This window comes from Roseomonas sp. TS2 (assembly GCF_058833935.1).
This window is the reverse complement of record NZ_JCACVY010000015.1, coordinates 1-45,269: the sequence shown is the minus strand read 5'-3', so window position 1 is coordinate 45,269 and position 45,269 is coordinate 1. Positions and strand designations below refer to the sequence as shown.

The 45,269-nt window shown below is 69.0% G+C and carries 35 protein-coding genes, 3 tRNA genes and 2 pseudogenes; 7 read left to right on the top strand and 33 right to left on the bottom strand.

Translation table 11 applies throughout. The features are described 5' to 3' along the window. Positions 1-199: 199 nt before the first annotated feature. From frr to dnaE, 5 genes are all read right to left on the bottom strand, one after another. Positions 200-772, bottom strand: a complete 573-nt coding sequence (frr, locus tag ACZJYS_RS05180) for a ribosome recycling factor (protein WP_379649132.1) — start codon at positions 770-772, stop codon at positions 200-202. 22 nt (positions 773-794) lie between these two features. Then, the gene (gene pyrH / locus ACZJYS_RS05175; protein ID WP_109515064.1) at positions 795-1,514 is read right to left on the bottom strand and encodes a UMP kinase; all 720 of its coding nucleotides are present in this window, start codon (positions 1,512-1,514) and stop codon (positions 795-797) included. 224 nt (positions 1,515-1,738) lie between these two features. Continuing rightward, positions 1,739-2,650, bottom strand: a complete 912-nt coding sequence (gene tsf, locus ACZJYS_RS05170) for a translation elongation factor Ts (protein ID WP_379649137.1) — start codon at positions 2,648-2,650, stop codon at positions 1,739-1,741. A gap of 41 nt (positions 2,651-2,691) precedes the next feature. Further along, entirely contained in the window at positions 2,692-3,540 is an 849-nt protein-coding gene (gene rpsB / locus ACZJYS_RS05165) for a 30S ribosomal protein S2 (RefSeq protein ID WP_245906035.1), read from the bottom strand. Between the two features lie 228 nt (positions 3,541-3,768). Further along, complete coding sequence (dnaE, locus tag ACZJYS_RS05160; protein WP_493176263.1) at positions 3,769-7,224, bottom strand: DNA polymerase III subunit alpha; 3,456 nt, start codon at positions 7,222-7,224, stop codon at positions 3,769-3,771. Between the two features lie 135 nt (positions 7,225-7,359). Between dnaE and ACZJYS_RS05155 the strand changes: the two genes are divergently transcribed. The 4 genes from ACZJYS_RS05155 (at position 7,360) to ACZJYS_RS05140 (ending at position 11,280) form a co-directional block, all read left to right on the top strand. Next, positions 7,360-7,623 carry a DUF1467 family protein gene (locus tag ACZJYS_RS05155; RefSeq protein WP_109515061.1) on the top strand — a complete coding sequence of 88 codons (264 nt, stop codon included), beginning with the start codon at positions 7,360-7,362 and terminating at the stop codon, positions 7,621-7,623. 411 nt (positions 7,624-8,034) lie between these two features. Then, the gene (proS, locus tag ACZJYS_RS05150) at positions 8,035-9,345 is read left to right on the top strand and encodes a proline--tRNA ligase (RefSeq protein ID WP_379649142.1); all 1,311 of its coding nucleotides are present in this window, start codon (positions 8,035-8,037) and stop codon (positions 9,343-9,345) included. 8 nt (positions 9,346-9,353) lie between these two features. Further along, positions 9,354-10,607, top strand: a complete 1,254-nt coding sequence (locus ACZJYS_RS05145; protein ID WP_109515059.1) for a lipoprotein-releasing ABC transporter permease subunit — start codon at positions 9,354-9,356, stop codon at positions 10,605-10,607. After that, positions 10,600-11,280: an ABC transporter ATP-binding protein gene (locus ACZJYS_RS05140; RefSeq protein ID WP_493176260.1), complete on the top strand. Its 681-nt coding sequence runs from the start codon at positions 10,600-10,602 to the stop codon at positions 11,278-11,280. The genes ACZJYS_RS05145 and ACZJYS_RS05140 overlap by 8 nt, the downstream gene beginning before the upstream one ends. A 170-nt stretch (positions 11,281-11,450) precedes the next feature. On the opposite strand, the gene ACZJYS_RS05135 is transcribed toward ACZJYS_RS05140, so the two are convergent. From ACZJYS_RS05135 to ACZJYS_RS05015, 25 genes and pseudogenes are all read right to left on the bottom strand, one after another. Beyond that, on the bottom strand, positions 11,451-13,106 hold the full coding sequence (locus ACZJYS_RS05135) for a ribonuclease J (RefSeq protein WP_109515057.1): 1,656 nt from the start codon (positions 13,104-13,106) through the stop codon (positions 11,451-11,453). 353 nt (positions 13,107-13,459) lie between these two features. Further along, entirely contained in the window at positions 13,460-14,218 is a 759-nt protein-coding gene (locus ACZJYS_RS05130; protein WP_493176258.1) for a biotin--[acetyl-CoA-carboxylase] ligase, read from the bottom strand. Positions 14,219-14,220: 2 nt separating this feature from the next. After that, on the bottom strand, positions 14,221-15,639 hold the full coding sequence (gene nuoN, locus ACZJYS_RS05125; RefSeq protein ID WP_109515055.1) for an NADH-quinone oxidoreductase subunit NuoN: 1,419 nt from the start codon (positions 15,637-15,639) through the stop codon (positions 14,221-14,223). A gap of 5 nt (positions 15,640-15,644) precedes the next feature. Continuing rightward, entirely contained in the window at positions 15,645-17,156 is a 1,512-nt protein-coding gene (locus ACZJYS_RS05120) for an NADH-quinone oxidoreductase subunit M (protein ID WP_379649147.1), read from the bottom strand. Next, positions 17,153-19,069: an NADH-quinone oxidoreductase subunit L gene (gene nuoL, locus ACZJYS_RS05115; protein WP_379649149.1), complete on the bottom strand. Its 1,917-nt coding sequence runs from the start codon at positions 19,067-19,069 to the stop codon at positions 17,153-17,155. Before nuoL ends, ACZJYS_RS05120 begins: the two co-directional genes overlap by 4 nt. 4 nt (positions 19,070-19,073) lie before the next feature. Next, positions 19,074-19,385, bottom strand: coding sequence for an NADH-quinone oxidoreductase subunit NuoK (gene nuoK, locus ACZJYS_RS05110; RefSeq protein WP_181377956.1), 312 nt, complete (start codon positions 19,383-19,385; stop codon positions 19,074-19,076). Position 19,386: 1 nt separating this feature from the next. Next, positions 19,387-20,088 (bottom strand): NADH-quinone oxidoreductase subunit J, encoded by a 702-nt coding sequence (locus tag ACZJYS_RS05105; protein WP_109515052.1) that lies wholly within the window; start codon positions 20,086-20,088, stop codon positions 19,387-19,389. A 126-nt stretch (positions 20,089-20,214) separates the two neighbouring features. Next, entirely contained in the window at positions 20,215-20,703 is a 489-nt protein-coding gene (gene nuoI / locus ACZJYS_RS05100) for an NADH-quinone oxidoreductase subunit NuoI (protein WP_109515051.1), read from the bottom strand. A gap of 71 nt (positions 20,704-20,774) precedes the next feature. Continuing rightward, the gene (gene nuoH, locus ACZJYS_RS05095; RefSeq protein WP_109515050.1) at positions 20,775-21,785 is read right to left on the bottom strand and encodes an NADH-quinone oxidoreductase subunit NuoH; all 1,011 of its coding nucleotides are present in this window, start codon (positions 21,783-21,785) and stop codon (positions 20,775-20,777) included. A gap of 6 nt (positions 21,786-21,791) precedes the next feature. After that, the gene (gene nuoG, locus ACZJYS_RS05090) at positions 21,792-23,858 is read right to left on the bottom strand and encodes an NADH-quinone oxidoreductase subunit NuoG (RefSeq protein WP_109515049.1); all 2,067 of its coding nucleotides are present in this window, start codon (positions 23,856-23,858) and stop codon (positions 21,792-21,794) included. Between the two features lie 4 nt (positions 23,859-23,862). Then, positions 23,863-25,173, bottom strand: a complete 1,311-nt coding sequence (gene nuoF, locus ACZJYS_RS05085) for an NADH-quinone oxidoreductase subunit NuoF (RefSeq protein ID WP_109515048.1) — start codon at positions 25,171-25,173, stop codon at positions 23,863-23,865. Between the two features lie 4 nt (positions 25,174-25,177). Further along, positions 25,178-25,837 (bottom strand): NADH-quinone oxidoreductase subunit NuoE, encoded by a 660-nt coding sequence (gene nuoE / locus ACZJYS_RS05080; protein WP_379649154.1) that lies wholly within the window; start codon positions 25,835-25,837, stop codon positions 25,178-25,180. Continuing rightward, positions 25,834-27,051: an NADH-quinone oxidoreductase subunit D gene (locus ACZJYS_RS05075; RefSeq protein WP_109515046.1), complete on the bottom strand. Its 1,218-nt coding sequence runs from the start codon at positions 27,049-27,051 to the stop codon at positions 25,834-25,836. The genes nuoE and ACZJYS_RS05075 overlap by 4 nt, the downstream gene beginning before the upstream one ends. Next, complete coding sequence (locus ACZJYS_RS05070; RefSeq protein ID WP_493176251.1) at positions 27,048-27,713, bottom strand: NADH-quinone oxidoreductase subunit C; 666 nt, start codon at positions 27,711-27,713, stop codon at positions 27,048-27,050. Before ACZJYS_RS05070 ends, ACZJYS_RS05075 begins: the two co-directional genes overlap by 4 nt. Continuing rightward, positions 27,706-28,266: a NuoB/complex I 20 kDa subunit family protein gene (locus ACZJYS_RS05065; RefSeq protein ID WP_109515044.1), complete on the bottom strand. Its 561-nt coding sequence runs from the start codon at positions 28,264-28,266 to the stop codon at positions 27,706-27,708. The genes ACZJYS_RS05070 and ACZJYS_RS05065 overlap by 8 nt, the downstream gene beginning before the upstream one ends. A gap of 7 nt (positions 28,267-28,273) precedes the next feature. Further along, positions 28,274-28,642, bottom strand: a complete 369-nt coding sequence (locus ACZJYS_RS05060; RefSeq protein ID WP_109515043.1) for an NADH-quinone oxidoreductase subunit A — start codon at positions 28,640-28,642, stop codon at positions 28,274-28,276. Positions 28,643-28,867: 225 nt separating this feature from the next. Continuing rightward, positions 28,868-28,944: transfer RNA gene (locus ACZJYS_RS05055), tRNA-Asp, on the bottom strand. A gap of 121 nt (positions 28,945-29,065) precedes the next feature. Then, positions 29,066-29,137 (bottom strand) — tRNA-Val (locus tag ACZJYS_RS05050). A gap of 126 nt (positions 29,138-29,263) precedes the next feature. Further along, a complete protein-coding gene (locus ACZJYS_RS05045; RefSeq protein ID WP_109515042.1) occupies positions 29,264-29,545 on the bottom strand; it encodes an HU family DNA-binding protein in 282 nt (93 codons plus the stop codon). A 253-nt stretch (positions 29,546-29,798) separates the two neighbouring features. Next, positions 29,799-32,216, bottom strand: coding sequence for an endopeptidase La (lon, locus tag ACZJYS_RS05040; protein ID WP_109515041.1), 2,418 nt, complete (start codon positions 32,214-32,216; stop codon positions 29,799-29,801). A gap of 144 nt (positions 32,217-32,360) precedes the next feature. Further along, the gene (gene clpX / locus ACZJYS_RS05035; protein WP_109515040.1) at positions 32,361-33,617 is read right to left on the bottom strand and encodes an ATP-dependent Clp protease ATP-binding subunit ClpX; all 1,257 of its coding nucleotides are present in this window, start codon (positions 33,615-33,617) and stop codon (positions 32,361-32,363) included. A gap of 157 nt (positions 33,618-33,774) precedes the next feature. Further along, positions 33,775-34,416, bottom strand: coding sequence for an ATP-dependent Clp endopeptidase proteolytic subunit ClpP (gene clpP, locus ACZJYS_RS05030; RefSeq protein WP_109515039.1), 642 nt, complete (start codon positions 34,414-34,416; stop codon positions 33,775-33,777). 215 nt (positions 34,417-34,631) lie between these two features. Continuing rightward, a pseudogene (gene tig / locus ACZJYS_RS05025) lies at positions 34,632-35,420 on the bottom strand (trigger factor); the annotation flags it as partial. Positions 35,421-36,047: 627 nt separating this feature from the next. Beyond that, positions 36,048-36,413, bottom strand: a pseudogene (locus tag ACZJYS_RS05020) (trigger factor); the annotation flags it as partial. A gap of 44 nt (positions 36,414-36,457) precedes the next feature. After that, positions 36,458-36,542, bottom strand: a tRNA-Leu gene (locus ACZJYS_RS05015). A 150-nt stretch (positions 36,543-36,692) separates the two neighbouring features. On the opposite strand from ACZJYS_RS05015, the gene ACZJYS_RS05010 reads away from it, so the two are divergent. After that, a complete protein-coding gene (locus ACZJYS_RS05010) occupies positions 36,693-37,895 on the top strand; it encodes a pyridoxal phosphate-dependent aminotransferase (protein ID WP_493176249.1) in 1,203 nt (400 codons plus the stop codon). 48 nt (positions 37,896-37,943) lie between these two features. On the opposite strand, the gene ACZJYS_RS05005 is transcribed toward ACZJYS_RS05010, so the two are convergent. Further along, entirely contained in the window at positions 37,944-40,337 is a 2,394-nt protein-coding gene (locus ACZJYS_RS05005) for a 1-deoxy-D-xylulose-5-phosphate synthase N-terminal domain-containing protein (protein WP_493176248.1), read from the bottom strand. Positions 40,338-40,505: 168 nt separating this feature from the next. On the opposite strand from ACZJYS_RS05005, the gene ACZJYS_RS05000 reads away from it, so the two are divergent. Continuing rightward, complete coding sequence (locus tag ACZJYS_RS05000) at positions 40,506-41,288, top strand: EAL domain-containing protein (protein ID WP_493176246.1); 783 nt, start codon at positions 40,506-40,508, stop codon at positions 41,286-41,288. A gap of 63 nt (positions 41,289-41,351) precedes the next feature. On the opposite strand, the gene ACZJYS_RS04995 is transcribed toward ACZJYS_RS05000, so the two are convergent. Both ACZJYS_RS04995 and ACZJYS_RS04990 read right to left on the bottom strand, forming a co-directional pair. After that, positions 41,352-42,749 (bottom strand): malonyl-CoA decarboxylase, encoded by a 1,398-nt coding sequence (locus tag ACZJYS_RS04995; RefSeq protein WP_493176244.1) that lies wholly within the window; start codon positions 42,747-42,749, stop codon positions 41,352-41,354. 109 nt (positions 42,750-42,858) lie between these two features. After that, entirely contained in the window at positions 42,859-44,304 is a 1,446-nt protein-coding gene (locus tag ACZJYS_RS04990; RefSeq protein ID WP_493176243.1) for an NAD(P)H-hydrate dehydratase, read from the bottom strand. A 210-nt stretch (positions 44,305-44,514) separates the two neighbouring features. On the opposite strand from ACZJYS_RS04990, the gene ACZJYS_RS04985 reads away from it, so the two are divergent. Further along, positions 44,515-45,269 (top strand): ABC transporter ATP-binding protein (locus tag ACZJYS_RS04985; protein WP_493176241.1); only part of this gene is annotated, 755 nt, incomplete at its 3' end.

The following is a 45,269-nucleotide window of genomic DNA, read 5'->3' as shown; positions in this document are numbered from 1 at the left end:
GTGGCCAAGCGCCCGCGGCAGGCCCCGTGCCTGCGCCCAGCGGCGGTTGCCGTCCATGATGAGGCCCACATGGAGGGGCCCACCCTGGGGACCAGCCGTCTGGGAGGAAGGGGTCTCCGCCAGCGCCGCCACGGCGCCGCTGGCCAGAGTCTGGTTGAGAGGCGCCGCGCTCATGCTGCCACGCTGTTCCAGGACGTCCTCAGACCGCCTTGATGTCCTTTTCCTTCTCGGCGAGCAGTTCGTCGACCTTCTTGATCATCTGGTCGGTCAGCTTCTGCACCTCGTCGGACCACTTCGCCGCCTCGTCCTTGCCGATCTCGGACTTCTTCTCCCAGCCCTTGATCTGCTCGTTGCCGTCGCGCCGCACGCCGCGCACCGCCACCTTGGCGGCCTCGGCATACTTGGCGGCCTGCTTGGCCAGCTCGTTGCGCCGCTCCTGGGTCAGCGGCGGCAGCGGCACGCGGATCACCTGGCCCTCGGCCTGCGGGTTCAGCCCGAGGCCGGAATCGCGGATGGCCACCTCCACCGCCTTGGCGGCCTGGCGGTCCCACACCTGCACGGAGAGCATCGAGGGGCCGGAGACGGAGACATTGGCCACCTGGTTCAGCGGCTGGTTGGAGCCATAGACCTCGACGCGGATCGGCTCCAGCAGCGCCGGCGAGGCGCGGCCGGTGCGCAGGCCGGAGAATTCCTTCCTCAGCGACTCCATCGCGCCGTCCATGCGGCGGGCCAGGTCCTGTTTCAGCGTGCTCAGATCGGCAGGTGCGGCCATGGCGCGGGCCTCCTTCTCTCTCTTATTGATCCACGACGGTGGTGAAGCGGCCCTCGCCCTGCATCACGGCGGTGAAGGCACCCTGCTCGTGGATGTTGAAGACGATGATCGGCAGCTTGTTCTCGCGCGCCAGGCTGATCGCGGCGGCGTCCATCACCGCCAGGTCGCGCGCCAGCATGTCGAGGTAGGTGAGCGTGACGTAGCGCTCGGCATTCGGGTTCTTGCGCGGGTCGGCGGAATAGACGCCATCGACCTGCGTGCCCTTGAACAGGGCGTCGCAGCGCATCTCGGCGGCGCGCAGCGCGGCGGCGGTGTCGGTGGTGAAGAAGGGGTTGCCCGAGCCGGCGGCGAAGATCACCACCCGCCCCTTCTCCATGTGCCGCTCCGCCCGGCGGCGGATGAAGGGCTCGCAGACGCTGCTCATCGGGATGGCGGACTGTACGCGGGTGGGCACCCCGGCCCGCTCCAGCGCGCTCTGCATGGCCAGCGCGTTCATCACGGTGGCCAGCATGCCCATGCTGTCCGCCTGCGCGCGCTCCATGCCGGAGGAGGCGCCGGCCACGCCACGGAAGATGTTGCCACCCCCCACCACCACGCAGACCTCGACCCCGAGCGCCACCACGCCCTTGATGTCCTGGGCGATGGCGCGGACGGTGGCGTTGTCCAGCCCGTAGTCGCGGGTCCCCATCAGCGCCTCGCCCGAGAGCTTCAGCAGGACACGCTTGTAGATCGGGCTCGGCATCGGTTCGGTTCCAGCATCAGGGGGCAGGGTGCGCAGGAGCGCGGCACGATAGGCAGCGGGCCGGTGCGCGGCAAGCACACGGCATCGGGAGCGTGGCACTTCCCGGCCGCTCCGGCGGGAAATCGCACATCCCGCGCGACTGGCGCCGCAGCGGCGGGCGGATGCGGAAAGGCGGGAGCGACGGCCGTATGGCCGTGCCCCCGCCCCTCCCTGTCAGGCGCGGATCAGACCGTGCCGGCGGCCGCCGCGACCTCGGCGGCGAAGTCGCTGCTCTGCTTCTCGATGCCCTCGCCGAGCTGGAAGCGGGCGAAGCCCGTCAGCTTGGCGCCGGCCTTCTGCACCACGGCCTTCACGCGGCTCTCGCCGTCATGCACCCAGACCTGCTCCAGCAGCACCACTTCCTCGTAGTACTTGCGGATGCGGCCCTCGACCATCTTCTCGATGACGGCGGGGGGCTTGCCGGAGGCCTGGGCCTGCTCGGTCAGCACCGACCGCTCGCGCTCCAGGGCGGAGCTGTCCACCGCGGAGATGTCGAGCGCCTCCGGGCGGGTGGCGGCGACGTGCATGCCGATCTGGCGGCCCAGCGTCTCCAGCGCCTCGATCTCCGAGGCGGCCTCGAGCGCCACGACCACGCCGATCTTGCCCAGGCCCGGCTTCACCGCCGAGTGGACATAGGTCGCCACCGCGCCGGACGGCACGGTGAAGCGCTTGGCGCGGCGGATCGTCATGTTCTCGCCGATGGTGGCGATCAGGCGGGTCAGCTCGTCCTGCACCGTGTGGGTGGTGCCGGGGTAGGTGGCCGCCTTCAGCGCCTCCACATCCTCGCCCACCGAGAGGACCAGGCCGGCCACCTCGGAGACGAAGTTCTGGAACAGCTCGTTGCGTGCCACGAAGTCGGTTTCGGCGTTCACCTCGACCATGCCGGCCACCTGCGGGCCGGTGGCGGTGCCGATCAGCCCTTCGGCGGCCACGCGGCCGGACTTCTTGGCGGCGGCGGCAAGGCCCTTCTTGCGCAGCCAGTCGATGGCGGCCTCGGTGTCGCCACCGTTCTCCACCAGCGCCTTCTTGCAGTCCATCATGCCGGCGCCGGTCTTCTCGCGCAGCTCGCGCACCATCGCGGCGGTGATCTCAGCCATGGGGATGCTCCTGTCTCGCGGTCTGGTTCAGGCGGTCTGCGTCAGGCCTGGGGCGCCACCGGCGCGTCCGGGCCGCCAACGGCCGCCTCGGCCTCGGCCACCGCCGCGCCCTCGACACCCTCGGCCACGGCGCCGTCGATGCCCGCCAGGTCGTCCACCGGCAGGTCCTCGCCCGCGCCGATGTCGACGCCGGAGGCCTGCAGCTCGGCGCTGATGCCGTCGAACACGGCGGCGGCCATCAGGTCGCAATACAGGTTGATGGCGCGGATGGCGTCGTCATTGCCCGGGATCGGGAAGGCCACGCCCTCCGGATCGGCGTTCGAGTCGACCACGGCGACAACCGGGATGCCGAGCTTGTTGGCCTCCTCGATCGCCAGCTTCTCCTTCACCACGTCGATGACGAAGATGATGTCCGGCAGGCCGCCCATCTCGCGGATGCCGCCCAGCGCGCGGTCGAGCTTCTCGCGCTCGCGCGTCAGCATCAGGACCTCCTTCTTGGTGAGGCCCTGGGTGTTGCCGCCGAGCTGCTCGTCCATCTGCTTCAGGCGCTTGATGGAGCCGGTGATGGTCTTCCAGTTGGTCAGCATGCCGCCGAGCCAACGGTGGTTCACGTAGTACTGGCCGCAGCGGGTCGCGGCCTCGGCCACGTACTCGGCGGCGGACTTCTTGGTGCCGACGAACAGCACGCGGCCACCGCCGGCCACCACGTCGCGCACGGTGCGCAGCGCGCGGTCCAGCATCGGCACGGTCTGCTGCAGGTCCAGGATGTGCACCTGGTTGCGCACGCCGAAGATGTACGGCGCCATCCGCGGGTTCCAGCGGCGGGTGTGGTGGCCAAAGTGGACACCGGCCTCGAGCAGCTGGCGCAGGGAAACTTCGGGCATCGCCATGGGGGCGGTCCTTCACGTCACGTCCGGTTGAGCCTCCGCGGCGCTAAGCCCGGGATGTCTCCCCGGGACCGGACCCTGCTCGCCCGGAGACGGAAGGGCGCACCGCGTGCGGAATGACCGGCCTGGGGAACGGACCCGGGCCGGCGCGGGCCATATGGCGCAACCGGCGCCCCGCCGCAAGCCCTATCGGCCCTGCAGCCCCTGGCCCGCCGGCTTCGGCCCGGGGCGTCAGCCCGGCGGCGCGGAGAGCGCGACCACCCCGGGCAGCACCTTCATCTCCTGCGTCAGCCGGGGCGAGACGTTCCAGCGGCCGGGCAGCATCACCTCCACCTCCTGCCCCTCGGCGAGGCGCGGCACCAGGATGACGGTGCCCTTGCCCTGCCCCTCGCGCGCCAGCAGGGCGCGGATCGGCTCCACCGCCGCCATGTCCTCGATGCCGAGGCGCAGCATCTGCCCCACCCCGCTCGCCGCCTTGTCGAGCGATTCCACGGCCTGGGCGGTCAGGCGCAGGTTCTCGCCATCCATCCGCGCCTCGGCCGTGATCAGCAGCGCGGTGCCCTCCACCAGCAGGGGCCGGTTCTTCAGCAGCGTCTCGGAGAACAGCGTCACCTCCACGCTGCCGGAGGAATCGGAGAGCCGCACCCAGGCCATGCGGCTGCCGGTGCGGGTGGTGCGCTCCTTGCTGTTCACCACCGTGCCGGCGATCTTGAGCATGCCCGCCCCCGCCTCGGCCCGCATCTGGAGCTGGGCAATGGGCGTGGTGCGCAGCTTGCGCAGCACCTCCTTGTAGGTGTCGAGCGGGTGGGCGGAGAGGTGGAAGCCCACCGCCTCCGCCTCCTGGCTCAGCCGCTCGAGTTCCGGCCATTCGTTCACCTGCGGCATGCGCAGTGGCTCGGGCTTCGCATCCCCGCCGCCGAACAGGCCGATCTGGCTGGAGGTCCGCTCCTCGGCGGCCGCCTGGGCGCGGCGCAGGATCACCTCGGCGCTCGCGGTCATCCGGGCCCGGTTCTTCTCCAGGCTGTCGAAGGCGCCGGCGCGGGCCAGGTTCTCCAGCTGCATCTTGTTCAGCAGCTTGGGGTCCACGCGCTGGGCGAAGTCGGCGATGGAGCGGAACGGCCCCTTCCCGTCCCGCGCCTTCACCATGTCCTTCATCGCCTGCATGCCGACGCGCTTCACCGCGGCCAGGGCGAAGCGGATGCAGGGCTTGCCGTCCTCCTCCCGGATCTCGGTGCGGAAATCGGCGGCCGAGCGGTTCACGTCCGGCGGCAGGACAGGGATGCCGAGGCGGGCGGCCTCCTGCATGTGGTTGGCCAGCTTCTCCGTCTTGTCCATGTCGAAGGTCATGGAGGCGGCCAGGAAGGCCACCGGGTAGTTCGCCTTGAGATAGGCCGTGTGATAGGCGACCAGCGCATAGGCCGCGGCGTGCGACTTGTTGAAGCCGTATTCCGCGAACTTCTCCATCAGGTCGAAGATCTCGCCCGCCTTGGCCTCCGGCACGCCGTTCCTCACCGCGCCATCGACGAAGATCTTGCGCTGCGCCTCCATCTCGGAGCGGATCTTCTTGCCCATAGCGCGGCGCAGCAGGTCGGCGCCGCCGAGGCTGTAGCCGGCCACGTCCTGGCTGATCTGCATGACCTGTTCCTGGTAGACCAGGATGCCGTAGGTCTCCTCGACCAGGTGGCGCATGGCCGGGTGCACCGGCTCCCAGGGCTCGCCATGCTTGCGGGCGCAATAGGCCGGGATGTTGGCCATCGGGCCGGGGCGGTAGAGCGAGACGGCGGCGATCAGGTCCTCGAAGCGGTCGGGGCGCATCATGCGCAGGCAGTCCCGCATGCCCTGGCCTTCGAACTGGAACACCCCGGCGGAATCGCCGCGCGCCAGCATCTCGTAGGTCTTCTTGTCGTCCAGCGGCAGGGTGGCGAGGTCGATCTCGATGCCCTGCTCGGCCAGCATCTCCACCGCCCGCTGCAGCACGGTGAGCGTCTTGAGGCCGAGGAAGTCGAACTTCACCAGGGAGGCGTTCTCCACGTATTTCATGGAGTACTGCGTCACCAGCATGTCCGAGCGCGGGTCGCGGTAGAGCGCCACCGTGTCGATCAGCGGCTTGCGGCCGATCACCACGCCCGCCGCATGGGTGGAGGCGTTGCGGTAGAGCCCCTCCAGCACCAGGGCGGTCTCCATCAGCCGCTCCACCGTCTCGTCCGCCTCGCGCATCTCCTGCAGCCGCGGCTCGCCGTCGATCGCCTGCTGGAGCGTGACGGGCTTGGCCGGGTTGAACGGGATCAGCTCGGCGATCTTGTTCACCTGGCCATAGGGCATGCCCATGACGCGGCCGACGTCGCGCACCACCGCCTTGGCCTGGAGGCGGCCGAAGGTGATGATCTGCGCCACCCGGTCCTCGCCATATTCGCGGCGGACATACTGGATCACCTCGTCCCGCCGCTCCTGGCAGAAGTCGATGTCGAAATCCGGCATCGAGACGCGCTCGGGGTTGAGGAAGCGCTCGAAGAGCAGGCCGAAGCGCAGCGGGTCGAGGTCGGTGATCAGCAGCGCCCAGGCGGCGACCGAGCCGGCGCCCGAGCCGCGCCCTGGCCCCACCGGGATGCCCTGCCCCTTCGCCCACTGGATGAAGTCCGCCACGATCAGGAAGTAGCCCGAGAAGCCCATCTTCTCGATCACGTCCAGCTCGAAGGTCAGCCGGTCGCGGTAGACGGCGCGGGCCTCCGGCGTGGCGGGGGTGCCCTGGGCGTCGAGCCGCGCCTCCAGGCCGCGGGCGGCCATGTCGCGCACCGTCTCGGCCTCGGTCATGCCAGGCTGCACCTTGGGGCAGATGGGCAGCTCCGGCTTGCGGCTTTCGGCCATGATGGCGCAGCGGCGGGCGATGGCCAGGGTGTTGTCGCAGGCCTCCGGCAGGTCGGCGAAGAGGCGGCGCATCTCGGCGGCCGACTTGAAATAGTGCTCGGCGGTCAGGCGGCGGCGGTCGGGCTCGGCCAGGGTCCGCCCCTCGGCGATGCAGAGCAGCGCGTCATGCGCCTCGTACATGCCGGATTTGGCGAAGTAGACATCGTTGCCGGCGACGATCGGCAGCCCGGCGGCATCGGCCAGCGCCACCAGGGCGGGGTCCAGCCCGCGCTCCACCTCCAGCCCGTGCCGGGTCAGCTCCACCGCCAGCCGGTCGCCGAAGCTCTCCTTCAGCGCGTCCAGCAGGTGCCGCGCGGCGTCGCGCCTGCCCTCCTGCAGCAGCCGCCCCAGCGGGCCGCAGGTGCCACCCGTCAGCAGGAACACCCCCGCCGCGTGCTGCTGCAGCAATTCCAGCGTGATGGCCGGCTTGCCCGACGGATCGTCCCGCAGGAAGCCGTGCGAGGAGAGGCGCTGCACATTCTCCAGCCCCTGCGCGTTGGTGGCCAGCGCCACCACGCAATCCGGCGCCAGGCGCAGCACCTCGGGGCGCGGGTCGGCGGCGGAGCGGGAGAGCCAGAGCTGGCAGCCCATGATGGGCTGCACCCCCTTGCCGGCGCAGGCCTTGGCGAACTCCAGCGCGCCGAACATGTTGGCCGTGTCGGTCAACGCCACGGCCGGCTGGCCGTCCGCCCGCGCCAGCTCGGCCAGCTTCTCCGCCTTGATCGCCCCCTCGGCCAGGGAATAGGCGGAATGGGTGTGCAGATGGACGAAGCTGTCGGTCATGCCGCCTTTCTAGCACGGCCGCCCCGGCGGGGGGATGGCCCAGCCGGGGCGGGCGGCCATGCGCCGGCCACCCCGCCCCTGGCCGAGACAGCGGGAAGCGCCTATCTCCGCCGCCATGCGGCAGGGAGCGCGGCGATGAACTGGTTCACCGGCTTTGTGGTCTATTTCCTGGTCTGGTGGACGGTGCTCTTCGCCGTGCTGCCGATCGGCGTTCAGCCCGACAGCGAGGGCGACACCGCCACGGGCGGCTGGCGCGGTGCGCCGCAGGCGCCCGGCCTGCTGAAGAAGGCGCTCCTGACCACCCTCATCTCGGCCGTCATCTGGGCCGGGCTGGCATGGGTGATCAACAGCCCCTGGCTGAGCTTCCGCGAAGGCTGGCTGGCTATGCCTACCAATTAGGCTGTCAGGCCAGAAAAAGAACCGCATCTGCCCGCTTCTGGGCAGATGCGTTGCAGGCGCCTATTTTTATGGCGATTGACGGGTGATTTTGCGTTGCGGCGCCAGAGGGGGCGCTGCACCATCAGTCCCAGGAAGAGAGCTGGTTCTCTTCCTGCCGTGTGACTGGCGTTTCCTCCCTAAACTCGGGCCGCACCTTTCGGGGTGTGGCCCTTTTTTCTGTTTGTATCGCCCGGGCGACGACATTCCAAGCAAAAAGCCGGAACGATCATCGAAAAATGTCGTCAACCGTGAATTAATCGTATTTTTATTGCGGCGCAGCATGGAGCAAGACACCTTGCCCCTCTCCCCCTGGCGCATCCGGCGCCGCGCCCTTACCTTCCGCCGGCCGTAGTCCGACCGGAGCTGAATCCCTTGCGCCTCTCCCGCGCCTTCCTGCCGACCCTCAAAGAAATCCCCGCCGAGGCCTCGATCGCCTCGCACAAGCTGATGCTGCGCGCCGGCATGATCCGGCAGACCAGCGCCGGCATCTATGCCTGGCTGCCGCTCGGCCTGCGCGTGCTGCAGAAGGTCAGCCAGATCGTGCGGGAGGAGCAGGACGCCGCCGGCGCCCAGGAGATCCTGATGCCGACGATCCAGAGCGCAGAGCTCTGGCGCCAGTCCGGCCGCTACGACGACTATGGCAAGGAGATGCTGCGCATCACGGACCGGCATGAGCGCGAGATGCTCTTCGGCCCGACCAACGAGGAAATGGTGACGGACATCTTCAAGTCCTACGCCAAGTCCTACCGCGACCTGCCGCGCAACCTCTACCACATCCAGTGGAAGTTCCGGGACGAGATCCGCCCCCGCTTCGGCGTGATGCGCGGCCGCGAGTTCCTGATGAAGGACGCCTATTCCTTCGACATCGACGCCGAGGCCGCCCGCCTCTCCTACAAGAAGATGTTCGTGGCCTATCTGCGCACCTTCGCCCGCATGGGGCTGAAGGCCATCCCGATGCGCGCGGACACCGGCCCCATCGGCGGCGACCTGTCCCACGAGTTCATCATCCTGGCCGAGACGGGCGAGAGCCAGGTCTACCTGCACAAGGACCTGCTGGAATTCGACGTGCTGGCCCAGAAGCCCGACTACGAGGGCGACCTGAACCCCACCGTCGATTTCTGGACCAGCCGTTACGCCGCCACCGACGAGATGCATGACGAGGCGGCCTGGAACGCCATCGGCGCGGAGAACCAGGTCTCGGCCCGCGGCATCGAGGTCGGCCATATCTTCTATTTCGGCGACAAGTACTCGAAGTCGATGGGCCTGACCGTGGCGGGGCCGGACGGCAACCCGCTGGTGCCGCAGATGGGCTCCTACGGCATCGGCGTCTCCCGCCTGCTCGGCGCGCTGATCGAAGCGAACCACGACGAGGCCGGCATCAAGTGGCCGGACGCGGTGGCGCCCTTCCGCTGCGCCATCCTCAACCTGAAGTCCGGCGACCTGGCGACCGACGCGCTGTGCGAGAAGCTCTACGCCTCGCTCGGCCAGGAGGCCGTGTATGACGACCGCCCCGAGCGCGCCGGCGTGAAGTTCAACGACGCCGATCTGGCGGGCTATCCCTGGCAGGCCATCATCGGCCCGCGCGGCGCCGCCAACGGCATCATCGAGCTGAAGCGCCGCGCCACGGGCGAGCGCCAGGAGGTCTCGATCGAGGCCGCGCTGGCGCAGATCCTCGGGAAGTAAGGGGCGGCATGTTCGGGGCGTTCGAACGGAAGGTCGCGTTCCGCTACCTGCGGGCGCGCAAGGGCGAGCGCTTCGTCTCGGTGATCGCCGGCTTCTCGCTGGTGGGCATCGCGCTCGGCGTCGCCACGCTGATCATCGTGATGAGCGTTATGAACGGCTTCCGGCAGGAATTGCTGGGCCGCATCCTGGGACTGAACGGGCATCTCGGCATCCATGCCGCGGGCCCCGGCGGCCTGCGGGACTATGACGACATCGCCGAGCGGGTGCGGCAGCTTGCGGGGGTGGCCAGCGCCACCCCGCTGGTCGAGGGGCAGGTGCTGCTGACCAGCGAGGCCGGCGGCGCCACGGGCGGCCTCGCCCGCGGCATCAAGCCGGAGGATCTGCGCGCCCGGCCGCTGCTGGCGGGCAACATCCGCGCCGGCTCCCTCGACGCCTTCCAGGGCGAGGACGCCATCCTGGTCGGCACGCGGCTGGCGCAGAAGCTCGGCCTGCGGATCGGCGACAAGGTGACGCTCGTCTCGCCGCAGGGCCGCGCCACCGTCATCGGCACCGTGCCCCGCCTGCGCGCCTACACGGTGGTGGCGATGTTCGAGGCGGGGATGAACGAGTATGACAGCTCCTACGTCTTCCTCCCCCTCCCCGCCGCGCAGCTCTACTTCCAGATGCGCGACGCCGCCTCGCAGATCGAGGTCTTCGTGCAGGACCCGGACAATGTGCGGGCGGTGACGCGCGAGATCACCCAGGCGCTTTCCCCCACCCCCGTGCGGGTGCTGGACTGGCAGGCGGCCAATTCCTCCTTCTTCGCCGCCGTGCAGGTGGAGCGGAACGTCATGTTCCTCATCCTCACCCTCATCATCATCGTGGCGGCGTTCAACATCGTCTCCTCGCTGATCATGCTGGTGAAGGACAAGGGGCGCGACATCGCCATCCTGCGCACCATGGGCGCCACCAGCGGCGCGGTGATGCGCATCTTCCTGCTCTGCGGCACCTCGATCGGCGTGCTCGGCACCGCCATCGGCTTCGGCCTCGGGCTGGTCTTCTGCCTCAACATCGAGCACATCCGGCAGTTCCTGCAATCGCTTACCGGCACGCAGCTGTTCAGCCCGGAGGTGTATTTCCTCACCCGCCTGCCGGCGGTGGTGGACCCGAGCGAGGTGACGCAGGTGGTGCTGATGGGCCTCGGCCTCTCCCTCCTGGCCACGCTCTACCCCTCCTGGCGCGCCGCGCGCACCGACCCGGTGGAGGCGCTCCGCAATGAATGAGCCAAGGCTGCGCCTGGCCGCCGTCGAGCGGCGCTACCGCACGGAGGCGGGCGAGCTGCCCGTGCTGCGCGGTGCCGATCTGGTGCTGCGGGCGGGCGAGATCGTGGCGCTGGTGGCGCCCTCGGGCACCGGCAAGTCCACCCTGCTGCACCTGGCGGGGCTGCTGGAGAAGCCGGATGGCGGCGAGGTGTTCATCGACGGCCGCGCCGCCGGCACGCTGGGCGACGAGGCGCGCAGCGCGCTGCGCGGCCGCAACATCGGCTTCGTCTACCAGTTCCACCACCTGCTGCCGGAATTCACGGCGCTGGAGAATGTGGTGCTGCCGCAGATGGCGCTCGGCACCGCCGAGAAGGCCGCCGCGCAACGCGCCCAGGAACTGCTGGCGGGCTTCGGCCTGGAAGGCCGCGAGCAGCATCGCCCCGGCCGCCTCTCGGGCGGGGAGCAGCAGCGCGTGGCCATCGCCCGCGCGCTCGCCAACCGCCCCGGCCTGCTGCTGGCCGACGAGCCGACCGGCAACCTGGACGTGGCCACCTCGGACCGGGTCTTCGCGCAATTGCTGGAGGCGGTGCGGGGCGCCGGCGTGGCGGCGCTGATCGCCACCCACAACCCGGAACTGGCGGCCCGCATGGATCGCGTCGTCACCCTGCGCGATGGCAAGGTGGTCGCGGCCTGAAGAAGTGCTTGGAGTGACGTTCTTTTTTGAAAAAAGAACCAAAAAACTTTTGTCAGTTTGGCGCTTGCTTGCTGATCGCGAAACGCCAGACAAGAGAAGTCTTTTTGCTTCTTTTTCTTCAGAAAAAGAAGAAAGAAAGCTGAGGGGAGCACCCCCTCAGCTTTTTGCGTTCAGACCCGGAGCAGGTGGATCTCGACGCTCGGCCGCTTGCGCAGCCGGCGCCCCATCGCCTTGCGCAGCGCGGTGCGGGCGGCGTCGCGCAGCGTGTCGTCCTCCCGCTTCAGGGCGGGCGGCATGTCGGAGACGGCGCGGGCCAGCTCGTCGGCAATCTGCCCCGGCTCGCTGTCGCCCATGTCGAACAGGCCGGGGGCGGAAACCACCGGGTTGCCCAGCACGCGGCCCGACTGATCGACCGCCAGCGAGGCCATGACGATGCCGTTGAACAGCATCCGCCGCCGCGCACCCAGCACGCCGCCTTCCAGCGGCAGCAGCCTCTCGCCATCCAGCGCCAGCTGGCCGGTGGGCACCCCCTCCACCACATCCGGCGTGGCGTTGCCGGAAAGCGGGCCGAGGCGCAGCACGTCGCCATCCTCCACCAGCACCGGCGTGGCGCCCATCTCGCGGGCCAGCGCGGCATGCTCCTGCAGGTGGCGCCACTCGCCATGCACCGGCACGGCGAAGCGCGGCTTCACCAGGCTGTAGAGGCGCTTCAGCTCGTCCCGCGCCGGGTGGCCGGAGACGTGCACCATGTGGTCGTCCGCCGTCATCACCCGGCAGCCGCCGCGGGCCAGCTCGTCCTGCATGCGCAGGATGGCGCGCTCATTGCCCGGGATCATGCGGGAGGAGAAGATCACCGTGTCCCCCTCGCCCAGCGAGATGCGGGGGTGGGTGTCGGCGGCGATCTTGGACATGGCCGAGCGCTGCTCGCCCTGGCTGCCCGTGCAGATGATCAGCAGCTGGTCGTCCGGCACGTCGTCCGCATCATCCTCGTGGATGAAGGGCGGCACCTCGCGCATGTAGCCGCATTCGCGGGCGGCGGCCTCGGCATTGCGCAGGCTGCGGCCGAACAGCGCCACCTTGCGCCCCGCCGCCTGGGCGGCCAGCGCGATGGATTCCACCCGCGCCACATTGGTGGCGAAGCAGGTGACGGCGACACGGCCCTTGAGCTGGCGGATCAGCGCCGTGAGGTTGCGGCGCACCTCGCCCTCGCTGCCGGAATGGCCTTCCACCAGGGCGTTGGTGCTGTCGCACACCATGGCCAGCACGCCTTCCCGGCCCAGCTCGGCGAAGGCCGCCTCGTCGGTCGGCTCGCCCACCAGCGGGTCGGGGTCCAGCTTCCAGTCGCCGGTGTGCAGCACCGTGCCATAGGGCGTGCGGATGGCGATGGATTGCGGCTCCGGCACCGAATGGGTGACGCGGATGAACTGCAAGCCGAACGGCCCCAGCTGCAGCGTGCCGCCGAGCGGCACGGTGATGAGCTTGACCTGCCCCATCAGCCCGGCCTCGCCCAGCTTGCGGCGCAGTACGGCGGCCGCGAAGGGGCTGGCATAGACGGGGCAGCGCAGCTGCGGCCAGAGCGGCGCGACGGCGCCGAGATGGTCCTCATGCGCGTGGGTGATGACCAGGCCCAGCAGCTTGTCGCGGCGTTCGGCCAGCCAGGCGGGGTCAGGCACCATAACTTCCGCCTCGGGCTGCTCAGCCCCGCCGAAGCCGATGCCGCAATCGATCGCCAGAAGCTGCCCGTCGCAGCGATAGACGTTCAGGTTGAGGCCGATCTCCCCCGTCCCGCCGAGCGGGATGAAGGCCAAGTCTCCGTTATTGTTCATTGATGCTCGCCAGTGGTGATGTTCATGAAGTCTTGCCCCAAGGGGCAGGTTCCTTGGCCCTCGTCAGTCCAGCGCCCTTCCGGGGCCCTGGCGCGTCAGGCAAACTCGTAAAAGAACAAATGGGGCGCAGCGGCGGAAAAGCCAACCGCCGCTCCTCAGATGGGGCGCGCCGCGTCTTGCCTCCGCAGCGGCCATCCAGGCCGGTGGCGCTGCCGCAAACCCACGCCGTCGAGGCCTCAACAGGCCTGAGTCGCGCCCGTTCCCGTCTCATCTTGTTCACATAACCCCAGCCCGGGGCCAAATGCATCGGCAGAACGCGGTCTGGACCAATCACGGATTGCGGACGGCGCTGCTCATGCACCCATGGCTGGCGCCGCCAGAACCTCGCCCGAAGCCAGGGCGCGGCGGCCGGAGGCGGTGTCCAGCAAAAGGCAGCCATCGTCCGACAGGCCCCGATAGCGGCCCTCGAAGCCGCCTTCCGGCCGGCTGAGCCTCAGGGTGGCGCCCAGGGCCGGGCCGCGTGCCGTCCAGGCCTCCCGCACGGGGGCAAAGCCTTCCATGGCCTGAGTCCCGCGCCAGCGATCCACCGAGGACAGGAGCGACCAGGCAAAGGCGACCGGCTCGGGCGGGGTGACGCCGGTCTGGCGCAGGCTGGCGGTGGGCCGGTCCGGCAGAAGCGGAGCCTCGGCCAGGTTCACGCCGATCCCGAAGACCAGCCAGGCGATGCCTCCCCCCTCCCCCGGCGCAGCCTGGGTGAGGATGCCGGCGCATTTGGCACCATCCAGCAGCACGTCATTGGGCCATTTCAGGCGCAGGCGGTCCGGATCCGGCAGCAGCGGCGCCAAGGCCTCGGCCAGCGCGACGGCCATCAGCAGCGACCATTGCGGCAGTTCCCGCGCGGAGCCCTCGGGGCGCAACAGGAAGGAGAGGTAGAGATTGCCTTCGGGCGAGCGCCAGGACCGCCCCTGCGTGCCGCGCCCGGCGCTCTGCCGGCGGGCCAGGATGGCCAGCCCCTCCGGCTCGCCCGCCTGGGCGGCGGCCAGCACGCCATCCTGCGTGCTGGCCAGTTCGTCATGAACGCGCAGACGCCACGCGCGGGCGGCGCCCGTCACCCTCACCCCACCAGAGCGGCCACGGCCGCCTGCGCCGCGGCCAGGAAGGGCGCCGGGAAGGCGAAGAAGAACACGGTGAACAGCCCGGTCCCCGCCAGGACGACGGAGAGGCTGGTCGGGCGCGCATCCAGCGCCTCGCCCGCATCGAAGTACATCACCTTGATGACGCGCAGATAGTAGTAGGCGGAGACGGCCGAGGTGAGCACGCCGACCACCGCCAGGGTCCAGTAGCCGCCATAGACCGCCGCCAGGAAGACGTAGAGCTTGCCGAAGAAGCCGGCGAGCGGCGGGATGCCGGCCATGGAGAGCATGAACACCGTCATGGCCAGCGCCATGGCGGGGTCCGTCCTGCCGAGGCCGGCGAGGTCGTCGATCCCCTCCAGGGCGCGGCCGTTGCGGCGCATGGCCACCAGCACGGCGAAGGCGCCGACATTGGTGAAGAGGTAGATGGCCATGTAGAGCAGCAGGCCGCGGATGCCGAGGTCGCTGCCCACCGCCAGGCCCATCAGCGCGTAGCCGATATGGCCGATGGAGGAATAGGCCATCAGGCGCTTGATGTTCTTCTGCCCGATGGCGGCGAGCGCGCCGAGGATCATGGAGCCCAGCGAGGCCAGGATCAGCACCTGCTGCCATTGCTCCACCAGCTCCCCGAAGGGGCCGGCGGCGACGCGGGTGAGCAACGCGATGGCCGCCACCTTGGGCGCCGAGGCGAAGAAGGCGGTGACCGGGGTCGGCGCGCCCTCGTAGACATCCGGCGTCCACATGTGGAAGGGCACGGCCGAGACCTTGAAGGCCAGCGCCGCCAGCACGAAGACGAGGCCCACCACCAGGCCGAAGGGCACGCCTTCGGTGGCGCTCACCGCATCGGCGATGCGGTCGAAATTGGTGGAGCCGGCGAAGCCATAGATGAGGCTCGCGCCATAGAGCAGCAGGCCGGAGGCCAGCGAGCCCAGGATGAAGTATTTCAGCCCCGCCTCGGCCGAGCGCTCGCTGTCCCGGTTGAAGGCGGCGATGACGTAGAGCGAGAGCGAGAGCAGCTCGAGGCCCAGATAGAGCGCGATCAGGTCGTTGGCCGAGACCATGACCATCATGCCGAGGCTGCTGAACAGCAGCAGCAGCGGGAACTCGAACTTGGCGAGCCCCTCCTTCACGTTCCAGTCCATCGCCACGAGCAGGCCGAGCGCGGCGCCGGCCAGCACGAGGAGCTTCATGAAGCGGGTGAAGGCGTCCGACACATACTGGCCGGCGAAGGCGGTGCCCTCCGGCTGCGCCATCACCAGCACGGCGGCCAGCAGCATGGCGCCGAAAACGCCCATGTTGATGGCGAAGCTGGTGTCGCGCTTCGGCAGCACGCCGGCGACCAGCGCCGCCAGCCCGGCAAGCGCCAGCACCAGCTCGGGGAGGACGAGGGTCCAGTTCATGCCGGTCACATCCCGGCCAGGCGCGGCAGCGCCATCGCGGCCTCATGCCGCGAGACGAGGGCCGCCACGCTGGCCTCGAAGAAGGAAAGGAAGGAAGACGGGTAGATGCCCATCCACAGCGTCAGCAGGATCAGCGGCGCGAAGGTGACGTATTCGCGCGGGCTGAGGTCCAGCAGGGCCTTCAGGTCCTCGCGCGTGATCTTGCTGAACACCACCCGGCGGTAGAGGTAGAGCATGTAGCCCGCGCCCAGGATCATGCCGAGGGCGGCGCCGAAGGCCACCCAGGGGTTGGCATGCCAGGCGCCGACGATGACCAGGAACTCGCCCGGGAAGCCGGCGGTGCCGGGCAGCGCGACCGAGCCCATGGTGAACAGCATGAACACCATGGCGTAGCTGGGCATGATCTTGGCGACGCCGCCATAGCGGGCGATCTCGCGCGAGTGCACCCGGTCGTACAGCACGCCCACGCAGAGGAAGAGCGCGCCGGAGACGACGCCGTGGCTCAGCATCTGGAAGATGGCGCCCGAGATGCCCTGGTGGTTCAGGGTGAAGATGCCGATCGTCACGATGCCCATATGGGCGACCGAGGAATAGGCGATCAGCTTCTTCATGTCCTCCTGCGCCAGCGCCACCAGCGAGGTGTAGACCACGGCGACGACGGAGAGGGCGAAGATCAGCGGCGCGAACCACTCGGTGGCCTGCGGCAGCAGCGGCAGCGAGAAGCGCAGGAAGCCGTAGGCGCCCATCTTCAGCAGCACGCCCGCCAGGATGACGGAGCCGGCGGTCGGCGCCTCGACATGCGCATCCGGCAGCCAGGTGTGCACCGGCCACATCGGCACCTTCACGGCGAAGGAGGCGAAGAAGGCCAGGAACAGCCACATCTGCGTGCTGGGCGCGATGGTCAGCTCGAAGATGGCGGGGATCGAGGTGGTGCCGGCCTGGTACCACAGCACCAGCATGGCCAGCAGCATCAGCAGCGAGCCGAGCAGCGTGTAGAGGAACAGCTTGTAGGCGGCGTAGACCCGCCGCGCGCCGCCCCAGACCCCGATGATCAGGAACATCGGGATCAGCACGCCCTCGAAGAAGATGTAGAACATCACCACGTCAAGCGAGGCGAACATGCCGACCATCATCGTCTCGAGGACGAGGAAGGCGATCATGTATTCACGCACCCGGCTCTGGATGGCCTCCCAGGAGGAGAGGATGCAGAGCGGCGTCAGCGCCGTCGAGAGCAGCACGAACAGCACCGAGATGCCGTCCACGCCCATGTGGTAGCCGAGGCCGAATTCCGGCATCCAGCTCATCTGCTCGACGAACTGGAAGTCCGCCGTGCTCTTGTCGAACTGGAACCACAGGATCAGCGAGAGCCCGAAGGTGATCAGGCTGGTCCACAGCGCCGTCCAGCGGGCGTTGGAGGCGACGACCGCCTCCTCCCCCCGCACGAACAGGATGATGCCCGCGCCCACCAGCGGCAGGAAGGTGAGCAGCGAGAGCAGGGGAAAACCCGCGGCGTTCATCGGCCGACCCCGAACAGGAAGATGCTGACGAAGAGGACGAGGCCGATGATCATGGCGAAGGCGTAGTTCGCCACGCGGCCCGTCTGGAAGCGCACCACGCGGCCGGAGGCCTGCGCCGTGAGGCTGGCGGCGCCGTTCGGCATGCCGTCGATGATCTTGACGTCGCCCACCTTCCAGAGCTGCACGGCGAGGCGGCGCAGCGGCTGGACGATGGCGCGGTCATACAGCTCGTCGAAGTACCACTTGTTGAGCAGGAAGCGGTACAGCCCCGGCACCGCCGCGGCGATGCGCCCCGGCAGGTGCGGCAGGAACATGTACAGCACATAGGCCAGGACGATGCCGGCGACGCCCACCACCGTCGGCGCCAGCGGCACCCAGGAGGGAACCTCGTGCGCCTCGTGCATGATGTGGTTGTGCGGCGCGTTGACGATCGAGCCGTTCCAGAACTCGGCCCAATGGTGGCCGACGAAGTCGCCGGAGAAGTAGGCGCCGGCGAACAGCGCGCCGACCGCCAGCCCGAAGAGCGGGATCAGCATGACCGCCGGACTCTCATGCACGTGCTCCATCGTGTGATGGTCCGCGCGCGGCGTGCCGTGGAAGGTCAGGATGATCAGGCGCCAGGAGTAGAAGGCCGTCATGAAGGCGGCGACGATGCCCATGAGGAAGGCGTACTTCGCCGTCCAGCCATGGCCGGCATAGGCCGCCTCCAGCACGAAGTCCTTCGAGTAGTAGCCGGCGAAGTAGGGCACACCGGCCAGCGCCAGGGAGCCGATCCAGAACATGGCGTAGGTGACCGGGATCTTCTTCCAGATGCCGCCCATCTTGCGGATGTCCTGCTCGTCCGACATGGCGTGGATCACGGAGCCCGCCGAGAGGAAGAGCAGCGCCTTGAAGAAGGCGTGGGTGAAGAGGTGGAACACCGCCGCCTGGTAGGCGCCGACGCCGATGGCGAAGAACATGTAGCCGAGCTGCGAGCAGGTCGAGTAGGCGATGACCCGCTTGATGTCGTTCTGCACCATGCCGACGCTGGCGGCGAAGAAGGCCGTGGTGGCGCCGATGAAGGTGATGAAGCCCAGCACGTTCGGCGCGTACTCCACGACGGGCGACATGCGCGCCATCAGGAACACGCCGGCGGTGACGAGCGTCGCCGCATGGATGAGGGCGGAGACGGGGGTCGGGCCCTCCATCGCGTCCGGCAGCCAGGTGTGCAGGCCGATCTGGGCCGACTTGCCCATGGCGCCCAGGAAGAACAGCAGCGCGATCACCTCGACCACCGGGAAGCCGGCGAAGGTGACCTGACGCGCCGCCTCGACACCCTGGAAGATGGTGTTGAACTCGATGCTGCCGAAGGTCCAGAAGGTCAGGCCCATGCCCAGCATGAAGAAGAGGTCGCCCACGCGGTTGACGATGAAGGCCTTCATCGCCGCGCGGTTGGCGCTCTCCTTCTCGTACCAGTAGCCGATCAGCAGGTAGCTCGCGAGGCCGATGCCCTCCCAGCCAAAGAAGAGCTGGAGCAGGTTGTCGGCCGTCACCAGCATGAGCATCATGAAGGTGAAGAGCGAGAGATAGGCGAAGAAGCGGGGCTGCGTCGGGTCATGCGACATGTAGCCGACGCTGTAGAGGTGGATCATGGTGGAGGCGACCGTCACCATGCCCACCATCACCGCCGCCAGCGTGTCGTAGCGCAGCGCCCAGGAGAGCTGCAGCCCGCCGACATCGAGCCAGGTGGCGATCTCCAGCGTGGCCGGCGCATGGCCGTAGGCGACCTGGATGAAGGCGCTCACGCCGCAGATGGCGGCCAGCGCCATGCAGATCACGGTGGCCCATTGCGCCGCCTTGTCGCCGATCCAGCGGCCGAAGAAGCCGGAGATGCAGGCACCGAGCAGCGGGAAGAAAACCGCACCGACATACATGGGCTTAACCCTTCAGGGTGGAGATATCCTCCACCTCGATGCTGCCGCGATTGCGGAAGTAGATGACGACGATGGCCAGGCCGATGGCCGCCTCGGCCGCCGCCACGGTCAGGATGAACAGGGCGAAGACCTGGCCGGTGAGGTCCTGCAGGGCGGCCGAGAAGGCCACCATGTTCAGGTTCACCGAGAGCAGCAGCAGCTCGATCGACATCAGGATGACGATGACGTTCTTCCGGTTGAGGAAGATGCCCAGCACGCCCAGCACGAAGAGGATGGCGCTCACCGTCAGGTAGTGGCCAAGACCGATGGTCAGCATCTCAGTGGTGCCCCCCGCCGTGATGGTCGTGGTGGTCGTGGCCCACCGCCTTGGGCTTCGGCGCCTCCGGCAGCGGCCGGCGGATGATGCCGAGCTGGCCGAGGCCGGCGCGCGAGGGCGGGTTGGCGAGCTTCACCGCCTCGGCCCGCGCCACCTGCACGCCGATATCCTGCCGCTTGCTGTTGGCCGGCTTGTCGCGCAGCGTCAGCACGATGGCGCCGATCATCGCCACCAGCAGGATCAGCCCGGCCACCTGGAACAGGTAGATGTAGTCCGTGTAGATCAGCTGGCCCAGCGCCTCGGTGTTGGTCACCTCTGGGCCCGGCGTGGCGTTCAGCCGCAGCGTGGCGGCGTCCGGCGCGAACTGCCAGCTGCCGAACACGAAGAGCAGCTCGAGGAACAGGATGCCGCCGATGACGGCGCCGATCGGCGCGTAACGCTGCAGCCCCTCCCGCATGCGGCTGAAATCGATGTCCAGCATCATGACGATGAAGAGGAAGAGCACCGCGACCGCGCCCACATAGACGATGACCAGGATCATCGCCAGGAACTCGGCCCCCGCGATCAGGAACAGCGCCGCGGCGTTGAAGAACGCCAGGATCAGGAACAGCACGCTGTGCACGGGGTTGCGGCTGGTCACCACCATGACCGCGGACGCGATCAGGATGGCCGCGAAGACATAGAAGGCGAGTGCGGCGATCATCGCAGCCCGCCCGCGTGCAGATGCAGCATCATGGCACCGTTCCGAGAGAGCCGTCCTGGCAGGAGGACGGGGCCGTGAAGGAAAGCCGCGGGGGAGGCACGGACCGGACCGCCCCCGCCGCGGAACTCAGCGGTAGGGCGCGTCGAGCTCGAGGCGCTTGGCGATCTCCGGCTCCCACCGGTCGCCATTCGCGAGCAGCCGATCCTTGTTGTAGATCAGCTCCTCGCGCGTCTCCGTCGCGAACTCGAAATTCGGCCCCTCGACGATGGCATCGACCGGGCAGGCTTCCTCGCACATGCCGCAATAGATGCACTTCGTCATGTCGATGTCGTAGCGCGTGGTGCGGCGGCTGCCATCCTCGCGCGGCTCGGCCTCGATGGTGATGGCCAGCGCCGGACAGATCGCCTCGCACAGCTTGCAGGCGATGCACCGCTCCTCCCCGTTGGGGTAGCGGCGCAGCGCGTGCTCACCCTTGAACCGGGGCGAGAGCGCGGTCTTCTCGAAGGGGTAGCTGATCGTGGTCTTCGGACTGAAGAAATACTTCAGCGTCAGCGCCATGCCCGAGGCCAGCTCGGTCAGCAGCAGGCTGCGCGCCACGCGGTCAAGCGTTGCCATTTCTCACCTCGCCGCGCGGGGGTAGCCCGCGCCACTCATATCGACAAGCGTCATCATCGCGACAGGGCACCTCATACCGGCAGCCACCCCGTCAGCTTCAGCACGAAGGCCGTCAGCACCAGATAGACCAGGCTGAAGGGCAGGAAGATCTTCCAGCCCAGTCGCATCAGCTGGTCGTACCGGTAGCGCGGGAAGGTGGCACGCACCCAGATGAAGGTGAACAGGCAGAGCATGATCTTGAGGATGAACCAGATCGGCCCCGGCACCCAGTTGAAGGGCGCGATGTCCATCGGCGGCAGCCAGCCACCCAGGAACAGGATGCTGGTCATCGCCGACATGAGGATCATGTTGGCGTATTCGCCCAGGAAGAACAGGGCGTAGGTCATGGAGGAGTATTCCACCATGAAGCCCGCCACCAGCTCCGACTCGCCCTCGGCCAGGTCGAAGGGCGGGCGGTTCGTCTCGGCGAGCGTCGAGATGAAGAAGATCACGAACATCGGGAAGAGCGGGATGGCGAACCACACCGTCTTCTGCGCGCGCACGATCTCGCTCAGGTTCAGGCTGCCCACGCAGAGCAGCACGGTCACGATGACGAGGCCCATCGAGACCTCGTAGGAGACCATCTGCGCCGCCGAGCGCAGCGCGCCGAGGAAGGCGTACTTGGAGTTCGAGGCCCAGCCGGCGATGACGATGCCGTAGACGCCGAGCGAGGAGATGGCCAGCAGGTAGAGCACGCCGACATTGATGTCGGCGATCGCCCAGCCATCATTCACCGGGATCACCGCCCAGGCGATGAGCGCCAGGATCAGCGTCAGCATCGGGCCCAGGATGAACAGCGCCCGGTTGGCGCCCGACGGGATGATCGTCTCCTTCAGCAGCATCTTCAGCGCGTCGGCGAAGGGCTGCAGCAGGCCGAAGGGGCCGACCACGTTCGGGCCCTTCCGCATCTGCATCGCCGCCATCACCTTGCGCTCGGCATAGGTGAGGTAGGCCACCGCGATCAGCAGCGGCACCAGCAGCGCCAGGGTCTGCGCGACCGTCAGCGCCAGGATGCCGATGGGGGATGCGAGGAAAGCGTCCATGCCGCGTTACTCCGCCGCCAGCTTGGGTGTGGCGTCGTTATAGATGCGGCTGCACTCGGCCATCGTCTCCGAGGCGCGGCTGATCGCATCCGCCTGCCAGTAATCGGTGATCGGGAGGGTGAAGGACGTGGCCTCCGGCGCCGCGCCCTCCGCCAGCCTCGGCCCGGCGGTGTCGTGGCAGCCCTCGGCGATCCGGCCATCGACCATGCCGAAGACCGGATTCGCCGCCGCCATGCGGGCCCGCAGCGCGTCCAGCGTGTCGAAGGCGAGGCTCACGTCCAGCGCCGCGCCGGCGGCGCGGATGATGCGCCAATCCTCCCGCGCCTCGCCCGGCGGGTGCAGGGCCATGCGGCCCCGCTGCACCCGGCCCTCGGTGTTGACGTAGGTGCCGTCCTTCTCCGTGTAGGCCGCGCCGGGGAGGATGACATCCGCCCGCGCCGCCGCCCGGTCGCCATGGTGGCCCTGGTAGATGACGAAGGTGCCGGGCGGGATCAGCCCGGGCTCGAAGCCATCGGCGCCCAGCAGCCACAGCGCATCGACGCCGCCGCCCAGCATGCCGGCCAGGTCCAGCCCGCCCTCGCCCGGCACGAAGCCGGCATCGAGCGCGCCGACCTGCCCGCCGAACAGGTGCAGCATGTTGAAGCCATGCCATTCCGGCGTCAGCGCGCCGACGCTCTCGGCCAGCGCCCAGGCGGCGGCCAGGATGGCGGCGCCATCCGGGCGCGCCACAGCGGCGCGGCCGAGCACGATCATCGGGCGCTTCGCACCCTTCAGCACCTCGGCGAAGGCGTGGCCGCCATCGCGCAGCGTGGCGAGGGCGTCAGGCCCCTCCCCCAGATGCTCGGCCTTGTAGGTGAGGTCGAGCCCGGCCGGGCCGATGCTCGCCACCTTCAGCGCGCCGGAGGACCAGCGCTTGCGGATGCGGGCATTGAGCACCGGCGCTTCCTTGCGCGGGTTGGTGCCGATCAGCAGCAGCGCATCCGCCTCGTCGATGCCGGCGATGCCCGAGTTGAACAGGTAGTGGTCGCGGCGCGAGACATCGATCGCCGCGCCATCCTGCCGGCAGTCGAGATTGGCCGAGCCGAGGCCCACCATCAGCTCGCGCAGCGCGAAGGCGCTCTCGGCGTCCACCAGATCGCCGGCCACGGCGCCGAGACGCTGGCCAGGGATGCCCTTCAGCCGCTCGGCGACGACCGCGAAGGCCTCCTGCCAGGAGGCAGGCTTCAGCTTGCCCTCGACGCGGATCCAGGGGCGGTCCAGCCGGCGGCGCTTGAGGCCGTCGAAGGAGAAGCGGCCACGGTCGGCCATCCACTCCTCGTTCACCTCCTCATTGATGCGCGGCAGGATGCGCAGCACCTCGGGCCCGCGGGTGTCCACGCGGATGGCAGCGCCGACCGCGTCCAGCACATCGACGCTGTCCGTCTTGCGCAGCTCCCAGGGGCGGGAGACGAAGGCGTAGGGGCGGCTGGTCAGCGCGCCGACCGGGCAGATGTCGATCAGGTTGCCCGACAATTCGGTGGTCAGCGCCTTCTCGACATAGGTGCCGATCTGCATGTCCTCGCCGCGGCCGGTGGCGCCCAGCTCCGGAACGCCCGCGACCTCGGTCGCGAAGCGCACGCAGCGGGTGCATTGGATGCAGCGGGTCATGATCGTCTTGACCAGCGGGCCGAGATACTTGTCCTTCACCGCGCGCTTCTGCTCGCGGTAGCGGCCGCCCTGGCCGCCATAGGCGGTGGCCTGGTCCTGCAGGTCGCACTCGCCGCCCTGGTCGCAGATCGGGCAATCGAGCGGGTGGTTGATCAGCAGGAATTCCATGACGTTGCGGCGGGCGTTGCGGACCAGCGCGCTGTCCGTGAACACCTTCATGCCGTCCGCCACGGGGTAGGCGCAGGAAGCCACCGGCTTCGGCGCCTTCTCCACCTCGACCAGGCACATGCGGCAATTGCCGGCGACGCTCAGCCGCTCATGATAGCAGAAGCGGGGAATTTCCTTCCCCGCTGCTTCGCAGGCCTGGAGGACGGTGGCCCCGTTCGGGACCTCGACCTCGATGCCGTCGATCGTGACCTTCGCCATGGTCTTACTCCGCGGCCAGCGGCATGGCGCCGCCGCTCTTTTTGGCGTGGTATTCCCGGATGCGCTCTTCCATCAGCGGGCGGAAGTGGCGGATCAGCCCCTGCACCGGCCAGACGCCGCCATCGGCCAGCGCGCAGATGGTGTGGCCCTCGATCTGGCGGGTCACGCTCTCGAGCACGTCGATCTCGGCGATCTCGGCGCGGCCCTCGACCATGCGGTCCATCAGGCGCTTCTGCCAGCCCATGCCCTCGCGGCAGGGGGTGCACTGGCCGCAGCTCTCATGCTTGTAGAACTGCGCCAGGCGGGCGATCGCCTTGATGATGTCGGTGGACTTGTCCATGACGATCACGCCCGCCGTGCCGAGGCCCGACTTGTGCTCGCGCAGCGCGTCGAAGTCCATCAGCACGTCGTCGCAGATGTGCTTGGGCAGCAGCGGCGTCGAGGAGCCGCCGGGGATGACGGCCAGCAGGTTGTCCCACCCCCCGCGCACGCCGCCGGCATAGCGCTCGATCAGCTCCCGCATCGGGATGCTCATCTCGGCTTCCACATTGCAGGGCTTGTTCACATGGCCCTGGATGCAGAAGATTTTTGTTCCCACATTCTTCGGGCGGCCGAAGCTGGAGAACCAGCTCGCGCCGCGCTTCAGGATGGCGGGCACCACCGCGATGGTCTCGACATTGTTGACCGTGGTCGGGCAGCCATAGAGGCCGACGGCGGCGGGGAATGGCGGCTTCAGCCGCGGCATGCCCTTCTTGCCCTCGAGGCTCTCGATCAGCGCCGTCTCCTCGCCGCAGATATAGGCGCCGGCGCCGCGGTGCACGTAGAGGTCGAAATCCCAGCCGCTGCCCGCGGCGTTGGGGCCGAGCAGCCCGGCCTCATACGCCTCGTCAATCGCCGCCTGGAGGACCTGGATCTCGTTGTAGTACTCGCCGCGCACGTAGATGTAGCCGGCATGCGCGCCCATGGCGACGCCGGCATAGAGGCAGCCTTCGATCAGCAGGTGCGGATCGTTGCGGATGATGTCGCGGTCCTTGCAGGTGCCCGGCTCCGACTCGTCGCCATTGACGACGAGGTAGGAGGGGCGCCCATCCGGGTTCGACTTCGGCATGAAGCTCCACTTCATGCCGGTCGGGAAGCCCGCGCCGCCACGGCCGCGCAGGCCGGACTGCTTCATCTCCTCGATGATCCAGTCCCGCCCCTTGGCGATGATGGCGGCGGTGCCGTCCCAGCTGCCGCGCCGCTGCGCATCCTTCAGGTTCCACGGATGCAGGCCGTAGAGGTTGGTGAAGATGCGGTCCTTGTCGCTCAGCGCCATGGTCTCACTCCTCCCCCGCGCGGCCGGGGGCCGCATCCCGCATGGGAATATCCAGCACCGTCTCCGGCCCGCCGATTGGCGCGCTGCCCTGGCGGCCCTGCATGCTGCCCGGCTTCGGCCGCTCCCCGCGCTTCAGCGCCTCGAGCAGCTTCACCGTGCTCTCGTAGTCCATGTCCTCGTAGTAGTCGTCATCCACCTGCAGGATCGGCGCGTTCACGCAGCCACCGAGGCATTCCACCTCGGTCATGGTGAACAAACCGTCCTCGCTGGTGTCGCCATAGCCCTTGAGGTGGCCCGCATCCTTGCAAGCCCGGAGAACCTCGTCCGAGCCACGCAGCCAGCAGGGCGTCGTGCCGCAGACCTGCAGGTGAAACCGGCCGATCGGCTTGGTGTTGAACATGAAGTAGAAGGTGGCGACCTCGTAGACGCGGATCGGCGCCATGCCGAGGCGCTCCGCGATCGTGTCCATCGCCACGCGCGGCACCCAGGCGCTGCCGGTGGCACGCCCCATCTGCTTCTGCGCGACGTAGAGCAGCGGAATGACGCCGCTGGCCTGCTTGCCTTCCGGATAGCGCTTCAGGATCTTCTCGATCTGCGCCTCGCTCTCGGCGTCGAAGGCGAAGCTCGCCGGCTCCTCGTGGTGGGGGGAATGCGGGGCGCTCACCGGTCGATCTCTCCGAACACGATATCCAGGCTGCCGATGACGGAGACGGCGTCCGCCAGCATGTGGCCCTTCGACAGCTTCTCCATCGCCTGCAGATGCGCGAAGCCAGGGGCGCGGATCTTGCAGCGATAGGGGCGGTTGGTGCCGTCGGCCACCAGATAGACGCCGAACTCGCCCTTCGGCGCCTCGACCGCCGTGTAGGTGGAGCCCGCCGGCACGTGGTAGCCCTCGCTGTAGAGCTTGAAGTGGTGGATGAGCGCCTCCATCGAGCGCTTCATCTCACCCCGCCGCGGCGAGACGATCTTGCTGTCCGGGATCTTGACCGGACCGCCGGGCATCTGCGCCAGGCACTGCTTGATGATCTTCAGGCTCTCGCGCATCTCGGCGATGCGGACCAGGTAGCGCTCATAGCAATCGCCATGGCTGCCCACCGGGATCTCGAAGTCGAGCTGGTCGTACACGTCGTAGGGCTGGCTGCGGCGCAAATCCCAGGCGCAGCCCGAGGCGCGGATGCAGGGGCCGGAGAAGCCCCATTCCATCGCCTCCTCGGCCGTCATGATGCCGATATCGACGGTGCGCTGCTTGAAGATGCGGTTGCCCGTCAGCAGGCGCTCGATGTCGTCGACGAATTTCGGGAACTGCTCCGCCCAGGCCGCGATGCGGTCGGTCAGCCCGGCCGGCAGGTCCTTCAGCACGCCGCCGGCGCGGAAGTAGTTGGCGTGGTAGTGCGAGCCGGAGGTGGCGTCGTAGAACTCGAGCAGCACCTCGCGCTGCTCGAAGCCCCAGAGGCTCGGCGTCGTCGCGCCCACATCCAGCGCATAGGTGGTGATGTTCAGGATGTGGTTCAGGACGCGGCTGATCTCGGCGAACAGCACACGGATGTACTGCGCGCGGATCGGCGCCTCGATGCCGAGAAGCTTCTCGACGGCCAGGGCGAAGCAATGCTCCTGCGCCATCGGCGCCACGTAGTCCAGGCGGTCGAAATAGGGCAGCGCCTGGAGGTAGGTCTTGTGCTCGATCAGCTTCTCGGTGCCGCGGTGCAGCAGGCCGATATGCGGGTCGGCACGCTCCACCACCTCGCCCTGCATCTCCAGGATCAGGCGCAGCACACCGTGCGCCGCCGGATGCTGCGGGCCGAAATTGATGGTGTGGCTGTCGATCTCGACCGTGCGGGTGCCGCCGGCGGCCGGGGTGTCTTCGGTGCTCAGGCTCATTCGCGGCCGATCCGGTTCAGATGCACCTTCTCGTCGCCGGGCAGCGTCGTCATGCCTTCCCAGGGCGAGAGGAAATCGAAGTTGCGGAAATCCTGCGTCAGCTTCACCGGCTCATAGACCACCGCCTGCCGCTCCGGGTCGTAGCGAACCTCGACGAAGCCGGTCAGGGGGAAGTCCTTGCGCAGCGGATGCCCCTCGAAGCCGTAATCGGTGAGGATGCGGCGCAGGTCGGTCTGGCCCTCGAAGACGATGCCGTACATGTCCCACGCCTCGCGCTCGAACCAGGTGGCGGAGGGCCACAGGTCGACCACGGTGGGCACGGGCGTCGCCGCATCGGTCGTGGTGATGACGCGGATGCGGTGATTGTGGGTCATCGAGAGCAGGTTGTAGACCACCTCGAAGCGCTCCGGCCGGCCCGGCCAGTCGACGCCGCAGATGTCCATGCACTGCTGGAAGGCGAAGCGCGGATCGTCGCGCAGCATCTGCAGCACGGCGTGCAGGGCTTCGCGCCGCACGCGGATTTCCACCTCGGCGCCGCGCGCCACCTGGGAGCCGAGCACGGCCCCCTCGGGGATGGCGCCCAGCACGGCGGCGAGCAGGGCCTCATTCGCCGTCGGCACGCGCGGCGCCTCGGCGGTTTCGATCGGGGTCTGGTCAGCCACGGAGGATGCTCCCCGTCCGGCGGATCTTCTTCTGGAGTTGCAGCACGCCATAGACCAGCGCCTCGGCGGTCGGCGGGCAGCCCGGCACATAGACGTCCACCGGCACGATCCGGTCGCAGCCGCGGACGACGCTGTAGCTGTAGTGGTAGTAGCCGCCGCCATTGGCGCAGCTGCCCATGGAGATGACCCAGCGCGGCTCGGCCATCTGGTCATAGACCTTGCGCAGCGCGGGAGCCATCTTGTTGGTCAGCGTGCCGGCCACGATCATCACGTCCGACTGGCGCGGCGAGCCGCGCGGGATGACGCCGAAGCGGTCGAGGTCGTAGCGCGGCATGTAGGCATGGATCATCGGCACGGCGCAGCAGGCCAGGCCGAAGGTCATCGGCCACAGGCTGCCGGTGCGCGCCCAGTTCACCACCTTGTCGATATTGGCGACGACGAAGCCCTTATCCTCGATCTCGCCGGTGACGCCCTTGATGACGGCGTCCTGCTCGGGGCCCGGCGGCAGACCCTGCCGGTTCCAGCTCAGGTCGCTTTGGTTGCTCGCGCTCATTGGCGGCTCACTCCCAGTCCAGGGCGCCTTTGCGCCATTCGTAGATGAAGCCCACCGTCAGCACGCCCAGGAACGCCATCATCGAGAGGAAACCCAGCCAGCCGATGTCGCCCAGCGCCACCGCCCAGGGGAACAGGAAGGCCACTTCGAGGTCGAAGATGATGAACAGGATGGCGACGAGGTAGAATCGCACATCGAAGCGCCGGCGCGTGTCGTCGAACGGCTCGAAGCCGCACTCATAGGCGGAGACTTTTTCCGCATACGGTTTCTGGCGGGCCGCCAGCACGCTGCCGCCCACCATCGCCACGGCGATGCCCGCGGCAATGGCCAGGAAGACCAGGATCGGGAAATAGTTCGCCAGCAGGGGCTGGGTCATGATGCGTCCGTCCCTCGGGCCTGCGGCCCAACAGTGCCATGCGCAGGGAAGCGCATGGCCAGTCACGCCACGGGGCATGCCGTAGCGCAACGCTGGGCGGACATTACCCCCCCAACGCACGCTTCGCCATAGCCCGGAGGGCATTGCTGAACATTGAAAAATGAAAGCGACGCAAGCCAAAACGCCGCCCCGGATCTCCCCGGGGCGGCGTTTTGCCGATGCGACTGGCGCGAGTGACGGGGCTCGAACCCGCGACCTCCGGCGTGACAGGCCGGCGCTCTAACCAACTGAGCTACACCCGCTTGCGTCGTGGGGCGGGAAATACGGCGCCGCCCGGTTTGTGTCAATCGGCGAAAAGCAGATTAGCGCCGATTGATTTGATACAGAACTGACCAGCTCCCGCTGGGCCGCCCTACGCAGGATTGGGCACTGACGGATTCGAACCGCCGGCATCCTCGGTGTAAGCGAGGCGCTCTACCGCTGAGCTAAGTGCCCGCACAGCAGGGCTGCGATACCCTCCCCGCACGCCCTTGGCCAAGCCTTAAAACAACACGGGGCCGGCATCGCTGCCAGCCCCACGGCCCTGCCCCGGCCAGACCGCGGCCGGAGACGCGCGGAGTCTCAGTTCAGATCGTCCTTCAGCGCCTTGCCGGCCTTGAAGCGCACCGTGACGGACGCGGCGATCTCGATCTCCTCGCCGGTGCGCGGGTTGCGCCCCTTGCCGGCCTTGCGGCGCGAGGTGGAAAACGTGCCGAAGCCCACCAGGCGGACTTCCTGCTTCGCCTTCAGCGACTGGCTGATCGCGTCGAACACCGCGTCGAGCACCTCGCCGGCCTTGGCCTTGGAAAGCTCGCCCGTCTCGGCGACAACCGCGACGAGATCCTGTTTGTTCACGTGGTTCATCCTCGCCCTGGGGGGTCGGGGCCGACGGAAGCCGGCCCGTATCGTCGGCGACACTAGGCAGCCGATTTTTCCGCCGTCAACGCCGCGCTGAAGGCAAGCCGGCCGGCCGCGGCCAATTTCCGGGGCTGATGCAGCCCGGTCACGGCGCGAGCGTCGCCATGCCCCTGGAAGCCACAAAAAAACCCGGGGAAGGTATCCCTCCCCCGGGTTCAGAAGCCTGTCCGGCGCGGCCTGGAGGCCGCGCCGGAGCGAATCAGTGCGGCAGGCTGGCCGGCTGGGCGGCCTTGCCATCGGCAGCGGCCGGCGGGGCCTCCTCCGGCTCCGACCAGTCGATCGCCTCGGGCGGGCGCGCCAGCGCCTTGCTGATCACCTCGTCCACATGCGAGACGGCGTTGATCGTCAGCCCCTTCTTCACGTTGTCCGGGATCTCGGCGAGATCCTTTTCATTGTCCTTGGGGATGAAGACCGTGGTGATGCCGGCGCGCAGCGCCGCCAGCAGCTTCTCCTTCAGCCCGCCGATCGGCAGCACGCGGCCACGCAGCGTGATCTCGCCCGTCATGGCGACATCCTTGCGCACCGGGATACCGGTCAGCACGGAGACGATGGACGTCGCCATGGCGATGCCGGCGGAGGGGCCGTCCTTCGGAGTCGCGCCCTCCGGCACGTGCACATGGATGTCCCGCTTCTCGTACAGCGTCGGCTTGATGCCGAAGCTGGCCGAGCGGCTGCGGACATAGGACAGCGCCGCGGAGACGCTCTCCTGCATCACGTCGCCCAGCTTGCCGGTGGTCTGCACCTTGCCCTTGCCGGGCACCAGCACCGACTCGATGGTCAGGATCTCGCCGCCCACCTCGGTCCAGGCCAGGCCGGTGACGACGCCCACCATATCCTCCGCCTCGGCCTCGCCGTAGCGGAACTTCTTCACGCCCGCGTACTTCTCGAGGTTCTTGCGGTTGATGGCGACCTTCTTGGCCTTCTTGGAGACGATCTCCTTGACGGCCTTGCGGGCCAGCCCGCCCACCTCGCGCTCCAGGTTCCGCACGCCGGCCTCGCGCGTGTAGTAGCGCACCAGGTCGAGCAGCGCCTCGTCCGTCACGCTCCACTCATTCTCCTTCAGCCCGTTGGCCTCGGTGACCTTGGGCATCAGGTGGCGGCGGGCGATCTGCACCTTCTCATCCTCGGTGTAGCCGGGGATGCGGATGATCTCCATGCGGTCCAGCAGCGGCTGCGGCATGCGCAGGGAGTTGGCCGTGGTGACGAACATCACGTCCGAGAGGTCGTAATCCACCTCCAGGTAGTGGTCGCCGAAGGTGGAGTTCTGCTCCGGGTCCAGCACCTCGAGCAGGGCCGAGGACGGGTCCCCGCGCCAGTCGGCGCCGAGCTTGTCGATCTCGTCCAGCAGGAAGAGCGGGTTGGAGGTCTTGGCCTTCTTCATGCCCTGGATGACCTTGCCCGGCATGGAGCCGATATAGGTCCGCCGGTGGCCGCGCACCTCCGCCTCGTCCCGCACGCCGCCCAGCGACATGCGCACGAAGTTGCGGTTGGTGGCCTTGGCGATGGACTTGCCGAGGCTGGTCTTGCCGACGCCCGGGGGGCCGACCAGGCAGAGGATCGGGCCGCGCACCTTGGGCGAGCGCGACTGCACCGCCAGGTACTCCAGGATCCGCTCCTTCACCTTGTCCAGCCCGTAATGGTCGGCGTCCAGCACCTCCTCGGCCTTGGCCAGGTCGTTGCGGACCTTCGACTTCTTCTTCCACGGAATGGAGAGGATCCAGTCGAGGTAGTTGCGCACCACCGTCGCCTCGGCGCTCATCGGCGACATGGAGCGGAGCTTCTTCAGCTCGCCCAGCGCCTTGTCGCGCGCCTCGGGGGAGAGCTTGGTGGCCTTGATCTTGGCCTCCAGCTCGGCCGACTCGTCCTTGCCGTCCTCGCCCTCGCCCAGCTCCTTCTGGATCGCCTTCAGCTGCTCGTTCAGATAGTACTCGCGCTGGGTCTTCTCCATCTGCCGCTTAACGCGGTTGCGGATGCGCTTCTCCACCTGAAGAACGCCGATCTCGCTCTCCATATGGGCGAAGACACGCTCCAGCCGGGCCGAGACGCTGCCGATCTCGAGCAGCTCCTGCTTCTCGGCGATCTTCAGGTTCAGATGGCTGGCGACCGTGTCCGCGAGCTTGGCCGAATCCTCGATCTGGTTGATCGAGACCAGCACCTCGGGCGCGATCTTCTTGTTGAGCTTGATGTACTGCTCGAACTGCCCGACCACGGTGCGCGCCAGCGCCTCGATCTCGGGCGACTCGGCGGCATCCTCCTCCTGCGGGGCCGTGTAGGCCTCGAAGTACTGGTCGGTTTCCTTGAAGCCGAGCACGCGCGCCCGCTTACCACCCTCGACCAGGACCTTGACGGTCCCGTCCGGCAGCTTGAGCAGCTGCAGCACGGTGGAGACAGTGCCGACATCGTACAGGTCCTCGGCGCCCGGGTCGTCCTGCGCGGCGTTGCGCTGGGCGACGAGCAGGATCTGCTTGTCCTCCCGCATCACCGCCTCCAGGGCGCGGACGCTCTTCTCCCGGCCCACGAAGAGGGGAACGATCATGTGGGGGAAGACGACAATGTCCCGCAGCGGCAGCACGGGGAGCAGTTCACCGCTCGTCAATTCGGGTTTCTTATCCGCCATAGGGGACCTCACTCAGGACAGTCGGCGCAGGCCCGCCCGCTTCTCGGCACGGCCCCGCGCCACGGGGTTCTCCCAGGAGATGGGACCGGCCGGTGCGCTGGGCAAGCCATGCAGGCCAGCCCCGCGTTCCAGGCCGGGCCGACCTCATGCGGAAGACTGCTCCGCCGCCCGTTCACCATAGATGAACAGCGGGGCGGCGCGGCCTTCGGCCACCTCCTTGTTCACCACCACTTCCTCGACATCTTCCAAACCGGGAAGGTCGAACATGGTGCCCAAAAGAATGCCTTCCATGATGGAACGCAGCCCGCGGGCGCCCGTCTTGCGCTGGATGGCGCGGGTGGCGACCGAGCGCAGCGCGTCCTCGGTGAAGGTCAGCTTGGTGGCCTCCATCTCGAACAGGCGCTGGTACTGCTTGACCAGGGCATTCTTCGGCTTGGTCAGGATCTCGATCAGCGCCTTCTCGTCCAGGTCGTCGAGCGTGGCGATGACCGGCAGGCGGCCGATGAATTCCGGGATCAGGCCGAACTTCAGCAGGTCCTCGGGCTCCACCTCGCGCAGGATCTGGCCGGTGCGGCGCTCATCCGGCCCCTTGACCTCGGCGCCATAGCCGATGCCCGAGCCCTTGCCGCGGCCGGCGATGATCTTCTCGAGGCCGGCGAAGGCGCCGCCGACGATGAAGAGGATGTTCGAGGTGTCGACCTGCAGGAATTCCTGCTGCGGGTGCTTGCGCCCGCCCTGCGGCGGCACGGAGGCCACGGTGCCTTCCATAATCTTGAGCAGCGCCTGCTGGACGCCCTCGCCCGACACGTCGCGCGTGATCGAGGGGTTGTCCGACTTGCGGCTGATCTTGTCGACCTCGTCGATATAGACGATGCCGCGCTGGGCCCGCTCCACATTGTAGTCGGCCGACTGGAGCAGCTTGAGGATGATGTTCTCGACATCCTCGCCGACATAGCCGGCCTCGGTCAGCGTGGTGGCGTCGGCCATGGTGAAGGGCACATCGAGGATGCGCGCCAGGGTCTGGGCCAGCAGCGTCTTACCGGAGCCGGTGGGGCCGACCAGCATGATGTTGGACTTGGCGATCTCGACTTCGCCGGTCTTCGCGCCGTGGGCCAGGCGCTTGTAATGATTGTGCACCGCAACCGAGAGCACGCGCTTGGCGTGTTCCTGCCCGATCACGTAATCATCCAGCACCTTGCAGATCTCGCGCGGGGTCGGCACCCCGTCACGGGACTTCACCAGATGCGTCTTGTGCTCCTCACGGATGATGTCCATGCAGAGTTCGACGCACTCGTCGCAGATGAAGACCGTCGGGCCGGCGATGAGTTTGCGTACCTCGTGCTGCGACTTGCCGCAGAACGAGCAATACAGGGTGTTCTTTGAGTCGCCGGACTTGCTCATGCGCGCTCCTGGACCCCCCGGCGTTGGGCCGGGCGATCTTGCGGGACTGTAGCCCCCCTGTCATCCAGGGGGAAGTTGGAACAGGGGCGGGCGGCCCGCGCCGCTCCCACCCCCGCCCTGCGGGTCTGCCCCGGGACTGTGCGGCCCCGGTGCCATGTCACCCCTTCGGCGCTTCCGCCGGGGTCGTGGGCCGCTCCTCGACCACCTGGTCGATCAGCCCGAACTCCTTCGCTTCCTCGGCCGACATGTAGCTGTCGCGCTCGAGCTTGCGCTCGATCTCCTCGATCGGCTGGCCGGTGTGCTTCACGTAGATCTGGTTCAGCCGCTTGCGCAGCGCCAGGATCTCACGCGCCTGGATCTCGATGTCCGTGGCCTGCCCCTGCGCCCCGCCCGAGGGCTGGTGCACCATGATGCGGCTGTTGGGGAGGGCGAATCGCTTGCCCTTCTCGCCGGCCGTCAGCAGCAGGCTGCCCATCGAGGCGGCCATGCCGAGGCAGACGGTGCTGACCGGGCTGCGGATGTACTGCATGGTGTCGTACATCGCGAGGCCGGCCGAGACCACGCCGCCCGGGCTGTTGATGTAGAACGCGATATCCTTGTTCGGATTCTCGCTCTCCAGGAACAGCAGCTGGGCGCAGATCAGCGACGACATCTGGTCGTAGACCGGACCCGTCAGGAAGATGATCCGCTCCTTCAGCAGGCGCGAATAGATGTCGAAGGCCCGTTCGCCCCGGGCGGTCTGCTCGATGACCATCGGGACGAGGTTGTTGTACAGTTCGACCGGATCGCGGTCCCGCATTTTGCATCCTCTCGCGGCAGCGGGTGCCCCGGAACCCTCCCGCGGGCCCCTGCCCGCGGCGCCCCGGCACCGGCCCGCCACCGTCACCCTAAAGCTTCACAGGTTAACATGGGGCAGCCGGAGCCGGCGCGAAAGAGGGCCGGCGCACATGGCAGCGGGCCGGGAGCGGCAAATCCACCCCCGGCCCGCGGTCTCACCTGGCCCTGAGGCGGTGCTCAGCCGGCCGGATCGGCCGAGAGTTCGCCCGCCGGCACTTCCTTCTCGGTGACCTGGGCCAGCTCGAGCATGAAGTCGACGACCTTCTCCTCGAAGATCGGGGCGCGCAGATTCTCGATCGCCTGCGGGTTCTTCTGGAAGAACTCCAGCACCTGCCGCTCCTGGCCCGGGTAGCGCTGGGCCTCGGTGCGCATGGCGCGCGAGAGCTCCTCGTTCGTCACCTGGATGTTGTTGCTGCGGCCGATCTCGGACAGCAGCAGGCCCAGGCGGATGCGGCGCTCGGCGATGGCCTTGTAGTCGGCCTTCAGCGTCTCCTCATCCTTGCCCTTGTCCTCCTCGTCCAGCTGCCCGGCCTTCAGGTCGGCCTCGACCCGCTGCCAGATCTGGGCGAACTCGGCCTCCACCATCGAGGGCGGCACCTCGAAGCTGGCCTGGGCCGAGAGGGCGTCGAGCAGCTTGCGCTTCACGTTGAGGCGGGAGAGCTGGTCGTACTCGCCCTGCAGCGTCTCGGTGATGCGCTGCTTCAGCTCGTCCAGGCTGGCCAGGCCGAGCTTCTTGGCGAACTCGTCGTCCAGCGCGGCATCGACCGGCTTCTGCAGCTTCTTGGCGGTCAGCTCGAAGCGGGCCGGCTTGCCGGCCAGCTCGGCGGCGCCGTACTCGGCCGGGAAGGTCACGTCCACATGGCGGGTCTCACCCACCTGGATGCCCTCCAGACCCTCGGCGAAGCCGGGGATGAAGCCGCTGCCGCCGATCTCCACCGGCATGTCCGTGCCCGTGCCGCCGGGGAAGGGCTCGGAAAGCCCGGCCGCATCGCCACCTTGGCGCAGGCTCGCCTGGGTCACGGTCAGGATGGTGTCGTCCTGCTTGCCACCCAGCTCGATGCGCACGCTGACGCGCAACTGGCCCTTGGCATCCGCCGGCACGGTCCAGCTCGCGGTCACGGGCGACTCGGCCGGGCCAGGATTGGCGATCTGCGTCTCGCCGGACTGCAGGACGGTGCCGCCGTCCTGCAGCTCGAAGAACACGACCGACTTGGCGCTCTCCGGCAGGGCGGCGTCAGCCTTCCAGCGGAAGGACAGCGTCAAGGAAGCGCCGCCTTCGGCAGGCAGTCCGGCAGCAAAGGCAATACGCGCCGCCTTGGCCTCCGAAAGCTTGACCTGGGCGCCACCTTCCGCCGGCTCCAGGCTCCCGCTGCCTTCCGCGTGGGTCAGCTTCCAGCTCTGCACCGGCTCGCCCGAAAGCAGCTCCTTCCCCTCGACCAGCCGCCCGACAAAATCCGTCACCACCACGTCGCCCTGGGCGGCGGGGCGGGACTCGGCCACATCCTCCATGGCGCGGTTGCGGGAGGCGATGCCTTCCAGCGCCTTGGTGACGTCCTCGTCGCCCACCTTGGCCACCGGCTTCTCCAGGCTGATCGCCGAGAAATCGGGCAGCGGGATCTCGGGCAGCTGCTCCAGCTCGATCTTGAACTCGAGGTCGGCACCCTCCGAGAAATTCACCAGCTCGATCTTGGGCTGCATGGCCGGGCGCAGGCCGCGCTCGTCGATCACCGTCTTGGTGACCGACTGCACCTGCTCCTCCAGCACCTCGCCCATGATGGCGGAGCCGTAGCGCTGCTTCACCACGCCCATCGGGATCTTGCCGGGGCGGAAGCCCGGCATGCGGATCTCCTTGGCCAGCGAGACCAGACGCTGATCGCGCGCCGCGGCGATATCAGCCGCCGGAACCACCACGGTAAAGGCCCGCTTCAGCCCCTCGGCTGCCAGCTCGGTCACCTGCATCGCCACACCATGCTCCTGAAATTCAGTCCTGCGCCGGTCGCCGGTGGTGCGGGCGGAGGGATTTGAACCCCCACGGCTTGCGCCACTGGAACCTAAATCCAGCGTGTCTGCCAGTTCCACCACGCCCGCGAACGCAGTCCCGGCGTCTCCATAAGGGGGCGCGTTTAGCGCAGTGGCATCGTCTTTGAAAGGGTCCCCGCCGTCATCGGCGCCCATTCCATCCCGCTTGCGCGGCTGCGCGGCGCCCGGCACACAGTCTGGACGATGCCCGAGGTCCGCATGAGCACCGCCACCACAGCCTCCTCCCCCGCCCTCCACGCGCCGCTGGACGACCTGCCGGAGCGCATCCGCGCCCTGTCCACCAACCAGATCGCCGAGATCGCCGATCTGGGGCGGGACGACCCGGAGGTGATCAAGCTCTGGATCGGCGAGGGCGACCTGCCCACCCCGCCCTTCATCGTCGAGGCCGCCGCCGCCGCCATGCGGGAGGGCCAGACCCGCTACACCTACGCCCTCGGCCTGCCCCGGCTGCGCCAGGCGCTCTCCGACTATCATCGCCGCCACTGGGGGGTGGAGGTGCCGGCCAGCCGCTTCACCCTCACCGCCGGCGGCATGAACGCCATCATGCAGGGCCTGCAGGCCGTGCTCAGCCCGGGCGACGAGGTGATCTTCCCCGCCCCCCACTGGCCGAACCTGGCCGAGACGGTGCGCGTGCTGGGGGGCAGCCCGGTGCCGGTGGCGCTGCGGCAGACCGAGGCGGGCGGCTTCCACCTGGCGCTGGAGGACATCGCCGCCGCCATCACGCCCCGCACCCGCGTCATCGCCATCAATTCCCCCTCCAACCCGACCGGCTGGGTGATGCCGCGGGCCGAGATGGAGGCGGTGCGCGACCTCGCCCGGAAGCACGGCCTCTGGATCCTGTCGGACGAGGTGTACAACCACTTCACCTACGGCAACGCCATCGCCCCCTCCTTCCTCGAGATCTGCGACAGCACGGACAGGCTGCTGGTCAGCAACACCTTCTCGAAGAACTGGGCGATGACCGGCTGGCGCGCCGGCTGGCTGATCTTCCCCGAGGGCATGGCCGCGGTGTTCGACAATCTCGGCCAGTACAACACCACCAGCATCCCCACCTTCATCCAGTACGCATGCATCGCCGCGCTGGAGCAGGGCGACGACTTCATCCGCACCATGGTGGGGCGCTGCCAGGAGAGCCGCCGCATCATCTGCGAGGGGCTGGCCGCCATCCCCGGCATCCGCGCCGAGGCGCCGGAAGGCAGCTTCTACGTGATGTTCTCGGTGGAGGGGGAGACGGACGCCAAGGCCCTCGCCGTCCGCATCCTGCGCGAAGCCAAGGTGGGGCTGGCGCCGGGCACCGCCTTCGGGCCCTCCGGGCAGGGCAAGCTCCGGCTGTGCTTCGCCATCGACACGGCGCTGGCACGCGAGACGGTGCGGCGGCTGAGCGAGTTCTTCAGGAAGTAAAAAGGGCCGGGGGAAGGAATTCCCCCGGAAGCCCCCTTCTTTTCTCTGTCAGCTTTCCAGAAGCGCCTGGGCGCAGGCGTCCAGGATGGCGTCGGTGTCCAGGCCGTATTCCCGGTAGAGGTCGGGGATGTCGCCGGACTGGCCGAAGCGGTCCACGCCCAGCGGCACCACGCGCTGGCCGCGCACCGCGCCCATCCAGGCATGCGCCGCCGGGTGGCCATCCAGCACCGAGACGATGGCGGCACCCGGCGCCAGCGGCGCCAGCAGCCGCTCCACCGCCGAGGGCGCGGCACCCGGTCCCTGCCGCGCCGCGCGGCGCGAGGCCAGCCAGCCGGCATGCAGCCGGTCCGGGCTGGTGATGGCGAGCAGCCCCGCCCCCGGCTCCTCCTCCCGCAGCGCCTCGAAGGCCGCCATGGCCTCCGGCGCCACCGGGCCCTGGTAGGCGATGGCGATGCGCGCGCCGGGCTCCGGCGCCACCGCCCAATAGCCGCCGGCGATCACCGCCGCCGGGTCCAGCACCCGCTCGGGCTGCACGATACTGCGGGTGGAAAGCCGCAGCCACACCGCCGAGCCGTCCGGCTGCTGCATGTGGTGGAAGGCGTGGCGCAGCAGGATGGCCAGCTCGTCCGTGTGCGCCGGCTCGTAGCTCGCCAGCCGGTCCTGGGCGATGCCGAGCAGCGGCGTGTTGCTGCTCTGGTGCTGCCCGCCCTCCGGCGCCAGCGTCAGGCCGGAGGGGGTGGAGACCAGCAGGAAGCGCGCATCCTGGTAGCAGGCGTAGATCAGCGCATCGAGGCCGCGGTTGACGAAGGGGTCGTACACCGTGCCCACAGGCAGCAGCCGGGCGCCGTGCATCCGGTCCGCCAGCCCCAGCGCGCCCAGCACCAGGAACAGGTTCTGCTCGGCAATGCCCAGCTCCACATGCTGCCCCTTGGGCGACATGCCCCAGCGCTGCGCGGAAGCCAGCTTGGCATCGCGGAACACGTCGTTCTTCAGGTGCCGGTCGAAGATGCCGCGCCGGTTCACCCAGGGGCCGAGGCTGGTGGAGACCGTCACGTCCGGGCTGGTGGTGACGATGCGGCTGGCCATCGCCTGGGTCTCGCGCCCGCCGCGGCCGATCTCGGCCAGCATCTCGCCGAAGCCCGCCTGGGTGGAGAGCATCCGGTTGGGCGGCAGGCGCGGCGGGCTGAGCGTGGCCGGCACCGGCACCTCGGGCGCCGAGAGGCAGCGCCCCTCCGGCGTCAGCTTCTGCGCGAAGGGCAGGCCGGCCAGGAAATCGGCCAGCTCGTCCTCCGGGATGTCGAGCCCTTCGAAGCGGTCCCACTCATGGCCGGGGCGGATGCCCATCTCGGCGCGGAACACCTCCATCTGCTCGCGGGTCATCAGCCCGGCATGGTTGTCCTTGTGCCCGGCGAAGGGCAGGCCCATGCCCTTCACCGTGTAGGCGATGAAGCAGGTGGGCTGGTCCCCCGCCGCCTCCTGGGCGCGGAAGGCCTCCGTCAGCGTCTCGATGTCGTGGCCGCCGAGGTTGGTCATCAGCGCGCCGAGTTCCTCGTCGGTCAGCGGGTCGATGATGGCGCGGATGCCGTCGATGCGGCCAAGCTCGGCCAGCAGGGCGGCCCGCCAGGCGGCGCCGCCCTGGAAGGTGAGCGCCGAGTAGAGGCTGTTCGGGCAGTCGTCGATCCAGCGGCGCAGGTGCTCGCCATCCTCGCGGGCGAAGGCGGCCTCCAGCTTGCGGCCGTATTTCAGGGTGACAACGTTCCACCCCATGTCGCGGAACAGCCCCTCGATGCGGCCGAACAGCCGGTCCGGCACCACGGAATCGAGGCTCTGGCGGTTGTAGTCGATCACCCACCAGACATCGCGGATGTCGTGCTTCCAGCCCTCCAGCAGGGCCTCGTAGATGTTGCCTTCATCGAGTTCCGCATCGCCCACGATGGCGACGTGCCGCCCCTGGGGCATGCCCTCCCGCGCCAGCCCGTGCAGGTGCACATAGTCCTGCACCAGCGCGGCAAAGGAGGTGAGCGCCACGCCGAGGCCCACGGAGCCGGTGGAGAAATCCACCTCCGCCCCGTCCTTCACCCGGCTCGGATAGGGCTGGATGCCGCCGAACTGCCGCAGCGTGGCGAGCTTCTCACGCTCCTGCCGGCCCAGCAGGTAGTTCACCGCGTGGAACACCGGCCCGGCATGCGGCTTCACCGCCACCCGGTCCTGCGGCCGCAGGATGTCGAAGTAGAGCGCCGTCATGATCGCGGCGACCGAGGCGGAGGAGGCCTGGTGCCCGCCCACCTTCAGCCCGTCCCGGTTGGGGCGGATGTGGTTGGCGTTGTGGATGGTCCAGGCCGAAAGCCAGAGGAGCTTCTTCTCCAGCGCGCGCAGGAGGCGGAGGCGCCGGGCGGGGTCTTCCGCGGCGCGCAGCGCGCGCCGGTCTGGCGTGGCGTTCATGGGCTCCCCTTTCCGGGTGATCTGGTCCTGGACCTGAGCAGCCTAGGAGGCTTTGGGCCCGCCACCAAGTCACCGCATGTTCACCACTTGACCTTATCAACCGGGACGAGGCGGCCGTCGGATTGGTGCAAGGTCGCAGGCTTGCCGTCTGCACAAAGGTCCTTCCCCATGCCGCACGATTCTCTGCCCTCCGCGCGCGGCTGCCTTGGATGCCGCTCGGAGGCCCTGGCAAGCCTGCCGCCGATCGCTATGGCCTTCCAGCCCATCGTCGCCCTGATTCCCGGCGGCACCGCCATCTTTGCCTATGAGGCGCTGGTGCGCGGGGCGCAGGGGGAGCCGGCCAGCCACGTCCTCGCCCAGGTGGGGCCGGACAACCGCTATGCCTTCGACCAGCGCTGCCGCGTGCAGGCGATCGAGCAGGCGGCGGCGCTGGGGCTGGGCGGGACGGAGGCCTCGCTCTCCATCAACTTCATGCCCAACGCCGTGTACGAACCCCAGGCCTGCATCCGTGCCAGCCTGGAGGCGGCCCGCCGCGTCAGCGTGCCGCGCGAGCGCCTGATCTTCGAGTTCACCGAGGGGGAGGCGATGGCGGACCCCGCGCACCTGCTGAACATCCTCTCCACCTACCGCGCCACCGGCTTCCGCACCGCCATCGACGATTTCGGCAGTGGCTGGTCGGGCCTCAACCTGCTGGCCATGTTCCAGCCCGATATCGTCAAGCTCGACATGGGGCTGCTGCGTGGGGCGGATACGGACGCCGCACGGCGCATCATCCTGCGCCATACCGTCGCGATGTGCCGGGACCTGTCCATCCAGGTGGTGGCGGAGGGCGTGGAGACGGAGGGCGAGCTCCAGGTGCTGCGGGAACTCGGGGTCACGCTGTTCCAGGGCTATCTGTTCGCGCGGCCCGGCTTCAACGCCCTTCCCGTCCCGTCTCCCCTGCCGAGGTGAGGTCCCCACCCTGGGACCAGGGCCGGCTAGTCGTCCCCGGACTGTGGTTCAGGGGCTACGGGTTCAGGGCCCGCTGCGGGCCAGCTTGCGCAGCGCGGTGGCGGCGGCGCGGCTGCCCTCGCCGACATAGTCCTCGTGGTAATCCTCGATCTTGGCCGGGTCGTAGAGATAGTTGACCATGAAGCCGAGACTCTCGCGCATCCCCTTCTCCGAGATGTCGCCGCGCCAGCAGATCCGCTCCACCCGGGCGCCATTCGAGAGGTGGAAATGCCCCACCGGGTCGCGCGCACGGCGGCCGCCGCGGCCGGTCTCCAGCACCAGGTAGCGGGCGCAGAGCCGCGTCAGCACCGGCTCGGTCTTCGGCCCCCACCCTTCGGTCAGCGGCCGGCGGCCGCCCAGCAGCGCACGCAGCGCGGCATTGCCGTCAGCCAGGCCGGAGAGCTCGACGAGCTGCTTGTTCTCCTCCTCCGTCAGCAGCTTCGGGTGCGGCTCGATGAGCTGCTCCTCCAGCCAGCGGCGGAAGCCGGGAATGGGGGAGAGGGTGGAGAAGGTCTTGAGGTTCGAGAACTCCTCCGACAGCAGCGAGACCACCCGCTTGATCAGGAAATTGCCGAAGGAGATGCCGTCCAGCCCGCGCTGGCAATTGTTGATGGAGTAGAAGATGGCCGTGTCCGCGGCGCGGGGGTCCTGCACCGGGGCGCGCTCGTCCAGCAGCGTCTGCACCGAGCCGGACAGCCCCTTCACCAGCGCCACCTCGACGAAGATCAGCGGCTCCTCCGGCATGCGGGGGTGGAAGAAGGCGTAGCAGCGGCGGTCGGAATCCAGCCGGTTCTTGAGGTCCCGCCAGGTGCGGATGCGGTGCACCGCCTCGTAGCCGACCAGCTTCTCCAGCAGCGCCGCCGGCGAATTCCAGTCGATCCGCCGCAGGTCGAGGAAGCCGAGGTCGAACCAGCTTCCCAGCAGGCTGCGCAGGTCGGCGTCCAGCGCCCGCAGCATCGGGTCGGCCCCCATCAGCCGCACCAGGTCGGCGCGCAGATCCACTAGGAACTTCATGCCGTTGGGGATGGAGGTGAACTGCGTCAGCAGCCGCAGGCGCGGCGGCTCCAGCACCCGGCGCAGCTTCGCCTTGGCGCTGGCGCGGGCGGCGGCGTCCGGCGCCGCGCTCACCTCGCGCATCGCCCCCTCCACCGCTGCCGGGTCGGAGTCGAAGCCGGCCAGCGCCCTGAAGAAGGCCACCCGTCCCGTCTCGTCCAGCCCCAGATAGGCCTGCGCCAGGTCGGCGGCGCGTGCCCGGGCGGAGACCTCGCCACCGCGCGCCTCCAGGCAGGCGCGCATCCGCGCCTCCCAGGACAGCCCCTCGGCCGGAGTGGAGACAGAGGAGGCCATGTCCCGCCACAGCAGCGAGACCTTCTTCAGCGCCCGATCGAAGAAGCCGACTTCGGCGACGGCGACATCCGACATTGATCCCTCCTCCATTCAGCCCGGGCCGGGAGACCCTCGACGGCAGTGTGGACCACGCGATCCTGAAATCTGATGAAACATGTGGTGAGCAATCTGCCGCAGCCCAGGGTCAAAAGGAAAGGCGTGCGGCGATACTCGAGCCGATCTCCGGCAGCAGCGCCTCCGCCACCAGCGGCGCCTGCGGCGGCGCGCCGCCCAGGGCACGGAACGCCGCCTCGCCATGCAGCCACACGGCGGCGCAGGCCGCCTCGAACGGCGCCATGCCCTGCGCCAGCAACCCGGCCACCAGCCCGGCCAGCACATCGCCGCTGCCGGCGGTGGCCAGGGCGGGCGGCGCATGGTCGTTGATCGCTGCACGGCCATCCGGCGCGGCGATGATGCTGTCGGCACCTTTCAGGACCGTTACCGCGCCGGTCCGCGCGGCGGCGGCGCGGGCGGCGGCCAGCCGGTCGGCGCCGGGCGGGCCGAAGACGCGGGTGAATTCCCCGGCATGGGGCGTCAGCACCGCCGCGCCATGCAGCGCCTCGGGGTTGCCGGCGGCAGCCGTCAGCGCGCCGCCATCGGCCACCACGGCGCGCCCGGCCCGCACCACCTGGCGCAGCACCGCCAGCGCCTCCGGCCCCGCCGGCAGGCCGGGGCCGAGCAGCCAGGCATTGCGCCGGGTATCCTCCAGCAGCGCCGCGGGGGGCGCCTCGGTCACCAGCAGCCCCGGCTCGCCGGCGCGGAACAGGGCGGCGGTGGCGGCATCCGGCGCCGCCACCGTCACCAGACCGGCCCCGGCCCGCCGCGCGGACCCGGCCGCCAGCCGGGCGGCCCCCGGCATCTCCGCCCCGGCCAGGAGCGTGACATGGCCCAGGCTGAACTTGTGGCTCCCGGCATCACGGCGCGGCAGTGCCCACAGCCCCGGACCGTTGCGGAAGGCGCGCGGCCCGATGCCGGGCAGCACGCTCTCCGGCAGGCCGATCTGCGCCAGCTCGACCGTGCCGCAAAGCGCCCGCCCCGGCAGCAGCAGGTGCCCCGGCTTGCGGCGGAAGAAGGTGACGGTAAGCACCGCCTGCGGCGCGAAGCCGCCCAGCGGCTGGCCGGTGGCGCCATCCAGCCCCGACGGGACATCCACCGCCACCAGCGGCGCCGTGGCGCCGCGCAGCAGCGAGGCCAGATCCGGCGCCAGCGGCCGCGCGAGGCCGGCGCCGAACAGCGCGTCGATCACCAGCCCGGCCCGGCCGATCTCGGTGGCATCCAGCGGCACCACCGGGCCGCGCCATTCGGCGGCCACCGTGGCGGCGTCGGTGCCCGGGCGCGGGGCCGCGAGGGGCGCCACGGCCACCGGCCAGCCCGCCTGCTCCAGCAGGCGCGCCGCCACATAGCCGTCGCCGCCATTGTTGCCGGGGCCGGCCAGCACCAGCACGCGGCAGGGGCGGAAGCGCCGGCGCACCACGCGCGCCACCGCGCCGCCCGCCGCGCGCATCAGCGCGAGGCCGGCATGGCCGGCGGCGGCGGCCGCGCGGTCGGCCTCCGCCATCTCGGAGGGGGTGAGGAGGGCGTCGATCATCATGCCAGGCCAGGCTAGCGCGCTCGGGATGTGGCGGGAACGCGCCCTGCCCGGCGGCGTTGCGCCCGGCCGGGCCGGATTGCCCGGCGGGCGGGCAGAACCGTGCCGCCGCCCGCGCTTTCCGGCCCCACCCCCTGGCGCGGCGCTTGCTTCGCCTGGGCTGGGCTGGCAGTTGGCCCCCGGTCAACGGGACCGGCAGGGTGGAGGTGCGGCATGGCGGCGGTGGAGCGACCTTTCGTCGAGATCGATCAGGTCTCGATGCGCTATGGCGGGGCCGAGGGCACGCTGGCGCTGCGCGATGCCACGCTCTCCGTGGCGCGGGGCGAGTTCGTCGCCGTGGTGGGCCCCTCGGGCTGCGGCAAGTCCACGCTGATGAAGCTGGTGAGCGGGCTGTGGCCCTCCAGCGCCGGCAGCGTCATCGTCGGCGGGCAGGAGGTGGACCGGCCGCTGCCCATGGTGGGCATGGCCTTCCAGAACCCCACCCTGCTGCCCTGGCGCACCATCCTGGCCAATGTGATGCTGCCGCTGGAGGTGGTGGAGCCGCACCGCCGCCGCCTGCGCGCCGAGCGGGCCGCCTATGAGGCGAAGGCGCGGCAGCTTCTCGCCATGGTCGGCCTCGCCGGCTTCGAGGGGAAGTACCCCTACCAGCTCTCGGGCGGCATGCAGCAGCGCGCCAGCCTCTGCCGCGCCCTGATCCACGACCCGCAGCTGCTGATGCTGGACGAGCCCTTCGGCGCGCTCGACATCTTCACCCGCGAGGATCTCTGGGCGCAGCTGCAGGAGGTCTGCCTGACGCTGAAGCCCACCGTCATCCTGGTGACGCACGACCTGAAGGAGGCCGTGTACCTGGCCGACCGGGTGCTGGTGATGTCCTCCCGCCCCGGCCGCATCCTGGCCGAGCGGCGCGTCCCCTTCCCCCGCCCGCGCCGGCTGGACGACACCTACACCGCCGAGTTCCAGGCCCTGGT

Coding starts and splice junctions, on each gene's coding strand:
- frr (WP_379649132.1), bottom strand. CDS start 772: ATGGCCGCACCTGCCGATCTGAGCACGCTGAAACAGGACCTGGCCCGC.
- pyrH (WP_109515064.1), bottom strand. CDS start 1,514: ATGCCGAGCCCGATCTACAAGCGTGTCCTGCTGAAGCTCTCGGGCGAG.
- tsf (WP_379649137.1), bottom strand. CDS start 2,650: ATGGCTGAGATCACCGCCGCGATGGTGCGCGAGCTGCGCGAGAAGACC.
- rpsB (WP_245906035.1), bottom strand. CDS start 3,540: ATGGCGATGCCCGAAGTTTCCCTGCGCCAGCTGCTCGAGGCCGGTGTC.
- dnaE (WP_493176263.1), bottom strand. CDS start 7,224: ATGACCGACAGCTTCGTCCATCTGCACACCCATTCCGCCTATTCCCTG.
- ACZJYS_RS05155 (WP_109515061.1), top strand. CDS start 7,360: ATGAACTGGTTCACCGGCTTTGTGGTCTATTTCCTGGTCTGGTGGACG.
- ACZJYS_RS05145 (WP_109515059.1), top strand. CDS start 9,354: ATGTTCGGGGCGTTCGAACGGAAGGTCGCGTTCCGCTACCTGCGGGCG.
- ACZJYS_RS05140 (WP_493176260.1), top strand. CDS start 10,600: ATGAATGAGCCAAGGCTGCGCCTGGCCGCCGTCGAGCGGCGCTACCGC.
- ACZJYS_RS05135 (WP_109515057.1), bottom strand. CDS start 13,106: ATGAACAATAACGGAGACTTGGCCTTCATCCCGCTCGGCGGGACGGGG.
- nuoN (WP_109515055.1), bottom strand. CDS start 15,639: ATGAACTGGACCCTCGTCCTCCCCGAGCTGGTGCTGGCGCTTGCCGGG.
- ACZJYS_RS05120 (WP_379649147.1), bottom strand. CDS start 17,156: ATGAACGCCGCGGGTTTTCCCCTGCTCTCGCTGCTCACCTTCCTGCCG.
- nuoL (WP_379649149.1), bottom strand. CDS start 19,069: ATGTATGTCGGTGCGGTTTTCTTCCCGCTGCTCGGTGCCTGCATCTCC.
- nuoK (WP_181377956.1), bottom strand. CDS start 19,385: ATGCTGACCATCGGTCTTGGCCACTACCTGACGGTGAGCGCCATCCTC.
- ACZJYS_RS05105 (WP_109515052.1), bottom strand. CDS start 20,088: ATGATCGCCGCACTCGCCTTCTATGTCTTCGCGGCCATCCTGATCGCG.
- nuoI (WP_109515051.1), bottom strand. CDS start 20,703: ATGGCAACGCTTGACCGCGTGGCGCGCAGCCTGCTGCTGACCGAGCTG.
- nuoH (WP_109515050.1), bottom strand. CDS start 21,785: ATGGACGCTTTCCTCGCATCCCCCATCGGCATCCTGGCGCTGACGGTC.
- nuoG (WP_109515049.1), bottom strand. CDS start 23,858: ATGGCGAAGGTCACGATCGACGGCATCGAGGTCGAGGTCCCGAACGGG.
- nuoF (WP_109515048.1), bottom strand. CDS start 25,173: ATGGCGCTGAGCGACAAGGACCGCATCTTCACCAACCTCTACGGCCTG.
- ACZJYS_RS05075 (WP_109515046.1), bottom strand. CDS start 27,051: ATGAGCCTGAGCACCGAAGACACCCCGGCCGCCGGCGGCACCCGCACG.
- ACZJYS_RS05065 (WP_109515044.1), bottom strand. CDS start 28,266: ATGAGCGCGAGCAACCAAAGCGACCTGAGCTGGAACCGGCAGGGTCTG.
- ACZJYS_RS05060 (WP_109515043.1), bottom strand. CDS start 28,642: ATGACCCAGCCCCTGCTGGCGAACTATTTCCCGATCCTGGTCTTCCTG.
- ACZJYS_RS05045 (WP_109515042.1), bottom strand. CDS start 29,545: ATGAACCACGTGAACAAACAGGATCTCGTCGCGGTTGTCGCCGAGACG.
- lon (WP_109515041.1), bottom strand. CDS start 32,216: ATGGCGGATAAGAAACCCGAATTGACGAGCGGTGAACTGCTCCCCGTG.
- clpX (WP_109515040.1), bottom strand. CDS start 33,617: ATGAGCAAGTCCGGCGACTCAAAGAACACCCTGTATTGCTCGTTCTGC.
- clpP (WP_109515039.1), bottom strand. CDS start 34,416: ATGCGGGACCGCGATCCGGTCGAACTGTACAACAACCTCGTCCCGATG.
- ACZJYS_RS05010 (WP_493176249.1), top strand. CDS start 36,693: ATGAGCACCGCCACCACAGCCTCCTCCCCCGCCCTCCACGCGCCGCTG.
- ACZJYS_RS05005 (WP_493176248.1), bottom strand. CDS start 40,337: ATGAACGCCACGCCAGACCGGCGCGCGCTGCGCGCCGCGGAAGACCCC.
- ACZJYS_RS05000 (WP_493176246.1), top strand. CDS start 40,506: ATGCCGCACGATTCTCTGCCCTCCGCGCGCGGCTGCCTTGGATGCCGC.
- ACZJYS_RS04995 (WP_493176244.1), bottom strand. CDS start 42,749: ATGTCGGATGTCGCCGTCGCCGAAGTCGGCTTCTTCGATCGGGCGCTG.
- ACZJYS_RS04990 (WP_493176243.1), bottom strand. CDS start 44,304: ATGATGATCGACGCCCTCCTCACCCCCTCCGAGATGGCGGAGGCCGAC.